General features: G+C 64.0%; 47 protein-coding genes and 1 other RNA gene (1 of these 48 only partly in view). 19 read left to right on the top strand and 29 right to left on the bottom strand.

The genetic code is table 11. The features are described from left to right. Positions 1 to 410: 410 nt before the first annotated feature. A complete protein-coding gene (locus tag KVY23_RS08665) occupies positions 411 to 701 on the bottom strand; it encodes a hypothetical protein (protein WP_230556063.1) in 291 nt (96 codons plus the stop codon). Between the two features lie 259 nt (positions 702 to 960). Here KVY23_RS08665 and KVY23_RS08660 point away from each other — a divergent pair, with 259 nt between their 5' ends. Further along, positions 961 to 1,620 carry a hypothetical protein gene (locus KVY23_RS08660; RefSeq protein WP_230556062.1) on the top strand — a complete coding sequence of 220 codons (660 nt, stop codon included), beginning with the start codon at positions 961 to 963 and terminating at the stop codon, positions 1,618 to 1,620. 575 nt (positions 1,621 to 2,195) lie between these two features. Here KVY23_RS08660 and KVY23_RS08655 read toward each other — a convergent pair. Continuing rightward, positions 2,196 to 2,825, bottom strand: coding sequence for a TetR/AcrR family transcriptional regulator (locus tag KVY23_RS08655; protein WP_230556061.1), 630 nt, complete (start codon positions 2,823 to 2,825; stop codon positions 2,196 to 2,198). Positions 2,826 to 2,890: 65 nt separating this feature from the next. Between KVY23_RS08655 and KVY23_RS08650 the strand changes: the two genes are divergently transcribed. Continuing rightward, complete coding sequence (locus KVY23_RS08650) at positions 2,891 to 3,538, top strand: TetR/AcrR family transcriptional regulator (RefSeq protein ID WP_230556060.1); 648 nt, start codon at positions 2,891 to 2,893, stop codon at positions 3,536 to 3,538. Positions 3,539 to 3,549: 11 nt separating this feature from the next. Here KVY23_RS08650 and KVY23_RS08645 read toward each other — a convergent pair whose 3' ends face one another. From KVY23_RS08645 to KVY23_RS08635, 3 genes are read right to left on the bottom strand one after another with little or no spacing between them, the layout of a single operon-like run. Continuing rightward, positions 3,550 to 3,939 (bottom strand): DUF5313 family protein, encoded by a 390-nt coding sequence (locus tag KVY23_RS08645; protein WP_075840458.1) that lies wholly within the window; start codon positions 3,937 to 3,939, stop codon positions 3,550 to 3,552. Beyond that, positions 3,936 to 4,382 (bottom strand): MarR family winged helix-turn-helix transcriptional regulator, encoded by a 447-nt coding sequence (locus KVY23_RS08640; RefSeq protein WP_230556059.1) that lies wholly within the window; start codon positions 4,380 to 4,382, stop codon positions 3,936 to 3,938. Before KVY23_RS08640 ends, KVY23_RS08645 begins: the two co-directional genes overlap by 4 nt. Positions 4,383 to 4,412: 30 nt before the next feature. Next, positions 4,413 to 5,033: a LysE/ArgO family amino acid transporter gene (locus KVY23_RS08635; protein ID WP_075840462.1), complete on the bottom strand. Its 621-nt coding sequence runs from the start codon at positions 5,031 to 5,033 to the stop codon at positions 4,413 to 4,415. Positions 5,034 to 5,102: 69 nt separating this feature from the next. Here KVY23_RS08635 and KVY23_RS08630 point away from each other — a divergent pair, with 69 nt between their 5' ends. Next, positions 5,103 to 5,978 (top strand): LysR family transcriptional regulator ArgP, encoded by an 876-nt coding sequence (locus tag KVY23_RS08630; protein WP_230556058.1) that lies wholly within the window; start codon positions 5,103 to 5,105, stop codon positions 5,976 to 5,978. 12 nt (positions 5,979 to 5,990) lie between these two features. On the opposite strand, the gene KVY23_RS08625 is transcribed toward KVY23_RS08630, so the two are convergent. From KVY23_RS08625 to KVY23_RS08615, 3 genes are all read right to left on the bottom strand, one after another. After that, positions 5,991 to 6,908 (bottom strand): NAD(P)/FAD-dependent oxidoreductase, encoded by a 918-nt coding sequence (locus KVY23_RS08625; RefSeq protein ID WP_230556057.1) that lies wholly within the window; start codon positions 6,906 to 6,908, stop codon positions 5,991 to 5,993. A 32-nt stretch (positions 6,909 to 6,940) separates the two neighbouring features. After that, a complete protein-coding gene (locus KVY23_RS08620) occupies positions 6,941 to 8,098 on the bottom strand; it encodes an iron-containing alcohol dehydrogenase (protein WP_230556056.1) in 1,158 nt (385 codons plus the stop codon). 78 nt (positions 8,099 to 8,176) lie between these two features. Continuing rightward, on the bottom strand, positions 8,177 to 9,709 hold the full coding sequence (locus KVY23_RS08615; RefSeq protein WP_230556055.1) for a CoA-acylating methylmalonate-semialdehyde dehydrogenase: 1,533 nt from the start codon (positions 9,707 to 9,709) through the stop codon (positions 8,177 to 8,179). 70 nt (positions 9,710 to 9,779) lie between these two features. Here KVY23_RS08615 and KVY23_RS08610 point away from each other — a divergent pair, with 70 nt between their 5' ends. Then, positions 9,780 to 10,673, top strand: coding sequence for a LysR family transcriptional regulator (locus tag KVY23_RS08610; protein ID WP_075840469.1), 894 nt, complete (start codon positions 9,780 to 9,782; stop codon positions 10,671 to 10,673). 65 nt (positions 10,674 to 10,738) lie between these two features. Then, a complete protein-coding gene (locus tag KVY23_RS08605) occupies positions 10,739 to 10,987 on the top strand; it encodes a hypothetical protein (RefSeq protein ID WP_230556054.1) in 249 nt (82 codons plus the stop codon). Between the two features lie 11 nt (positions 10,988 to 10,998). Here KVY23_RS08605 and KVY23_RS08600 read toward each other — a convergent pair whose 3' ends face one another. Beyond that, positions 10,999 to 11,556: a permease gene (locus KVY23_RS08600; protein WP_075840471.1), complete on the bottom strand. Its 558-nt coding sequence runs from the start codon at positions 11,554 to 11,556 to the stop codon at positions 10,999 to 11,001. Between the two features lie 146 nt (positions 11,557 to 11,702). Here KVY23_RS08600 and KVY23_RS24870 point away from each other — a divergent pair, with 146 nt between their 5' ends. Both KVY23_RS24870 and KVY23_RS08595 read left to right on the top strand, forming a co-directional pair. Continuing rightward, a complete protein-coding gene (locus tag KVY23_RS24870) occupies positions 11,703 to 11,828 on the top strand; it encodes a hypothetical protein (protein ID WP_268994863.1) in 126 nt (41 codons plus the stop codon). Between the two features lie 67 nt (positions 11,829 to 11,895). Continuing rightward, on the top strand, positions 11,896 to 12,879 hold the full coding sequence (locus KVY23_RS08595; protein WP_230556089.1) for a cobalamin biosynthesis protein: 984 nt from the start codon (positions 11,896 to 11,898) through the stop codon (positions 12,877 to 12,879). Here the strand turns inward: KVY23_RS08595 and KVY23_RS08590 are convergent. Genes KVY23_RS08590 through KVY23_RS08580 form a run of 3 tightly spaced genes read right to left on the bottom strand, consistent with a single transcriptional unit; the run spans position 12,820 to position 14,973 of the window. Continuing rightward, entirely contained in the window at positions 12,820 to 13,761 is a 942-nt protein-coding gene (locus tag KVY23_RS08590; RefSeq protein WP_230556053.1) for an SURF1 family protein, read from the bottom strand. The two genes, KVY23_RS08595 and KVY23_RS08590, sit on opposite strands and share 60 nt — an antisense overlap. A 32-nt stretch (positions 13,762 to 13,793) precedes the next feature. Continuing rightward, positions 13,794 to 14,291 (bottom strand): low molecular weight protein-tyrosine-phosphatase, encoded by a 498-nt coding sequence (locus KVY23_RS08585; RefSeq protein WP_230556052.1) that lies wholly within the window; start codon positions 14,289 to 14,291, stop codon positions 13,794 to 13,796. After that, positions 14,275 to 14,973, bottom strand: a complete 699-nt coding sequence (locus tag KVY23_RS08580) for an HAD hydrolase-like protein (protein WP_230556051.1) — start codon at positions 14,971 to 14,973, stop codon at positions 14,275 to 14,277. The genes KVY23_RS08585 and KVY23_RS08580 overlap by 17 nt, the downstream gene beginning before the upstream one ends. A 15-nt stretch (positions 14,974 to 14,988) precedes the next feature. On the opposite strand from KVY23_RS08580, the gene cobC reads away from it, so the two are divergent. From cobC to KVY23_RS08560, 4 genes are read left to right on the top strand one after another with little or no spacing between them, the layout of a single operon-like run. Continuing rightward, entirely contained in the window at positions 14,989 to 16,086 is a 1,098-nt protein-coding gene (gene cobC / locus KVY23_RS08575; protein WP_308070551.1) for an Rv2231c family pyridoxal phosphate-dependent protein CobC, read from the top strand. Next, a complete protein-coding gene (locus KVY23_RS08570; RefSeq protein ID WP_230556050.1) occupies positions 16,083 to 17,240 on the top strand; it encodes a Nif3-like dinuclear metal center hexameric protein in 1,158 nt (385 codons plus the stop codon). The genes cobC and KVY23_RS08570 overlap by 4 nt, the downstream gene beginning before the upstream one ends. A gap of 58 nt (positions 17,241 to 17,298) precedes the next feature. Further along, complete coding sequence (locus KVY23_RS08565; protein ID WP_075840478.1) at positions 17,299 to 18,036, top strand: zinc ribbon domain-containing protein; 738 nt, start codon at positions 17,299 to 17,301, stop codon at positions 18,034 to 18,036. A gap of 5 nt (positions 18,037 to 18,041) precedes the next feature. Next, the gene (locus tag KVY23_RS08560) at positions 18,042 to 19,151 is read left to right on the top strand and encodes a bifunctional RNase H/acid phosphatase (RefSeq protein ID WP_230556087.1); all 1,110 of its coding nucleotides are present in this window, start codon (positions 18,042 to 18,044) and stop codon (positions 19,149 to 19,151) included. Here the strand turns inward: KVY23_RS08560 and KVY23_RS08555 are convergent. Further along, a complete protein-coding gene (locus tag KVY23_RS08555; protein WP_230556049.1) occupies positions 19,134 to 20,420 on the bottom strand; it encodes an SLC13 family permease in 1,287 nt (428 codons plus the stop codon). The genes KVY23_RS08560 and KVY23_RS08555 overlap by 18 nt on opposite strands. Beyond that, on the bottom strand, positions 20,417 to 20,938 hold the full coding sequence (locus KVY23_RS08550; RefSeq protein WP_230556048.1) for a DUF1697 domain-containing protein: 522 nt from the start codon (positions 20,936 to 20,938) through the stop codon (positions 20,417 to 20,419). The genes KVY23_RS08555 and KVY23_RS08550 overlap by 4 nt, the downstream gene beginning before the upstream one ends. 51 nt (positions 20,939 to 20,989) lie before the next feature. Between KVY23_RS08550 and rnpB the strand changes: the two genes are divergently transcribed. The 3 genes from rnpB (at position 20,990) to KVY23_RS08535 (ending at position 23,119) form a co-directional block, all read left to right on the top strand. Further along, an RNA gene (gene rnpB, locus KVY23_RS08545) (RNase P RNA component class A) lies at positions 20,990 to 21,450 on the top strand. A 41-nt stretch (positions 21,451 to 21,491) separates the two neighbouring features. Beyond that, on the top strand, positions 21,492 to 21,674 hold the full coding sequence (locus KVY23_RS08540) for a hypothetical protein (protein WP_075840680.1): 183 nt from the start codon (positions 21,492 to 21,494) through the stop codon (positions 21,672 to 21,674). Positions 21,675 to 21,676: 2 nt separating this feature from the next. After that, on the top strand, positions 21,677 to 23,119 hold the full coding sequence (locus KVY23_RS08535) for an RNB domain-containing ribonuclease (RefSeq protein WP_230556086.1): 1,443 nt from the start codon (positions 21,677 to 21,679) through the stop codon (positions 23,117 to 23,119). Here KVY23_RS08535 and pip read toward each other — a convergent pair. The 4 genes from pip to KVY23_RS08515 all read right to left on the bottom strand — a co-directional run bounded on the left by pip (position 23,071) and on the right by KVY23_RS08515 (position 27,221). After that, positions 23,071 to 24,054 carry a prolyl aminopeptidase gene (pip, locus tag KVY23_RS08530; RefSeq protein WP_230556047.1) on the bottom strand — a complete coding sequence of 328 codons (984 nt, stop codon included), beginning with the start codon at positions 24,052 to 24,054 and terminating at the stop codon, positions 23,071 to 23,073. The two genes, KVY23_RS08535 and pip, sit on opposite strands and share 49 nt — an antisense overlap. 2 nt (positions 24,055 to 24,056) lie before the next feature. Next, a complete protein-coding gene (locus KVY23_RS08525; protein WP_230556046.1) occupies positions 24,057 to 24,512 on the bottom strand; it encodes a hypothetical protein in 456 nt (151 codons plus the stop codon). A 21-nt stretch (positions 24,513 to 24,533) separates the two neighbouring features. After that, positions 24,534 to 25,376: a 3-methyl-2-oxobutanoate hydroxymethyltransferase gene (panB, locus tag KVY23_RS08520; RefSeq protein WP_075840486.1), complete on the bottom strand. Its 843-nt coding sequence runs from the start codon at positions 25,374 to 25,376 to the stop codon at positions 24,534 to 24,536. A 120-nt stretch (positions 25,377 to 25,496) separates the two neighbouring features. Continuing rightward, entirely contained in the window at positions 25,497 to 27,221 is a 1,725-nt protein-coding gene (locus KVY23_RS08515; RefSeq protein WP_230556045.1) for an NAD+ synthase, read from the bottom strand. A 111-nt stretch (positions 27,222 to 27,332) separates the two neighbouring features. Between KVY23_RS08515 and KVY23_RS08510 the strand changes: the two genes are divergently transcribed. From KVY23_RS08510 to KVY23_RS08500, 3 genes are all read left to right on the top strand, one after another. Continuing rightward, on the top strand, positions 27,333 to 28,910 hold the full coding sequence (locus KVY23_RS08510; RefSeq protein WP_230556085.1) for an alpha/beta hydrolase: 1,578 nt from the start codon (positions 27,333 to 27,335) through the stop codon (positions 28,908 to 28,910). A gap of 100 nt (positions 28,911 to 29,010) precedes the next feature. Next, positions 29,011 to 30,351 carry a type I glutamate--ammonia ligase gene (glnA, locus tag KVY23_RS08505; protein WP_075840488.1) on the top strand — a complete coding sequence of 447 codons (1,341 nt, stop codon included), beginning with the start codon at positions 29,011 to 29,013 and terminating at the stop codon, positions 30,349 to 30,351. A 104-nt stretch (positions 30,352 to 30,455) separates the two neighbouring features. Further along, positions 30,456 to 33,500, top strand: a complete 3,045-nt coding sequence (locus tag KVY23_RS08500) for a bifunctional [glutamine synthetase] adenylyltransferase/[glutamine synthetase]-adenylyl-L-tyrosine phosphorylase (RefSeq protein WP_230556044.1) — start codon at positions 30,456 to 30,458, stop codon at positions 33,498 to 33,500. Between the two features lie 61 nt (positions 33,501 to 33,561). Here KVY23_RS08500 and KVY23_RS08495 read toward each other — a convergent pair whose 3' ends face one another. The 5 genes from KVY23_RS08495 to glnA (KVY23_RS08475) all read right to left on the bottom strand — a co-directional run bounded on the left by KVY23_RS08495 (position 33,562) and on the right by glnA (KVY23_RS08475) (position 38,825). Next, on the bottom strand, positions 33,562 to 34,539 hold the full coding sequence (locus tag KVY23_RS08495; RefSeq protein WP_230556043.1) for a glycine betaine ABC transporter substrate-binding protein: 978 nt from the start codon (positions 34,537 to 34,539) through the stop codon (positions 33,562 to 33,564). After that, positions 34,536 to 35,312, bottom strand: coding sequence for an ABC transporter permease (locus tag KVY23_RS08490; protein WP_230556084.1), 777 nt, complete (start codon positions 35,310 to 35,312; stop codon positions 34,536 to 34,538). The genes KVY23_RS08495 and KVY23_RS08490 overlap by 4 nt, the downstream gene beginning before the upstream one ends. Before the next feature lie 26 nt (positions 35,313 to 35,338). Continuing rightward, positions 35,339 to 36,559 carry an ABC transporter ATP-binding protein gene (locus KVY23_RS08485; RefSeq protein ID WP_230556042.1) on the bottom strand — a complete coding sequence of 407 codons (1,221 nt, stop codon included), beginning with the start codon at positions 36,557 to 36,559 and terminating at the stop codon, positions 35,339 to 35,341. Beyond that, on the bottom strand, positions 36,552 to 37,202 hold the full coding sequence (locus tag KVY23_RS08480) for an ABC transporter permease (RefSeq protein WP_206509689.1): 651 nt from the start codon (positions 37,200 to 37,202) through the stop codon (positions 36,552 to 36,554). The genes KVY23_RS08485 and KVY23_RS08480 overlap by 8 nt, the downstream gene beginning before the upstream one ends. 186 nt (positions 37,203 to 37,388) lie before the next feature. Continuing rightward, entirely contained in the window at positions 37,389 to 38,825 is a 1,437-nt protein-coding gene (gene glnA / locus KVY23_RS08475) for a type I glutamate--ammonia ligase (protein WP_075840492.1), read from the bottom strand. 223 nt (positions 38,826 to 39,048) lie between these two features. Here glnA (KVY23_RS08475) and KVY23_RS08470 point away from each other — a divergent pair, with 223 nt between their 5' ends. After that, positions 39,049 to 39,519 carry an RDD family protein gene (locus tag KVY23_RS08470; protein WP_075840494.1) on the top strand — a complete coding sequence of 157 codons (471 nt, stop codon included), beginning with the start codon at positions 39,049 to 39,051 and terminating at the stop codon, positions 39,517 to 39,519. Between the two features lie 20 nt (positions 39,520 to 39,539). On the opposite strand, the gene KVY23_RS08465 is transcribed toward KVY23_RS08470, so the two are convergent. The 5 genes from KVY23_RS08465 to sucB form a co-directional block, all read right to left on the bottom strand. After that, a complete protein-coding gene (locus KVY23_RS08465) occupies positions 39,540 to 40,295 on the bottom strand; it encodes a DUF4191 domain-containing protein (protein WP_075840496.1) in 756 nt (251 codons plus the stop codon). 67 nt (positions 40,296 to 40,362) lie between these two features. Continuing rightward, positions 40,363 to 41,466, bottom strand: coding sequence for a lipoyl synthase (lipA, locus tag KVY23_RS08460; protein WP_371829860.1), 1,104 nt, complete (start codon positions 41,464 to 41,466; stop codon positions 40,363 to 40,365). A gap of 10 nt (positions 41,467 to 41,476) precedes the next feature. After that, on the bottom strand, positions 41,477 to 42,238 hold the full coding sequence (gene lipB, locus KVY23_RS08455; protein ID WP_230556041.1) for a lipoyl(octanoyl) transferase LipB: 762 nt from the start codon (positions 42,236 to 42,238) through the stop codon (positions 41,477 to 41,479). Between the two features lie 40 nt (positions 42,239 to 42,278). Beyond that, a complete protein-coding gene (locus KVY23_RS08450; RefSeq protein ID WP_230556040.1) occupies positions 42,279 to 43,169 on the bottom strand; it encodes a TIGR01777 family oxidoreductase in 891 nt (296 codons plus the stop codon). Positions 43,170 to 43,317: 148 nt separating this feature from the next. Further along, complete coding sequence (gene sucB / locus KVY23_RS08445) at positions 43,318 to 45,102, bottom strand: 2-oxoglutarate dehydrogenase, E2 component, dihydrolipoamide succinyltransferase (protein ID WP_230556039.1); 1,785 nt, start codon at positions 45,100 to 45,102, stop codon at positions 43,318 to 43,320. Between the two features lie 415 nt (positions 45,103 to 45,517). Between sucB and KVY23_RS08440 the strand changes: the two genes are divergently transcribed. Beyond that, on the top strand, positions 45,518 to 45,847 hold the full coding sequence (locus KVY23_RS08440) for an oxidoreductase (protein ID WP_075840500.1): 330 nt from the start codon (positions 45,518 to 45,520) through the stop codon (positions 45,845 to 45,847). Between the two features lie 70 nt (positions 45,848 to 45,917). On the opposite strand, the gene KVY23_RS08435 is transcribed toward KVY23_RS08440, so the two are convergent. Then, a protein-coding gene (locus KVY23_RS08435) for a leucyl aminopeptidase (RefSeq protein ID WP_230556038.1) crosses the window boundary here: on the bottom strand, positions 45,918 to 46,437 show its 3' portion. 998 nt of this gene lie beyond the right edge of the window; only the last 520 of its 1,518 coding nucleotides appear in the window; the start codon falls outside the window, past its right edge; it ends in the stop codon at positions 45,918 to 45,920.

The raw sequence follows: 46,437 nt of genomic DNA, 5'->3' as shown, positions 1-46,437 counted from the left end.
CAGCTACCGGCTCAAAGACCGGCAAGGACTTGTCACACCGGTCGAAGCACCGGCATCATGAACCTGCCGGACACCGACACATCAGGTCGTACACAGACCGACACGTGAGGTCGTCCACCGATAACGTGAGAACCGAGATCTCAATGTAACCAACGAGATTCTAAAGTCGGCATCGATTTTCTTCGCGAGGGAGCTCGGCCCTCGCCACCGCGGATAGTCCAGTTCATTGATCAGATGCGTGCACAGAACTACCGGGTCGAGTCGATCTGCCGCGTGCTCACCGAGCACGGCGTGCAAGTCACCCCACGCACTTATCGCAACTGGAAGTCAGCACCACCGTCAGCCCGGACAATTTCCGACGCGTACTTCACCGACGCACTCCGCGGCACGGTTGGTGCACCGGGAGAGCTCTACGTCGCCGCAAGATGTATCGCCACCTGCGCAGGAAGGGCCACAGCGCCGCTGCCTGCACGGTCGACCGACTGATGGGCGACGAAGGCATGTCCGGCGTCGTCCGAGGCAGGCGGCACCGGTCCACGATCCAGGGTGGCAAGAACTCCACGCGGGTCCCTGACCTGCTCGACCGTGACTTCACTCTGAGGCTCCGAATTGGAAGTGGTCACCAAATTCATGTAATGGGCGGGGTTGGTCTTGTTGCATACGTCATCGTCCGCTTCTCCCGAGCGATCGTCGGTTGGCACGCCTTGACGGTCAAAGACACCGCTATGGTCACCACGGCGCTGAAGATGGCACTGTGGCGACGAGATCACGGTGGACACCGCGTCGGCTCAGGACTCATTCACCACAGAGGCGCCGGCAGTTGATACACGTCGATTGCGTTCGCGGAAACGCTTGTGCTTGAGGGTGTTGCAGCGTCCGTTGGAATCGTCGGGATGCCTACGACAAATGCGTCGGCATGTTGGCGGTTCTAGCGGCTGGCTGATGGCTCACACTTACTCTGTGGCAACTACGGGTACAAGCGCAGGGAAAATCGCCGCAGCTTGGAAGGAATCTCCGGGCTGGTTGAGGCGAGTATCGAAACAATCTAGGCTTCTCGCCCTCATTCTTGGGGTTGTCGGCTTCTATGTGGACGCGGTAAATTGGGACCCGGCTGACTGGGGTTTATTCGTGAACTCGTATTCTTCGGTAGTGGCATTTCTATTTGGTGTACCGGTCGCTTTGGTTGGTCTTAATTCAATCAACCAAGAAATACAACGGTATTCTGAAATTAATCAGGCTGAAGAATTTTTGCGCCAGTCCTGGCTTCGCTTCTCGATTGCCGTTAATCAACTATGTACAGACAGTAGTATCGAAGCTGTCACGACACGAATTGATGAGTTAAGGGTGGCTCGCATCATCGCCTACGCTGGGATACACGAATGGATTAACAGCCCCAGGGCCACCCTTGATCGCGTAGTCGTACATACCGAATTGGAGAAAAGTGCTGTCGCGATCGAAAGGGCTCTGCAGAGAATCAATGCAGAGCTGCCAGCGACCAACGTACTTAATCACCGGTGGTTAAGATTGCAGGGAGAGTGGAGCGTTATTGATACCATGGTTCGCGAGCGTCGCTATGGACTTGGTTTGACTTGGCTCACCGATTTGAAGATTCTAGATTGAGATTCTGGGTTCATCATGCCAAACCTTTCGTGGCAGTTAAATCGATATTGAAAGGCGATCCTATTGTCAATCTTGTAAGCAAGATGGACGAGTATCCAGCCATGCTCCGGCGCTTAAAGCAGGTCGAGGGATCTGAACTAGTAGGCAGGTTCAATCGAGGTGTAAAGTTCGGGACTTTTAAGAAGGTGTCCGTTGAGGCTGCGGCAACAGCTTCGCAACTGAAGGGACTCCGGAAGACTGTAGAAGCGATTGATCGTCGCGGAGGGCTCGGAAGCTGACACTTCTCTATTGTCGGATTGGTAGGCCAGCTTTAAGTTAGATACGGGATGGTAGCTAAAATTACCGCTGGCTACTCGCGATGTTCGGGACAGTCCTCGTCCGCGTGCTCAGCAATGGCGCGCATAAATTCATCCTCCGTGGGTGCCTGGCGGCCGCGCATCGGCTTCGGGTCTGGATTGGGTTGCACGGGAGGGCGGGTAGGACCGGAGAGGCCCGGTGCGGTCAGTTGACGTGCAGTCCGGGGTTCGAGAGTTCTCCACTCAGGACCACCACGTCCCCCGGCTCGATCGTCAGAGCTACCCAGTTTCTGGCACCGATTCCCCCGGCCGGGTCCCAGAGATCCGGTCCGCGAGGGCGACTCCGGCTTCGATGAACTTGGCGCGGCCCAGGGTCTTGAAGGATCGATCCTCCGACAGAAACGCGGAGGCGAAGATCTCGAACTCGGCGATGAGCGCCGAGGCAATCACGCCGGCCTCGGCGGCCGACACTTTGCCGCGCGCCTTTTTGGCAGCTCGGCCGAGGATGGGAATCAACACCAGCGCGTTCGCACGCCGAATCGCCTCGACCTGCTGGCTCGCTCCCCGCGATTGGACGAAGTAGACCGATGCGCGGGTCCGGTTGTCGGCGAGCCATCGAACGAACGGTTCGATCATTGCCCCCATGCGCGCCGCCGGCACCACTTCCTCCGCGGCCAGGCGTTCGATCTCTCCGACGTACGACTCGGCGAACTCGCGGAGTCCTTCGAGCAGGATCTCCTCGCGTGAAGGGTAGTGATAATAAATTGCGGCCGAGGTCATCTCCGCGGCAGCTGCAATATCGGCAACGGTGACCGTGTCGACAGGGCTCGAGGCGAACAACTCGAAGGCGGTCTCCACGATGACACCGCGCCGCGACGGTCGGTGCGCTGGACGCTTTGCTGCTGGCACTGATCTCTCCTCGGTTTCGATCATGCAAGACTAGTGTCCGACGGATCTACTACTGGTGAGGATGCATGGTTAGCGACCAAGGGACCGGCGATCCGGCGCAGAAGAAGTCACCGCATCGGCCCTCCCGTAGGGAGGACATCGTCCGCGCGGCTATCCGCGTCTTTGCCGCCAAGAGCTTCTCCGACGCCAGCATCCACGACGTGGCACTCGAGGCCAACGTCGTTTCATCGGCCGTTTACTACCACTTCGCGGGCAAGGACGAACTGTTCGAACTGGCCATGCGACGTGTTCTCGACATGATCAACGAGGTCGTCGCCGACGTCCGTGCCGGGGAGGACCCCGCCGAGCAACCCTCGCTCGAGGCCGTCATCGTTGCCGTGTGGGACTGGGTGGAAGCTCACCCTCACGAGTCGCGGTTGCTGCACTATCACTTGCCCGGTGCCACGGCCGAGGCGTCGGCGCTGCGCCGCGAGTTCGAGGAAACGCACGTCCAACGCGCTTTCGATTATCTTCCGCCGGGGCCGGTGCCCGCGAGCAAGAAGGCGGCTGCGAACGAGCATGCGACACGTACGCTGTCGACCCGGACACTCATCGAGCTGTTGATGACCATCCAGGCGTTGCGTATGGACGAGGGCCCATTGAGCAGACATGCATCGAAGAGTCTGCGGCGCGCCGTCGTGGCGGTGGGGGAGCGGATCGTCGTCGGAGGGTGACCTGACGAAAGTCACTTTCGGGGGTGTTGGCTCTCGTATCGCGTCCGCTCGTCCTGTGCGGCGGCGCGTTTGCGTGCGCTCTGCAGATCCGGTGGCAGACCGTTGAGTTCGAGCCTGCGTGCGCGGTTGGGCTCCATGTAGGCGAGTGTGAAGAACATCGCCAGGAGAAAGCCCAGCAGAAACATCGACCCTCGCAACCAGAGCGGTCCTGGAAAGAGAACGAAGAAGCCGATGAAGATCGGTAGGAACGGAATCATTGCCCGGAACAGGTGTTTGGGTACCGCGCCTCGTCCGACCAGATCGTTCTCGACCCACCCGCGCATCGAGGCGGGTAGTGGTCGGCCGGCGGTGTATTTGAGCCACTGAACGAGATTCGGACTGGTTCGTTCGAGGTCGGTCATCGTATGGCTCCTGCTTCGATTGCTGCCCGGTTGATTCGACCGAGCACGGTGTGTAGCTCCTCCAGCTCGGCGATGTCGACGCCCAGTGCGGCGACAACGGCCGGGGGGATCTTCTCGGCTTCACGACGCAGCGCGATGCCATCCTCGGTGAGGTGCACGTCGAGTTGGCGTTCGTCGCTCGTGCTCCTGGTGCGGACGAGAAGGCCGCCCGCTTCGAGCCGCTTGAGCAGCGGGGAGAGGGTCGGGGAGTCGAGCTGAAGCGCCGCGCCGATCTCCTTCACCGACCTCGGCGAGTTCTCCCACAACGCGAGCATCACCAGGTACTGCGGGTGAGTCAGGCCCATGGGTTCGAGAAGTGGCCGATAGACGCTCAGCACCGCGCGGTTGGCGACTGCGAGCGCAAAGCACACTTGCCGGTCCAGCGCGAGTGGATCACCGTTCATAATTTGAAGCGTACACGAATGGTTAGTGCACTAACTAATTGCCTGGACGGCGAGTGTCAGGGCAAGGCACAGCATGAACACGGCGATCGCTCCGTCGAGCACGCGCCACGAGGCAGGCCTCGAAAACAGGGGGCGTAGGAACTGGGCGCCGTATCCCAATGCGCTGAACCAGGCGAGGCTGGCGACTGCGGCTCCCACGCCGAACCACAACCGAGTCGTGTCGTAGGTAGCTGCAACGGAACCCAGCAGAACCACGGTGTCCAGGTAGACGTGCGGGTTCAGCCAGGTCAATGCGAGTGCAGTGACGATGGCTGTTCCGAGTTGCTTTGTGTGCGCTGTGTTTTCCACTTCCAGAGATGTGTTTCGCATTGCTCGCCGGGCGGACAACGCGGCGTAGGTGAGCAGGAAGGCCGCTCCGCCCCAGTAGGCGAACTGCAGAAGGCCTGGATTGGTTCCGACGACTAATCCGGCGCCCGCCACGCCGGCGGTGATGAGGATGACGTCCGATGTCGCGCAGACCGTCACGACCGCAAGCACGTGTCGCCGAGCGATTCCCTGACGGAGCACGAACGCATTCTGGGCGCCGATCGCAACGATCAACGACAGGCCGAAGGCGAAACCCGCCATGGACGGCGTCAGTGCTGGATGCATGCGATCGAACCTATGCAACCTGGTGGCTACAGTACAGCGAATGATTTTCACGACACGTTAGTATCTCTTATGACGAACTTCGACCTCGCGCAACTGGAGGCGCTCGCTGCCGTCGTCGAGGAGGGAACGTTCGACGCAGCGGCCCGCAGATTGCACGTGACCCCTTCCGCAATCAGCCAGCGCGTCAAGGGCTTCGAAGCCGCTGCAGGAGCAGTGTTGCTGCAGCGGTCGAAACCGGCCCGCATCACCGAAGCCGGCGTCGCGTATCTTCGCCTGGCTCATCAAGTTCGAGCCTTGATTGCCGAGGTATCGCTCGAGACCGGGGGAGAGGGCGCCGTCACGGTACCGATCGCCGTCAACGGAGACTCGCTCAACACGTGGGTGCTCCCGGCACTGGCATCGCTGTCCGGGGCGATGACCTTCGACGTACGCCGCGTCGATCAGGACCATTCCGCCGACCTGCTGCGTCAGGGAATCGTTATGGCCGCGGTGACCGCGTCGGCCGAACCGGTGCAAGGCTGCTCGGTGACGCGGCTCGGCCTCATGCGCTACCGACCGATGTGCTCACCGGAGTTCGGAGAAAGATGGTTCCGGGACGGGACCACATCCGATTCGTTGGCTCACGCCCCGATGCTCGTGTTCGATCGCTCCGATGATCTACAGGATCGGTACCTGGTGGAAACGACGGGTGAGCGATGTCGAGCGCGTCGGCACTACGTTCCGTCCTCGGCGGACTTCGCCGAAGCGGTACGTCTGGGGATCGGGTGGGCGGTGCTGCCGCGGCAGCAGAGCGAACGCTGGGAAGCCACCGGCGAGTTGATCGACATGTTTCCGGGGACCGGCGTCGATGTGACGCTGTACTGGCAGCAATGGAGTGTGCGGACCGCGGCATTGGAGCGACTGTCGAACGCGATCATCGCCGCGGCATCGTCCGAACTCGACTGACGCGCGAGTGCGTCAGCGTGATGCGACCAACGCCCGCCCCAGATCGGTTCCGGAGCGCCACGCACTCTCGATTCTCGGGGCACCACTCGGACACCATTGATCTCCAGCGAAACCTATCCGCCGACCCGATGATTCGGTCAGGTGATAGCTGGCGGCGTGGACGGACGACGGCTTGGCGAACGTCCAGCGGTGTGCATACGACCAGACGGGTTCGGTGGATCCGACGAGAGCGTGAACTGCGGTGACGATCGGCGCAACAGCACGGTTCGGCTCGTCGAGATGCTCTTTGGCCATCTCCGCGGTGGTATGCACGACGAGCACAGGCGCGCCGTCACCGCGCCGTGCACCGTCGTCGGCGACGAACTCGAGCACCGGGTGGTCGTTGACGAAAGCGGCGTGCCGAAACGGCAGCTTCAGCGAATCGAATCCACACACGACAGTGACGACGGGTTGGTACTCGACCGGGTCCGCGACAGCGGACAACCTGGCTGCCTGAGGATCTGGCATGGCCAACACGACATCGCCATCCGGTAAGTGGTCGACATTCACCGTCTCGGTGTCGATCTCGGACAGCAGGTTCTGCACCAGCGAGCGAAGACCGTTCGGTGTCGCCCATCGCATCGGTCCGGTACTCGTCGCCGGTGCCGTGTCAGGTGTGAGGACACCGAACGTGTCCGTCCACGGCCGAGCGATGCCGGCGGCTTCCCATCGCTGGACCACAGCCTCGAATTCCGGATCGCGAACGGTGAAGTACCCGGCCCCGATATCGACGCGCCGATCGTGCAACAGAGGCGAGGCCATGCGTCCGCCGACCGCGCGCCCGCGGTCGAGTACGCGGAAGGCAAGGCCGGCGTCACGCAGCACATTTGCGCAGGCGGCGCCGGCGACACCTGCGCCGATGATGGTGATGGCATTCGATCGCGTGGTCACCTGTTCACCGTAGGCCGCCGACACAACTCGCGTCAGAACACCTTTCGGTACAGTTCGGCGATCTCCTCGGCAGTCGGAACGACCGGGTTGTTGGACGGGGAACCGGATGCCAGCGCCTGCTGGGCCATCAGCGGGATCAACTCCTCCCAGCGGGAGGCGTCGATTCCATAGGTGCTCGGTGTCGGTACCTCGACGTCGGCGCACAAGGTGTCGATGAACTCGATCAGCTTCGCCGCCGCGGCCTCGTCGCTGTCCTGACGTTCGGCCGCCCCCAACTGGCGTGCGCAATCGGCATAGCGGCCGGGCGCACCGGATATCGAGAACCGAGTGACTGCCGGAAGCAACATGGCATTCGAAAGACCGTGTGCCACATGAAAGTGCGCCCCGATCGGCCGGCTCATTCCATGTACGAGGCACACGCTTGCGTTGGAGAACGCCATACCGGCCTGGGTCGACGCGGTCATCATTGCATCGCGGGCCTCACGGTCGGAACCGTCGCGATACGCACGCAGGAGGTATTTCCCGATGGTCTTCATCGCAGCCAGCGCGAGACCGTCCGAGATCGGATTGGCCTTCGCACTGACGTACGCCTCGATGGCATGGGTCAACGCGTCCACGCCGGTGTCTGCGGTGAGTCTGGGCGGCATCGACATCGTAAGTTCGGAGTCGACGATCGATGCGATCGGGAGGAACGACAACCCCGGACACAGCATCTTCTCGTCCGTCGCTACATCGGTGATGATAGTGAACTGCGTTGCTTCCGAGCCACTTCCGGCAGTAGTGGGAATTGCGATGATCGGGAGCGCTGGGCCCGCGTACACGCGCGGAGCCTTGAAGTCGCGCATGACGCCGCCCTGCTCGGACAGCACGGCCAGCGCCTTGGCTGTATCCATCGGGCTACCGCCTCCGAAACCGATGATCGCGTCGGCGGCGTGGGCTTTGACGGCGTCGATACCCGCGCTCAGTGATTCGGTCGTCGGGTCCGGGACGGTCTTCGAGAACAACGCAGCCTTCTTGCCGGCTGCCTCCATGATTTTCATCAATCGCTCGGCGCTTCCGTTGCCCACCATGAAAGCGTCGGTGACCAGAAGTGGACGCTCGACTTTCAGGTCGTTCAATACCGACCCGAGCTCTTCGACAGCGCCTGGTCCGAGTTTCAGGAATCGCGGAAACGAGATGTTGGCAACCATGCACTACTCCTTTGTAGGGCGCTTCGCGCTTGTGCGTGGAAATACGTGGCCTGCCACGTATTTCCACGCACATAGGGGTCAGGTGTTCTGGGGGAAGCCGAGGTTGACGCCGCCGTGGCTGGGGTCCAGCCAGCGGCTGGTGACGGCTTTGCCGCGGGTGAAGAAGTGGATGCCTTCGGTGCCGTGGGCGTGACTGTCGCCGAAGAGGCTGTTCTTCCAACCACCGAAGCTGTAGTAGGCCATGGGGACGGGGATGGGGACGTTGATGCCGATCATGCCGACCTCGACCTCGTTCTGAAAGCGTCGCGCTGCGCCACCGTCGTTGGTGAAGATGGCGGTGCCGTTGCCGTAGGGGTTCGAGTTGATGAGCTCGAGCGCCTCGTCGTACGTGTCGACGCGGACGACGGAGAGGACGGGTCCGAAGATCTCGTCGGTGTAGATGGACATGTCCGTCTTCACATGGTCGATGAGGGTGGGGCCGAGCCAGAATCCGTCGGCTGCGCCGTCGGCCTGAACCGTGCGTCCGTCGACGACGATGGTGGCGCCGTCGGCTTCACCGGCATCGACGTAGGAGGCGACCTTGTCGCGGTGTGCCTTGGTGACCAGCGGGCCCATGTCCGAGCCCTTGGTTCCGTCACCGGTTGCCAGCGGGATGGTGCGCTCGACGATCTTGGCTACCAGTTCGTCGGCGATGTCGCCGACGGCGACGAGTGCGGAGATGGCCATGCAACGCTCACCCGCGGAGCCGAAACCGGCATTCACCATGGCGTCGGCGGCGAGGTCGAGGTCGGCATCGGGGAGGACGATGGCGTGGTTCTTGGCACCGCCGAGGGCCTGGACTCGTTTTCCGTGGCTTGTGCCGGTGGAGTACACGTACTGCGCGATGGGGGTGGAGCCGACGAAGCTGATGGACTTGATCGACTTGTGCTCGAGCAATTCGTCGACGGCGAGCTTGTCGCCCTGCAGGACGTTGAAGACACCGTCGGGCAGCCCGGCCTCCTTCCACAGCTCGGCCATCCAGATGGAGGCGGTCGGGTCTTTCTCGCTGGGCTTGAGGACCACGGTGTTCCCGGCGGCGATGGCGATGGGGAAGAACCACATCGGCACCATGGCGGGGAAATTGAACGGGGAGATGATGCCGACGGGGCCGAGGGGTTGGCGGATGGAGTAGATATCGACGTTGGTGGAGGCGTTCTCGGTGTAGGCGCCCTTGAGGAGGTGGGGAATGCCGCAGGCGAATTCGACGACTTCTTGGCCGCGGCTGATTTCACCGAGGGCGTCGGAGAGCACCTTGCCGTGCTCGGCGGTGATGATCTCAGCGAGCTCGCCCTTCTTGGCATTGAGCAGTTCGCGGAAGGTGAACAGCACCGCGGTGCGCTTGGCCAGTGAGGTGTCGCGCCACGCCGGGAATGCGGCTGCGGCGGAGTCGATGACCGCGCGGGCGTCCTCGACGGTGGCCAACGCCACCTGTCCGGTGACTTCGCCGGTGGCGGGGTTGGTGACGGGGGCTGTGCGGTCGGAGGTGCCGGCGAACGGCTTCCCGTCCAGCCAGTGAGCGATAGTTGTCACGGTTGTCCTTTGCTCGTGGTGTGACCCCAGTCTCGTTCGCATTGTTGTATGTGTCAAAGGTCAAAATCGCACTTTCACGTGCATAAATGCACGCAGTGCTACGGTTGACCACGTGTTCAGTGCCGACCACCTCAGGTTCTTTCTGGAAGTGTCGCGACACGGTCGGCTCAACGAGGCGTCCCGTGCGCTCGGCGTCGACCACACCACGGTGGGCCGTCGCATCACCAGCCTCGAGAAATCAGTGGGCGGCAGGTTGTTCGATCGAACCCCCACCGGATGGCGACTCACCGAATCCGGACGACGCCTGGTCGGCTACGCCGAGAAGGTCGAGTCCACCCTCATCGCAGCTTTCGAGGACCAGACCTCAACGATGGGCTCGTTGACGGGGTCGGTTCGAATAGCCGCGCCCGACGGTTTCGGTGCCTTTGTGCTCACGCCCAACCTGACACGGTTGCGGCGAATGCATCCCGATCTCGATGTCGAACTCGTCACCGCAACGGAACACAACTCGCTCAGCACAAGGGAATTCGACGTTGCGGTGACCCTGGAGCAACCGTCGCCGAGGCTCGTGTCGTTTCGCAAACTGGCCACGTACTCCCTACACCTCTATGCGACGCGGGCGTATCTCGATGCCGCCCCGACGATCACCAAGCTGGACGACCTACGCGCGCACACGCTGATCTGGTACGTGGCCGCGCTCCTCGACGTCGAGCCGCTGCGCATACTCGATTCGATCCTCGCCGACGGTCGGGCGCAAATCCAGACCAACAACATCACCGGGCACTGGCTCGCGGCGCGCAGCGGTCTCGGAATCGCCCCGTTGCCGAGCTACATCGGTGAACCGGACGACTCCCTCGTGCGGGTTGTGCCAGAGCAGTTCTCGATCGAAAGGACCTACTGGGTCGCGGTTCCGCGTGAACTCACCGGACTCGCGCGGGTGAAGGCGGTGAACGACGTGCTGACCGACATCGTCGCCGATGCGCCGCATCTGACGCCCGGTCGTTGACCTGGTCACCGATCCGCCAAGGGAGAGCGAGAGCAAACCGGTACCACCTCGCCTACGGTGGTGGCATGACTGTGGACGATTTCGGTGGCCGACGCACCTTCTCGGCCGAGGAGCTGCTCGTGTTGGTCGGGGACTATGCGCTCGTGAACGACACGGGTGAACAGCGTGGGCGTATCGAATCGGTGGCCCAGGAGGGCATGTCGGTGGTGGTGACGGTGGCGGAAGAAACAGGTCCCGCCGTGATGACGTTCGCGCCCGAGACGCAGGTCACGGTCGAGCCGTACGACGGCGGGAAAGCACCTGTAGTTCCCTGATTCCCACGCGCCTACTGGCCACTTCCCGCTGCGTCGATTGTCGTTGCGTCGAGCCGTTTCTGGGCTCGTCGGCGCCGCGCGCGGACGATGACGAAGGTCAAGAACGCGAACAACGCAATCGCGAGAACAAACCCCAGGGCGGTTGCCCCGCGGAATCCTGGCGCCTCGGTGTCGAGCGTTCTCTCGCCGGCGTGCGCCGCGTTGTTGCTTCCGAGGACGATCGACAGGGTCAGCAGGTTCGGGGCGGCCACAAGCAAAGCCAGTATCGACAACACGATCGCGCCGATCTTGCCCCCTCGGCGCTTGCGCACCAGCCACGCTGCTGCGAACAACGCGAGCGGGATCACGGTGCAGACGATGCCGAATGTCAGGCCCCAAAAGATTCCTCTGGTGAACGTCTGGTCGGCCAGATTTGCCACACGAATACTCCACCAGCGCGGTAGGAACGCAGACAGGATCAAGTACGCGATCACCAGAGCGACCACGCCGATGGCGATGACGATCGCCTTGTTCACCCACCGCGGCCTACCTGTGGTGGAAGGAGCGGGGGATGTTCCGTCGACTGTCATGAGAACGATTCTAGACGCGTGACTCGTCGTGACAGCCGCCACATGTGATGGCGCACTCATCTGCATTTCCATCCACGGACGCGTCGGCAACAATCAAGATCATCAGGGCTGGTTTGAAGGCCCACGACACCTTTTCGGGGGAAATCATGGCAATGTTTCTGATGGCAACGGTCGGATTCTTCGGTATCGCTGTGGCGATGCTCAACTCGGGTCGCGACCTCGAGTTCAACAACCGTCAAATGGCGGGCGTGTATCGGTCTCGCTGGGCGTGATCGCGCGCACCCGCCGAGTGGCCACGCAGTCGCAGGTGTCTACCGTCGGGTCATGCACATCGGCAGGATGACGGGCTCGGGAACGAGATTCCACGCTCGGGCTGCGGGACTTGTCCTCGGGCTTGCGTTGGATCGGATAGTGGGCGATCCCCGCAGGTGGCATCCGGTCGCCGGTTTCGGTCTCATCGCTGCGCGGGCCGAGCGCAGTCTTTATCGGGATTCCAGGTGGGCCGGTGTACTGCACACGAGCGCGCTGGTCGGCGGCACGGTCACCGCGGGTGTGGTGGCCACCGGCATCGCGCGGCGTAGTGGGCTGATCGCCGAGACAGCATTGACCGCCTCGGCAGTGTGGGCGTGCCTCGGCGGAACGTCGCTCTCGCGAACCGGTGCACGCATGTCCGGCCACCTGACCGCCTGTGACATGGCAGCGGCAAGGGCGCTTCTGCCTTCGCTGTGTGGGCGCGACCCGGACGTACTCGACGCGCAGGGGATCGCGCGTGCGGCGCTCGAATCGGTGGCCGAGAACACCTCCGACGCGACCGTCGGCGTTGTGCTGTGGGGAGCTGTTGCAGGTGTTCCCGGCGTGGTCGGGTACCGCGCCGTCAACACACTCGACGCGATGATCGGATACCGATCCGAGCGGTACCGGCAGTTCGGGTGGTGCGCGGCGCGACTCGACGACGTCGTCAACCTGGCCCCCGCGCGCCTGACCGGCGCACTCACCGTGGCACTCGCGCCAGCGGTAGGTGGCAGGCCGTCGGACTCGATTCGAGCGTGGCGGGACGACGCGGCACGTCATCCCAGTCCCAACGCCGGTGTCGCCGAAGCCACCGCGGCGGGAGCGCTGGGGGTTCGTCTCGGCGGGAGAACCGAATACGCCCACGGAATCGAGATCAGACCGACGCTCGGGTCCGGCCGTACACCGACACCCTCGGACCTCGACCGCGCAGCGGCGCTGTCCGTTCTGGTGCAGGTCGCCGCGACGGTGGTCTCAGCGCTTCTTGCCGTAGCGATCGGCCAGGCGGACATCGTTCGCCGTGCTCGGGACTGATGTGTTCTTCGATTTCGACTTGCGCTGCTTGCGCGTCGGCAGGGTGAACTCCGGTTCTGCCGCAACAGGATCCGACTCGGTCGGCAGGGGCAAGGTGACGTCCTCAGGTGCGGTGTCCTCGGACTCACCGGAGGCTTTGCGTCGCTCACGCAACTCTGCCCGCACGAAGTAGGCGAGCCCGAGCGGCGCCATGATGCCGAATGCGAGCCACTGCAGCCCGTACCCCAGATAGGGGCCGGAATCGGTCTGGGGAAGTGCGATGACACCGAGGCCGCCTGGCTGATCGCTCTCGAGCTGAAGGTAGCCGTCGATTGCGCTCACCCCCACCACAGAACCGATCTGCTCGGGATCGATGTTGTAGACCTGAACATGGCCGGCTTCTTCGATCGATGCGCGAGAGCCATCTTCGGCTTGCCGGAGGTGGGCGCCGAGAGTGACTTCTCCGGCTGGTGCCGCCTCGAACGGCGGTGGTGCAGTTCCCTGCTCAGGCAACACGTACCCGCGGTTGACCAGCACGATCGGGCCGTCGGTGAGCTGAAACGGGGTGACTACCTCGTAGGCCGGCAACTGCTGCACGACCCGCAGACGAACGAGTACTTCCTGGTCCTGGAGGTACGTGCCAGTGGCAGTGACGCGACGCCATTCGTCCTGGGCGGCGAAACTCGGCTCTCCTGTTGCGGGATCGGTCGAGGTGAGGAGCTCACCGATCGCGACCGGCTCGGACTCCGTCGACTGATTGATCAGTTCGTTGCGCTCGGCAGTCGAAGTGTTCTTGCCGAGCTGCCAGGGGGCGAGAACGGAGAAACACAGAAACGCGAACAATGCGACGACAGCAGCCAGCGCCAGCCACTGGGGGCGTAAGAGGAATTTGAGCCTTCGCACGACATCTACGGTAGCGGTTGACTCGAAGTGACCTACGACGCCTCGTCGGAGAGCTTGCTCTCGAGCCACCGCACGAGGCCGGGGACTGCCGCTTCGATCTGTTCTCGCACCTCGGTGAAGGCGTCGTCCGTCGAGTAGTACGGGTCTGCCACCGACTCCGAATCGGCTGCGTCGTCGAATGCGCGCAGCAGCACGACTCGATCTTTCGGGGCGCCGAGTCGATGCAGCTCGGTGGCGTGTGAGGAATCGAGAGCGACGAGCAGGTCCGCGGCGAGGTGGTCCGCGCCCACCTGAGTGGCCTCGTGCTCGCTGCTGTACCCGTGGGCGTCCAGTTCGGCGACGGTGCGGGAGTCTGCCGGTTCTCCTTCGTGCCAACCGTCGATGCCTGCGCTCGATATCCGCACGCTCGAGACGAGTCCGGCTTCGCGAAGGTAGGTCTCGAAGACTTTCTCGGCCATGGGGGAACGGCAGATGTTGCCGGTGCAGATGAACGTGATGTGCAGGGTTGCTCGGTCAGCGGGTGAGTTCATCGAGCACCTTCTTCAACTCCTCCATCGTCGCAACAGTGAAGGCGGCCTCGTCGTTCTCACCTGTGATGCCGTACCCCCAGTCCACGTAGACCGCCGGTATCGCGAATCGCGCGGCGCCGTGGACGTCGTGGTCACGATCGCCGACCATCACCACACCGGCTGTTCCGCCGGCACTGACCTCGCGGGGAACAAGTTCGAGATTGCGCAGTGAGTGCGCAATGACGTCTGGTTTGGCGCGTCGAACACCGTCGTTGCTCGCGCCGCCGATGAACTCGAAATACCGCGACAGCCCGAAGTGGTCGAGGATGCGATGGGCGAATCGCTCCGACTTCGAGGTAGCGACAGCCAGGCGAATACCCCGCGCTTGCAGGCCTTCGAGGACCTCCTCGATGCCCTCGAACACAGTGTTCTCGGCCCAGCCGGTGGCGTCGTAGCGCTCGAAGTACGCGCTCAGGGCCTGCTGCGCGCGGTCCTCCGGCAAGCCCATCATCCTGAGCGTGTCGATGAGCGGTGGCCCGATCACACCTTCGAGCTGGGCCGGTGTGGGTTCGGGGGCGCCGATGGTCTCCAGCGCGTGGCGAAATCCGGCGAAGATTCCCGGTGCAGAATCGGTGAGTGTTCCATCGAGATCGAAGAGCACAACCGTGGCACCCGGGCGGTCCGGTGCAGCTGGGTTTGTCATGACAAAACCATATCGGTGACGGCGGCGACTACGCTCATCGGCAACGAAAGGATCCTGAGCGCAGTGGACTCGATGGCGCTTCTCCGTCACCACGGTGACGTCGAAGTTGGCGACGGACTGATGGATTTCGCGGTCAACGTTCAAGGGCTCGCGCCACCGGACTGGCTCACCGCCAGGATCGCCGCGGCTCTGACGTCGTTGGGTTCCTATCCCAGCGCAGCTGCCGATCTGAATGCACGCGAGGCCATCGCTCGCAGACACCGGCGCTCTCCCGACGAGGTATTGCTGCTCTCCGGCGGAGCAGAGGGATTTGCGATGTTGCCAAGACTGCGTCCCCGTCTCGCGGCCGTCGTGCATCCCTCGTTCACCGAACCCGAGGTGTCGCTGCGGGAAGCGTCCGTGCCCATCGTGCAGGTGATGTTGGCGCCGCCGTACACACTCGACACAGCCTCGGTTCCAGAAGAGGCAGACCTGGTCGTCATCGGAAATCCGACCAACCCGACATCGGTTCTGCACGAGCGGAGTGCAATTCTCGCGCTGCGACGCCCCGGCCGTGTGCTCGTCGTCGACGAGGCATTCGCCGATGCTGTTCCCGGTGAACGCGAGTCGGTGGCCGGCGACACGTTCGACGACATTGTGGTGCTGCGCAGTCTCACCAAGACATGGGCGCTCGCGGGGCTGCGGTGCGGCTACGCCCTGGGCCACCCGGACGTGTTGGCCGCCCTGACTCGCGGCCGCGCCCACTGGCCGGTCGGAACACTGCAGATCGAAGCTATCGCGGCCTGCAGCGAACCCCGTGCGCTCGAGATCGCCGCTGCCAAAGCGGAAGCAATCGGCGCGGACAGACGGTCGATGGCTGCCCGTTTGGAGAGCCTGGGCATCGAGATCTGCGGGAAACCGCAGGCACCGTTCCTACTGTTGAAGATTCCGGCCGCCGAGCAGGTCAGGTCGAGGCTCCGAGCCGACGGCGTCGCGGTGCGTCGATGCGACACGTTTCCAGGGTTGGCCCCGGGGCACCTTCGCGTCGCGGTCCGGGCACCGGATCAGGTAGATCTGCTCATCGAAGGACTACAGCGAGCGCTGAATCGAGCTTTACCGAGGAGACGAATGTGACCGAACATCCCGTGACGCTCGCCGAGATCATCGATGTTCTCGACGATGCGTACCCGCCGCGCCTGGCCGAGAGCTGGGATTCGGTGGGCCTCGTCGCGGGCGATCCGCAAGCCCGAATCGGCGCCGTGATGTTCGCGGTCGATGCCACCGCCGACGTCGTCGACGAGGCCATCGAATGGGGCGCCGACCTACTCGTCGTGCACCATCCGCTGCTTCTCCGTGGCGTCGATACGGTCGCTGCCGACACCCCCAAGGGCGCGTTGATTCACCGACTCATCAGAGCGGGCTGCGCACTGTTCACCGCGCATACCAATGCCGACAGCGCCGATCCCGGGGTGTCCGACGCGTTGGCGAAGGCGCTTGGGGTGACGGCAACTCGCCCCATCGCGCCCATCGATGCACCGCGGATCGACAAGTGGTCCGTGTTGGTCCCGACAGCCGCCGGCGACGCCGTGCGCCGAGCGTTGTTCGATGCAGGTGCCGGCTCGATCGGGCGTTACCGCGACTGCAGCTGGACCGTCCGCGGCCTGGGCCGGTTCCTGCCCGAGATCGGCGCTCAACCTGCCATCGGCCGGATCGGGGAACTCGAAGAGGTCGAGGAGGACCGGATCGAAGTGGTCGCCCCGGTCTCGGCGCGTGCGGAGATCCTGGCGGCTCTGCGTCGAGCCCATCCCTACGAGGAGCCGGCGTTCGACGTGTTCGAAGAAGCACCGTTGCCGACCTCGACCGGCCTCGGGCGAGTTGGCACGCTCGACGCACCATCGACGCTGCGGGACTTCACCGAGCGCGTGCGGGCGGCTCTGCCGGAGACCGTGTGGGGCGTCCGGGCGGCGGGCGACCCCGACTCGATCGTGTCCACGGTGGCGCTGTGTGGAGGGTCGGGTGACTCATTCCTCGGAGTCGTCGGTTCGTTGGGTGTCGATGTGTTCGTGACGGCCGATCTCCGGCACCACCCCGTCGACGAGCATCTGCGTGCCGGCGGGCCTGCCGTCATCGATGTCGCACACTGGGCCTCGGAGTGGCCGTGGTGTGAACAGGCACGCGGTGTTCTGGACTCACGGTTCTCGCGGTATCCGGGATGGACGAGTCGTGTCAGCGTTCGTCGTACCGATCCGTGGACGGTGGGATCGGTCCACGCGAGCGGTGAACGCTAGCCGCCGCACCCGGTAGGCTTGACCGAATCAACTTCCATAGTCGCAGGAGTCATCACGCGTGAATGTCGACCCCCGAGTACAGGCCTCCCTTCTCGAACTGGCCGCAGTGGACACCGAGCTGACGCAGATCGCACATCGCCGTAAAACTCTGCCCGAGCAGGCCGAGTTGGAGAAACTCGAGGCGGAGCGCGTAGCGCGCAAAGACGCTGCCGTCAGCGTGCAGATCGCCATGGACGATCTCGACCGGGACATCAAGAAACTCGAGGGCGAGGTGGACGCCGTCCGCCAGCGAGAGGACCGCGACCGAAAGCTCCTCGAAGGCGGCACCGTCGCTGCCAAGCAGATGTCGGAGCTGCAGCACGAGCTCGGCAGTCTGGAACGTCGGCAGGGAATTCTCGAAGAGGAACTGCTCGAGGTCATGGAAAGACGTGAGGCATCCGAGACCGACTACAACCATGCTGGAGCGCAGCTCACCCAGATCGAGGACGAGTTGATCGACGCCGGCCGCCGCCGCGACGACGCGGTCGCGGACGTAGAGAGCGCCGAGCAGCGAGCGACTGCACGACGGTCGGAACTGGCAACGACATTCTCGGCTGAACTTCTTGCGATCTACGAGAAGCAGCGCTCGCTCACCGGCCGGGGTGCCGCGCTGCTTCAGGCCAGGCGCTGTGGTGCCTGCCGTATCGAACTCGACCGGGGCGAGATCTCCAGAATCGCCGCGAAGCCTGCCGACGAGCTCATTCGGTGCTCCGAGTGCAACGCGATTCTGGTGCGAACCAAAGAATCGGGTCTGTGAGCGCAGTGGCAAGGGTCGTCGTCGAAGCAGACGGCGGCTCGCGCGGAAACCCCGGTCCCGCCGGTTACGGGGCTGTCGTCTTCACCTCGGACCGTTCGACGGTGCTGGCGGAACGACGGTCCGCCCTGGGCGTTGCCACCAACAACGTGGCCGAATACCGCGGGCTCATCGCAGGGCTCACGGCTGCGGCCGACGTGGGAGCCCGCGAGGTCGAGGTCCGCATGGATTCGAAATTGGTGGTGGAGCAGATGTCTGGGCGCTGGAAGGTCAAGCACCCGGACATGATTCCCCTGAACAAGGAAGCTGCAGAAGTAGCTCGCGGCTTCGATCGCGTCACCTACACGTGGATACCGCGCGCTGAGAACTCGCACGCGGACCGCCTCGCCAACGAAGCGATGGATGCTGCCGCGACCGGTGCGAAGCTCGAAGAGACTCCACCGAAGGTGCAGCGGAAACCGGCGGGCTCATCTGCTGCGCCGGGATGGACCGGGGCGGTGGGCGCCCCCACGAGGCTGCTGCTCCTGAGGCACGGCCAGACACCGTTGTCGGTGGAGCGACGCTATTCCGGCCGAGGCAATCCGGTACTCACCGACCTCGGTGAGCGGCAGGCCACGGCTGCTGCGGCTCACCTTGCCGACACCGCCGACATCGCTGCTGTGGTGGCATCGCCTCTCGATCGGGCGCAACACACTGCCCGGGCTCTGGCAGATCGAGTGAGCCTCCCCGTGACCACCATGGACGAACTCGTCGAAACCGATTTCGGCAACTGGGAAGGGTTGACCTTCGCCGAGGCATCCGAGAGGTACCCGGACGTGCACCGTAAGTGGCTCGGCGACACCTCCGTCGCCCCGCCTGGTGGCGAAGCATTCGACACGGTGCTGGGACGAGTCACTACGGCCCGCGACAAACTGATCACGGCGTATGCCGGATCCACGGTGGTCGTCGTCACCCACGTCACGCCGATCAAGATGTTGCTTCAGCTGGCTCTCGACGTCGGTCCGTCCCTTCTGTACAGACTGCATCTCGATCTGGCCTCGCTCAGCGTCGCCGAGTTCTACCCGGACGGCGGTGCGTCGGTGCGTCTGGTCAACGACACGTCATATCTGAGCTCCTAACGCCAACCACAGTGCTGCCACGGATCCCAGGATCGTCAGCGGAGTCGTGATCGAACCGAGCAGGGTGAACGTGCCGAGCGATGCAGGTTCACCGTTGTTCGAGGTCACTCTGCGCCACAGCATGATCGCCAGCGATCCGACATAGGTCAGGTTGGGTCCCAGGTTCACCCCGATGATCATCGCCAGGACGAGGCCAGGCGGCGCCGATGGCCCCAATGCGGCAAGCAACAACAATGTCGCAGGCAGATTGTTGACGATGTTCGACGCGGACGCGCCGATCAGTGCGGTGACCAGCAGACCGGTCAGCGATGTGTCGGTCGGCAGGACCCCGGTTAGCCAGTCGCCAATCGGCCCGGATGTGACGCCGAGGACGACCACACCCAGCAACAGCACGAAGCCGCAGAACATCGGGTCGGCGGCGCTGAGGACCCTGGTCGGCGCGGTGTACCCGTGCCGCAGTGCGTATGCCGCGAGAACGCCGGCGCCTGCCGCAGCCACCCAGAACGGTTCGATGCCGACGAATCCGGCAGCGCCGAAGCCGAGCAACGTCGTCGCCAGAACTGCGAGGGCGAGCTTTGGAGCAGGCTGCCCGGCCCCCGAAACCGCCGGCCTCCTATCCGGCGCCGCTTCGGTCGGACTCCCATCCGGACCAACTGCACCCTGTCGAGCGAGGTCGCGTCGGAAGAAGATCCGGAACACGACAAATTCGATAGCAATCGCCACCGCCCACGGCAGTGCCATCAACATCGCGAAATGAGCGAAAGTGAGCCCGGTCGCGGCGAATGCCAACAGGTTCGTCAGGTTGGACACCGGTAGCAGCGTGGACGCGGAGTTCGCGAGGTGAGCAGTTGCGTAGCTGTACGGCCGTGCCGGTGTGCGCAGCACCCGCGCCGCACCGATGACCGCCGGTGTCAACAACACGACCGTGGCATCGAGACTCAGCACAGCAGTGGTAAGCGAAGCCGCCGCAAAGACGGCCGCTAGGAGCCGCCGCGGGCTGCTCTGCGAGACATCGATCGCCGTGGCTGCCATCCACGAGAACACACCGAGTGTGTCGGCCAGGTAGGCGATCATCAGCACGAACGCCAGGAAGATCACCGTCGGCAACAACTCGAGCACCTGTGCTTGCGCAGCGTCGACAGTGACCAGCCCCAGCGCGAGCGCTGCGACTGCGGCGGGCCCGGCGACGACGATCTCCGGCAGGCCTCGAGGACGCGCGATCGCGAACAGCAACACTGCGCCGACAAGGGACGCAGCGAGGACGGTCACGAGAGCATCTTGCCGAGTGTTCGCAGATTTCTGGTGGTGATGGTGGGCTTGTACCTGGTCTTGGTCGTCGACTTCCCGAACGGGCTGTCGGTGGTTCGCCCTTTCACGACCTCCCAGTACACGACGCCCTCGCCCTTCTCGACACGTTCGACGGCGGGGTCGAGGGCGTCCGCCGCGTCGAGGAGTTCGGCGAGGTGACGAGCGTCGCTACCGAAAATCACGTATGGATGCCACCCGTCGCGCTCAGGATCGAACGGATATCGCTGGACCACGGATCGAAGCGCCGGGGGCGTGAGCACGATGACCCACGCCTCGTACCCGAAGCGGTCGGCGAGAGTCTTCTCGATCCGCGCCTTCGTTTCCGGTCCGGTGAGCCCGGATTCGAGCAGCACGTTGCCCGTTGCCAACACCGTGCGGACATCTCGAAACCCGGCTGAAATCAGCGCCTCTCGCAGGGCCGCCATCTTGATGTTGATTCCACCGACGTTGATTCCGCGCAGCAGGACGGCGTAATTCATGAGGTGAACTGTAGTTCGCGGGTACGACGCAGTAGAGTTTCAACCTGCGAACGAGTTGGTTGGACGGCCGCGGCACGGAGAACTGGGGGACACGCTCCACCAAGCTTCGAGCCGAGGAAAGTCCGGACTCCACAGAGCAGGGCGGTTGCTAACGGCAACCCGAGGTGACTCGCGGGACAGTGCCACAGAAAACAGACCGCCCACGCTCGCGTGTTCTTTCAGAACGCGCGAGTGTGGGTCAGGGTGAAACGGTGCGGTAAGAGCGCACCAGCACCCCGGGTGACCGGGGTGGCTAGGTAAACCCCGCCCGGAGCAAGGTCGAAGGTCGCACCGTAGGGCTCGTTGCGAGTCTCACGGTGCGGCTGCGCAGGGGTTCGAGGGCTGCTCGCCCGAGCCTGCGGGTGGACTGCTCGAGGTACCCGGCGACGGTGTGCCCAGATGGATGGTCGTCGCTTCGTCCACACCTCGGTGAGGACGAAGCACAGGATCCGGCTTATATGCCGACTCGTTCGCACCCATTCTCCTAGCGCGCCGATTCGGGCAGACTGGCACCATGAGCAACGACGAAGCGTGGTACTACGACGTACGAACCAAGACGGTCTCGCAGGGCAAGGAGTCGGGTGCGCTGGATCGGATGGGGCCGTACCCAGACCGGGAGAGCGCCGAGCGCGCAATCCAGATCGCGGCTGAACGCAACAAGGCCGCCGACAAGGCCGACGAGGATTGGAACAACTGACGGTGGTTCTGGCGCACCTGTCGGCAAAAGCGTTCGACTTCCATTCCATCAAGTCCGAATTCGATCTGCACGATGCGTTCTCGGCGGACGTTCTCGCAGAAGCTCGGTCGGCAACCGATCGCCACGCGTCCGATCGCCGAGACCGCACCGACATTCCCTTCGTGACCATCGACCCTCCAGGGTCGATGGATCTCGATCAGGCCGTGCACATCGAAAAGCTGGCGGCTGGATACCTACTGCACTACGCAATTGCAGACGTCGGCGCATTCGTTGCGCCGGAGGGCGCACTGGACATGGAGGCCCGTCAGCGAGGTCAGACGTTCTACCTTCCGGACGGTTCGATCCCGTTGCATCCTCGCGTGATGTCGGAGGGCTCGGCGAGTCTGCTTCCCGGCGAGAGCCGACCGGCGGCACTCTGGCGGATCGAGTTGGACGAAGCAGGTGAGCCAGTCTCCTGGAAGGTGACCAGGGCAACCGTCCGGTCGGTGGCGCGCTTCGACTACGCGCGGGTACAGGCTGATTTCGAGCAGGGGACGGCACACACGTCCATCGCGGCTCTCGGCGAGTTCGGTGCACTGCGAGCGCAGTCGGCGATCCGGCGCGGGGCGATCGACCTGACGTTGCCCGAGCAGGACGTGGTGAAAAACGGGAAGTCCTGGCACATCGCGCTACAGGCACGAACTGATGTCGACGCCTGGAACGCCGATGTTTCACTGCTGACGGGTATGTGTGCGGCGCGCACCATGCTCGACGCCGGTGTCGGACTTCTCCGGACGCTGCCGGCGGCGTCGGATGAGGTGGTCGAGACGCTGAAGTACACCGCGGCGATCCTGGGAATCGGTTGGCCGGAGGGAGCGTCCGCCGGCGCTGTGCTTGCGTCGTTGCCGCGCGATGCACCCACCACGCTGGCGCTGATGACGCGGGCGACCACTCTGCTGCGCGGCGCGGACTACGCAGCGTTCGACGGCGATGTCCCCGAGCGCATCGAGCATTCAGGTATTGCCGCCCCCTACGCGCACGTGACGGCGCCGCTCCGCCGGCTCTCGGACCGCTTCGCGACAGAGATATGCCTCGCAGTCGGAGCAGGTGTGGACATCCCCGACTGGGTTCGGCGTGCGCTACCCGACCTCCCCGCAGCCATGCGGCGGTCGGATTCGACGGCGTCGAAAGTCGACAGGGCATGTATCGATCTGACCGAGGCGGTGATTCTGCACGAGCGCGTCGGTGAGCGCTTCTCGGCGGTGGTGCTGCGCGGCGCCGAGGGCAAACGGCCGGCGGAAGTATTCGTCGAATCACCCATCGTCATGGGCAAGTGCAACGGAGCGCCCCCGGAAGGGGAGCGGGTAACGGTGACGTTGACCGCGGCAGATATGGAGACCCGGCGGATCGAGTTCGGCTACGAGTCGGACGCCGACGCACAGCGGTCGGTTGCCTCGACCAAGTGATGGACGATGCCGGGCTCGGAAGCGGAGTGCCCGGCGTCGTCGACCACGATCAACTCCGAGGACGGCCACGCCTTGTGCAGCTCCCACGCACTCGTTGCCGGACACACCACGTCATACCGACCCTGGACGATGACGCCGGGGATATCGGCCAGTAGGTGGGCGTCCGCGAGCAACTGGTTCTCGCGCAGAAATCCACCGTTGCGGAAATAGTGATTCTCGATTCCCGCGAAAGCCAACGCGAAACGTGGATCGGCGTTCTCCGCTATCTGATCCGGCTGCGGTAGCAGGTAGCTCGTCGCCGCCTCCCATGACGACCACGCGATCGCGGCCTCGGTCGCAACGTCACGGTCGTGGGAGTGCAACAGGCGGTGATATGCCTCGACCAGATCGCCGTCTCGTTCCGTCTCGGGCACCGGTGCGAGGAACTTGTCCCACAGTTCTGGGAACATGTGGCCTGCTCCGCCGTTGTAGTACCAGTCGATCTCGCTGCGACGAAGCAGGAAGATGCCCCGCAGAATCAGATGCGTGACGCGATGTCGGTGACTCTGGGCGTACACGAGGGACAGCGTCGACCCCCAGGATCCGCCGAACACCAGCCAGCGTTCGACCGTGAGGAATTCCCGCAGTCTTTCGATATCGGCCACCAGATCAGCAGTGGTGTTGACCGTCAGATCCGCTCCATCGGCAATGTGCGGAGTCGATCGTCCACAACCGCGCTGGTCGAACAGCACGATCCGATATCTGTCGGGATCGAAATAGCGACGCTGCGCCGGCCCGGTTCCGCCCCCGGGGCCGCCGTGCACGAACACAACTGGCTTACCGGCAGGATTCCCACTGGTTTCCCAGTAGATGCGTTGACCGTCGCCGACGTCGAGATGGCCCGCGTCGTATGGTTCGATCGGCGGATAGAGCTTGCGCGAGTAGCCTTCGGGCATCCTCAGAACCCGACCAGTCCCGACGCGAGATCGGGAATGTCGAGCGAACGCATCGCCTCTTCGCGAACCTCGGGGCACTGCGCCACCGTGATCTCGTCGACGATCGACCTGTCCTGCACGATCCGCAGGTTGATGACCCCGCTCTGCGCAGCCCAGGTCTGAACGACGATGTTGAGGCCGCCGCGACCCAGCGTCGGGCCCTGAATTCGCCATTCCTGAAGCTGCTCTTCGAGATCGGTGCACAGCTGCAAGCGTTGCTGATCGGTGATCGTGTCGGCAGCAGCAGGAGCGGTGGTCACCGGTGACGCAGAGGCGGTGGTCGGCGTCGACGACTGCCCTGTGTTCGTGGTGTCGGTTCCGCATGCGCCGACGGTGACCGCGAGCGCGGCCACGCCCACGATGGAGACAACTGCGCGGGCGTACCTCTGAGGGTCTGGTTTGATGGCACCGAAGTTCATGCCGACGAGTGTGCCATCAGGTCAGTAGCTGTGCTCCGGGCCGGGGAACACACCGGTTCGGACCTCGGCGAGATACGCCGCAGCGGCGCTGCGCAACTCGTCGCCGACGTTGCCGAACTTCTTGACGAACTTCGCGGTCTTGCCGTTGGTGTAGCCCGCCATGTCCTGCCACACGAGCACCTGGGCGTCGGTTTCGTTTCCGGCACCGATGCCGACGGTCGGGATGGTGAGCTTGCGGGTGACCTGTCCGGCGATGTCTGCGGGCACCATCTCCATGACCACGGAGAACGCGCCGGCCTCCTGGACGGCGATGGCATCGGCGACGAGCTGCTCCGAACCGTCGCCGCGGCCCTGCACTCGGAATCCGCCCAATCCGTTGACGCTCTGCGGGGTGAAGCCGATGTGCGCCATCACCGGGATGCCGGCAGCTGTGATGGCTGCGATCTGATCTGCCACACGTTCGCCTCCCTCCAGCTTCACGGCGTTCGCGAGCCCCTCCTTCATGAAGCGCGTCGCGGTTGCCAGAGCCTGCTGCGGCGAGGATTCGTAGGTGCCGAACGGGAGATCTGCGATGACGAGGGCGTTGGGGGCGCCTCGTACGACGCCGCGGACCAGTGGCAGCAGCTCGTCGATGGTGATGGGCACGGTGGTGTCGTATCCGTAGACCACATTGGCTGCGGAGTCGCCCACCAGCAGAACAGGGACGCCGGCCTCCTCGAAGATGCGGGCGCTCGAGTAGTCGTATGCAGTGAGCATTGCCCAGCGCTCACCCTCGGCTTTCATCTGCAGCAAATGATGCGTGCGTGTCTTGCGAGTGAGGGCGGAGACGGGTGCGTCGGTCGAACCGTAGACAGAATCGGACATCTTTGTCCCTTTCGGTTCCTCGAGGCCCGCCGTGCGGGTCCCCGGGATGTGGGGTTGATGACGTCATCCAGTCTGCCAGCCCCGATCCTCTCGTCGATGGTGAGTCGGACGTGCAATTGGTCACACTTGCGCGGTGCCGACGCGCCAATGGTTCGTGACTGGCATTCGTCGGTCCCGACCGAACGCCCGAGAAGTGATCTTGGTGCCGATGGGATATTGCCTGCGCTTGTATTCGGCCGCGTCGACCTTGCGAACGATGTCCTCGACCGTGCCTCGATCGAAGCCCGCGGCGACGATGTCTTCGACGCTGCGATCGAAGTCGACGTAGCGAGACAGGATGGCGTCCAACACGTCGTAATCGGGCAGTGAATCGGTGTCGAGCTGATCGGGCCGTAATTCGGCCGACGGTGGTTTGTCGATGCTGCCCGCGGGAATCGGTGGCACTTCACCGCGGTGCACTGCTTCGTTGTTCCGCCATCGAGCAAGTGCCCAGACCATCGATTTCGGGACGTCCTTGATCGGGGCGAAGCCGCCCACCGCGTCGCCGTAGATGGTCGAGTAGCCGACCGCCAATTCGGACTTGTTGCCGGTCGCGAGGACGAGGTGGCCTGCCGAGTTGGACAGGGCCATCAATGTCATTCCGCGGCAGCGGGCCTGAATGTTCTCCTCGGCGAGGCCCTCGAGTGTCAGCTGGTCTACGAAGGCATCGACCGTGGCAGCGATGGGCTCCGTCCTGAAGTGAATACCGGTGCTGCGAGCAAGTTCATCGGCGTCGGTGCGTGAATGGTCCGAGGAGTACTTCGACGGCATCGACACTCCGTGCACCGCGTCGCTGCCGAGTGCGTCGACGGCGACGGCAGCAACCACCGCGGAGTCGATTCCACCGGACAGGCCGAGGGCCACCGAGGTGAAACCGTTCTTGTGCACATAGTCCCGAAGGCCTGTGACGAGGGCGCTCCACACCAGGTCCTCGTCCGGACGCGGCGGCGCCACAGACACCGGGGTTCGGTCCCATCCACGGACGATCAGATCGGGCAGTGTGTGTCGATCGACGCTCCAGCCGGGAACGTGATCCTGGTTCGATCCTGGAGCCTGCCGTGGGGCGACATCGACGCAGAGCAGGTGTTCGGCGAATTCCGGGGCACGTCCGAGCAGCGTGCCGTCTGCTGCGAGGACGAGGCTTCCGCCGTCGAAGGCGAGTTCGTCCTGTCCGCCGACAAGGTTGGTGTACGCGATGGGCACACCGGCCTCGGCTGCGCGCCGTTCGACGATGGACCGACGAACGGCGCTCTTGCCGCGTTCGTACGGGCTCGCGTTCAAACACAACAACAGGTCGACTCCGGCAGCCGCATACGCAGGCACCGGGCCACCGGGCTGCCAGATGTCCTCGCATACCACCACGCCCAGGCGGAACCCGTTCACCTCGGTGATGCTCAGGCGCGAACCGGGTGCGAAGTACCGCAGTTCGTCGAAGACTCGATACGTGGGCAAAGCGTGCTTGTCGTATCGGGAGAGAACAGCGCCGCCGAACAGTACGGCGGCGCTGTTCCGCGAGCCGGCCTGGTCGCGATCGAGATATCCGACGACGACGACCGTGTCACCGCAGCCGGAACGGTCGAGCGTGATCGCGAGTTCCTCGAGAGCTTGCTTCGAAGCTCGGGCGAACGACGGGCGCAAAGCGAGATCCTCGACGGGGTAGCCCGTCACCGCCATCTCGGGGAACAAGACGACCTGGGCGCCTTCCTGTGCGGCGCGCGAGGCCCACGAGGCGATGAGTGCGCAATTGCCGGGCAGGTCGCCGACGGTGGAATTGATCTGGGCGAGGGCGACTCTCAATGCCTGCACGAATCGAAGCCTAGCGTGGGTGGGCCAGAGCGGAGTTGTGGACGCTCGTGCCTCCACCTCTGGCACCATCACCTGCATGAGATGTACGCGCAGAGTGCGGTGGCAGCAGAGATGATCGCGTTCGCACGGGCGAGGGTGACGACGCGATTGGTGGCGGTGCTCGGCGCCGCGGCGTTGGCAGCGACGGGATGTGCCGTCGACCGAACGATCGAGGGCGTGGCCGAGTCGGAGGCGGGTGCCGAGTTCCCGCCGGGAGCGGGTGTCGTACCCGACGGCCTGGAACAGTTCTACACACAGCAACTCGACTGGGGGTCGTGCGAGAGCTTCAGCACCGACGGCACCGTCCTGCCGTCCTCGGTCTCCTGCGCGTACGTGAGCGTTCCGCTCGATTACGAGGACCCGGCCGGCGAGACGGCGAGCATCGCCATCTCGCGGTCGGAAGCGGCAGGGAAGAAGATCGGTTCGATCTTGTTCAACCCCGGCGGCCCCGGGTCGTCGGGGCTCTATCTCGCCACCCAGGCCGAAAGCTCGGACATTTCCGACCGGTTCGATCGGATCGGCTTCGACCCTCGCGGTATCGGCGCGTCGACACCCGCCATTCGGTGTCTTACCGCGGAGGAGATCGACCGGGAACGTCGCGAACCCGAAGTCGACCTCTCGCCCGAGGGCATCGCCGAGCAGGAAACGGACCACCGCGAGTACGTCGAGCAGTGTGTGGAACGGACCGGCGCCGAGGTTCTCGAGCATGTGGGCACCCGCGAGGTCGTGCGCGATATGGACGTCATCAGGTCCGTCCTCGGCGATGAGAAATTGACTTACGTGGGGTACTCGTACGGCACCCGGATCGGCACCGCCTACGCGGAGGCGTTCGGTGGCAATGTCCGCGCGATGGTGCTCGACGGCGCACTCGACCCCGAGCAGAGCCCCGTCGACGAGGCCATCGACCAGGGGGCGGCGTTTCAAGCGGCCTTCGATGCTTTCGCAGAAGATTGCGCTCTCACCGGCCGATGCCCGCTCGGAAACGATCCGGCCGATGCGAGCAGCAGCTTCCGGGAGCTCGTCGACCCTCTGATCGAGACGCCCGCCGCCACCACTGATCCGCGCGGCCTCAGTTACGACGACGCAGTGACCGGGGTGCAGCAGGCGTTGTACTCGCAGAGTCTGTGGCGGCTTCTGCGCGCGGGCCTCAACGAATTGAGTGAGGGGCGCGGTGACACCTTGCTCCGCCTCGCGGACACGTACCAGGGCCGACTCGAAGATGGCACTTACTCCAATCTCGACGACGCGTTCAACGCCATTCGCTGCGTCGACGATCCGCCGACGACCGATCGAGCCGAGGCCGGGGAAGCGGACCGTCGCTACCGCGAGGCGGCACCATTCCTGGACGACGGACTCGGCACGGGAGCGGCGCCCCTCGATGTCTGCGCGTTCTGGCCGGTGCCCAACACCGGAAACCCGGGGACAGTCACGGTCTCTGGTCTTCCGACGCTCGTGGTGGTCTCGACGACATTCGACCCTGCCACGCCCTACCAAGCCGGCGTCGAGCTGGCACGGCAGCTCGACGCAGACCTGGTGACATTCGACGGCACACAGCACACCGTGGCGTTCTCCGGAGTGGCGTGCATAGACGGACCAGTGGTCGAGTACCTCGTGAATCTGACCCCGCCAGGTAACGATTTGGTGTGCTGATCGTGCTCACACCGGCGTTGGACCTGGTGAGACATGTCGGAAGTGAGACCGAATTCACCATGTAACACAGATTTAACGCCGTTTGCTTACTCTCGCGGACATGGATCGCCAAAAGGAATTCGTGCTCCGGACTCTGGAGGAGCGCGACATCCGCTTCGTCCGCCTGTGGTTCACCGATGTCCTCGGTTACCTGAAATCGGTGGCCATCGCGCCGGCCGAACTCGAGGGTGCCTTCGACGAGGGCATCGGCTTCGATGGCAGCGCGATCGAGGGGTTCTCGCGTGTTTCGGAAGCGGACACCGTCGCGAAACCCGACCCGTCGACGTTCCAGATCCTGCCGTGGGCCACGAGCAAGGGCCACCAGCACTCCGCGCGCATGTTCTGCGATATCGCGATGCCCGACGGCTCGCCGTCCTGGGCCGACTCGCGCCACGTTCTGCGTCGCCAGCTGAGCAAGGCAGCCGACCTCGGTTTCAGCTGTTACGTCCATCCGGAGATCGAGTTCTTCTTGCTCAAGGACAGCCCCGAGGACGGCACACCGCCGACGCCGGCAGACAACGGTGGCTACTTCGACCAGGCCGTCCACGACTCGGCACCCAACTTCCGCCGTCACGCGATCGACGCACTCGAGTCGATGGGCATCTCCGTGGAATTCAGTCACCACGAGACTGCGCCCGGACAACAGGAGATCGATCTTCGGTACGCCGACGCCTTGTCGATGGCGGACAACATCATGACTTTCCGCTACGTGGTCAAGGAAGTTGCGATCGAGGAGGGCGTGCGCGCAACGTTCATGCCCAAGCCTTTCAGCGACCAGGCCGGGTCGGCGATGCATACCCATATGAGCCTGTTCGAGGGCGACACCAACGCCTTCCACAACCCGGACGACCCGATGCAACTGTCGGAGACCGGCAAATCGTTCATCGCAGGCATCCTCGAGCACGCCAACGAGATCAGTGCCGTGACCAACCAGTGGGTCAACTCCTACAAGCGGCTCGTTCGCGGCGGGGAGGCACCCACAGCTGCGTCCTGGGGCCCGGCCAACCGCTCTGCCCTGATCCGTGTGCCGATGTACACCCCGAACAAGGCCTCCTCGCGGCGCGTGGAAATCCGCAGTCCTGACTCCGCCTGCAACCCGTACCTCGCGTTCGCGGTACTGCTGGCAGCCGGCTTGCGCGGAATCGAGAAGGGCTACACGCTTCCTCCCGAGGCCGAGGAAGACGTGTGGGCTCTGACCACTGCGGAGCGGCGCGCAATGGGTTACAAGGAACTTCCCGGCAGCCTCGATCAGGCCCTGAACGCGATGGAGAATTCCGAACTCGTCGCCGAAGCGCTGGGTGAGCATGTCTTCGACTTCTTCCTGCGCAACAAGCGTCGCGAGTGGGAGGAATACCGCAGCCACGTCACCCCGTACGAGCTCAAGGCCTACCTGGGGTTGTGACGATTGCACACCTCGATGGGTTAGGTTCTACCTCGATCGGTTCGAGGAATTCACACCCGCGATAAGGTGAAATCTGTGTCACGTCAGAGTCCGGGGGTGCGCTGATGGTGCGCCCACCCACGTCACGGTCCATTGTCCCAGGGGCAGGTCGGTTGGGCCTGGTGGAATCGTCGGCCCCCGGCGATCTTCAGCAGCTGGGATGGGTCGGCGAGGACAGCCTCGAACTGCTGTGGTCGCTCTCTCGTGCTGCCAACGCTGACCTTGCCCTCCGGACGCTCGTTCGATTGGCCGAAGCTCTGGGCGATCGGTATGCGCAACTGGACTCCGCCCTGCGGTCGGACCGAGGTCTCCGCGGGAGACTGTTCGGTCTGACGGGTGCATCGAGCGCCTTGGCCGACCACCTCGTGTCCGATCCCGAGTCGTGGAAACTGCTCAGCACTCCGCCCGGCAGATCGGCCGGAGCCAACGCGCAGATCGAACTGCCCAGCAAGGCGCAGCTCACCAAGGAACTGCTCGACGCGGTCGACGCGGTTCCCGAGACCGGCGAGAACGCGGCACCGAGCCTGTATCGGGCCGGGGTGATCGGGCCCGAGGCCGTCGCAGCGCTGCGAAAGACCTACCGCGATCAAGTGATGGTGTTGGCGGCAGCCGACCTCGCCGCCACCGTCGAAAACGAGCCGGTGCTTCCGTACCAGCTGGTGGGAAACCAGCTCTCCGACATGGCCGACGCCGCGTTGACTGCCGCCCTCGCCGTTGCCGTCGCCACCGCGTGCCCCGACAGGCCGTGTCCCACCCGTCTCGCGGTGATCGCGATGGGCAAATGCGGTGCACGGGAACTCAATTACGTCTCCGACGTGGACGTGGTGTTCGTAGCCGAGCCCGCCGACTCGGTCGCCAGCCGGATTGCCGGTGAGCTGATGCGAGTGGGCTCCTCGGCCTTCTTCGAGGTCGATGCCGCCCTGCGACCGGAAGGTAAGAGGGGCGAACTCGTCCGCACCCTCGATTCACACATCGCCTACTACAAGCGGTGGGCGAAGACCTGGGAGTTCCAGGCCCTGCTCAAGGCACGTCCGATGACCGGAGACCTCGAACTCGGTCACGACTACGTCGCCGCGCTGAACCCGATGGTGTGGCTCGCCTCCCAACGCGAGGATTTCGTTCCCGAGGTGCGAGCGATGCGTCGCCGCGTCGAGGAGATGGTTCCACCCGAACTACGGGAGCGGGAGATCAAGCTCGGACGCGGAAGTCTGCGCGACGTCGAGTTCGCCGTCCAGCTGCTGCAGCTCGTGCACGGCCGCACCGACGAAACTCTCCGTGTGTTGGGCACCGTCGATGCGCTCGCCGCGCTCACCGAGGGCGGATACATCGGCCGCGACGACGCAGCCAATCTCACCGCCTCGTACGAGTTCTTGCGACTGCTCGAGCATCGTTTGCAGCTGCAGCGGATGAAGCGAACGCACACCCTTCCGCCGGCGGACGACGAAGAAGCGCTGCGCTGGCTGGCGCGGGCCGCGCACATGCGTCCCGACGGCAACCGCGACGCACTGGGTGTGCTGAACGCCGAAATCAAACGCAACGCCCAGCGCATTCGCCGTCTGCACGCGAAGTTGTTCTATCGACCGTTGCTCGATTCGGTGGTGCGCTTCGATTCCGACACCGTGCGGCTGACGCCGGATGCCGCCAAACGCCAGCTCGCCGCACTCGGCTTCGCAACGCCCGAGAATGCCCTCGGGCACCTTCGGGCCCTGGTCGGCGGAGGTGCCCGGCGGGGGCAGATCCAGGCGGTACTGCTGCCGACCCTGCTCGAATGGCTCGCCGATACCCCCGACCCCGATGCCGGTCTGCTCAACTACCGCAGGTTGTCCGAGGCCGCAGTCGATCAGACCTGGTTCCTGCGCACACTCCGCGACGAAGGCGCCGTCGCGCAGCGGCTGATGATCGTGCTCGGATCCTCGGCCTACGTGCCGGATCTGCTGATCAAAGCGCCTGAAGTGATTCGCTTGTTCGCTGACGGTCCGACGGGTCCGCGACTGCTCGACGTCGAGCCGGAGGAGACGTACCGCGCAATCCTGTCCTCGTCCGGCCGTTACGAGGACCCGGCCAGGGCCATCAACGCGGCACGTTCGTTGCGCCGACACGAGTTGGCTCGGGTGGCATCGGCGGACATTCTGGGCATGCTCGAAGTGCCGCAGGTGTGCCGCGCGTTGTCCTCGGTGTGGGCTGCCGTCATCAATGCCGCGCTGGATGCTGCGATCAGGGCCAGTACCGCCGAGCGCGGGGAACCGGCTCCCGCAACCTTGGCGGTCATCGGAATGGGGCGTCTCGGCGGCGGCGAACTCGGCTACGGCAGCGACGCGGACGTGCTGTTCGTGTGCGAGCCGACCGGCGACGCCGACGACACTGTCGCCCTCAAATGGGCGAACGGAATCGCAGACAGGATCCGCAAGATGCTCGGTGCGCCGAGTACCGATCCGCCGCTGGAAGTCGACACCGGACTGCGCCCGGAGGGGCGCAACGGGCCCGTGGTCCGCACGCTCGCCTCCTACGAGGCGTATTACGCGCAGTGGGCGCAAGCATGGGAGGTGCAGGCGCTCCTTCGTGCACACCAGGTGGCCGGAGACCAGGATCTCGGGATTCGCTTCCTGCTGATGGCCGACAGGGTGCGCTATCCGGAAGGCGGCGTCTCGCAGGACGCTGTTCGCGAGATACGTCGCATCAAGGCACGGATCGATTCGGAGCGATTGCCGAAGGGCGCGGACCCGGCCACCCACACGAAGCTGGGCCGCGGCGGACTCGCCGACATCGAATGGACGGTCCAGCTGATTCAGCTGCAACATGCGCACGAAGTGCCCTCGTTGCACAACACGTCGACACTGCAGACTCTCGATGCCATCGGTGCCGCCGAGTTGATGAGCGAAACCGATGTGGAGTTGCTGCGCGAAGCATGGATCCTGGCCACCAAGGCTCGCAACGCCCTCGTTCTCGTGCGAGGCAAGCCGACCGACCAGCTCCCTCGTCCGGGCCACGTGCTCTCGGCGGTGGCGAAGGTCGCGGGCTGGAGCAACGGCGACGCGGGGGAGTTCCTCGACAACTACCTGCGGGTGACGCGTCGTGCAAAGCAGGTGGTGGAGCGGACCTTCGGCGGGTAGGCGCTGCGCGCATGTGCGCGGAAATACATAGAGGGACACGTATTTCCGCGCACATGGGGACCTACCCCATGGTGACGAATCCCTCGGAAACCAACCAGTCCCGGGCCACTTCCGCCGGCTCGTTGCCCTCGACGTCGACCTGCCGGTTCAGTTCGGTCATGACCTCGTCGGTGAGCATTGCCGAGATCGGTGCCATCACCTCGGTCACCTGAGGGTGTGCATCGGCGAAATCCTTTCGCATTATCAATGCCGGGTTGTACTTGGGAAAGAACGAGCGATCATCCTCGAGCAGCACCAGGTCGAGTGCGATGATGCGGCCATCGGTAGTAAACACCTCGCCGAACTTGCACGGATTGCCGTCGGCTGTCGCCTGGTAGATGATGCCCGTCTGCAGAATTTCACGTGGCACCGCATTGGGATCGAACTCGTACTTCGCGGCCAACCCCGGAAACCCGTCCTGTCGGACGTTGAACTCGGTTTCGACGCAGGTGGATGCTGCAGCCGGGTCGGTGCGCACCAACTCGGCGTAGTCCGAGAGCGTCCTCACTCCGGTTTGCTGCGCTGTCTCCTGACTCATCGCCAGCGCATACGTGTTGTTCATCGGCGCCGGTACCGCCCACACCATGTCGTTGGCTGCCAGGTCGGCGTCGCGGACTGCCTCGTACTGCTGCTGCGAATCGGGAAGCGGGATCTCGTTGCCCAGGTAGTTGATCCAACCGGTACCGGTGTACTCGTAGGTGAGATCGATCTGGCCGTCGAGTTGCGCGTCCCTGGTGCTGTTGGAGCCCTGAATGTTGGTCAGGTCGCGCACATCGGCGCCGGCGGCAACCATCGCGAACTCGATGATGTAGCCGAGGATGATCTGCTCGCTGAAGTCCTTGGAACCTACCGTCATCTTCACGTTCTCGAGTTCGGGTACCGGCTGGATGCTCCCTGGGCCCACCTCGAGCGGTACCGCACCACCTGACTCCAAACCGCATCCGGCGAGTATCACCCCGGACAGTGCGAGCGCGAGCACGCCGCCACGGACGGATTTCATCGCAGCCCCTTCGGTCCGAGATACTGTTCGGCCAGCGCGCCGAGCCAGTCGACGAACAATGCCAGCGATACCGCGAGCACGGCCCCCACGACGAGGGTCACGTTGTCGCGGAGCTTGTATCCGGTGTCGATCAGAATTCCCAGTCCTCCTGCGCTGACGAGGAAGCACAGTGTCGCGGTGCCCACGGCGAGCACGAGCGATGTGCGGAGTCCGGCCAGGATGTACGGCACTGCCAACGGAAACTCGACCCGGCGTAGCAGCGTCGCGGCCGACATCCCCTGGCCCCGCCCTGCGTCGATCACCGTGCGGTCGACCTCCTGGTACCCGAGAATCGTGTTGCGCAGCACCGGAAGCAGTGAGTAGAACGCAATCGGCAGCACGCCGGTCCAGAACCCGGTCTGCTTGGTTGCCAGGTAGAACAGAACAAGCAGACCGATGGCAGGGGCAGCCGCACCGATGTTCGCGATACCGACGAAAATGGGAGCGAGCTTGGTGTAGCCGGGCCGAGTGAGCAGTGTGCCCAGCGGCACCGCGATGATGATGACAATGACGACGACGGCGACCGTGAGGAGGATGTGCTGCCACGTCAACGACGCGATGTTCGAGATGCTGATGCTGCCCTGCTGAGTGGCGGTCAAGTCGCGGTTGAAGGCCCAGAGGAGTACTGAGGCTACGAGGATCAGCACAATGGTCGGCTGCACCATCAACCGGATCCGGGCGCCCCGCGCGAGGCTTGCGCGCTCTGCGGTGCCTTCGTCGGGAGGCACCTCCATCTCCGGTGCCCGAGCTTGGGATGCGGTCACGACGACGTCTCCCGTGCTGCATTCTCGGGCTCGATCGGGTCAGGCTCGTCGGCGTCGTCGTGATCGTGGGCGTGTGCCTCGCGCATGGTCTGCAAATGATCCACGAGAGTGTCGATGGAAATGAGGCCGACGTACTCCCCGTGTAGCCCGGTCACGACGGTCGACGCCGTGCTCTCGGCCAGCAGGGCTTCGAGTCCGTCCTGCAGTGTCGACTGAATCGAGACGAGCTCACCGATCGGCATCCCGACCTCGCGCAGCGAGGACGCAGTCGCAAGGTGCGTGGGAGAGACCCATCTGAGGGGGCGCTTGCGATCGTCGAGAATGAGGCCCCACTGCCATTTGCGAGAGGTGATCTTCGCGCGGAAAGCATCGACGGGATCGCCCACCTCGGCCGTCGGGCATTGCAGCAGCCGAACATCGCGAATGCGCGTGAGCGTGAGTTGTTTGAGCGAGGCATCGGCGCCGACGAAGCCGGCGACCATCTCGTTTGCCGGGTTCGCCAGAATGGCCTCCGGAGTGTCGTACTGCATGATCGCCGACTGCTCACCGAGCACCGCGATGCGATCGCCCAGCTTCACTGCCTCGTTGAAGTCGTGGGTGACGAACACGATGGTCTTGCCGAGTTCGGTCTGCAACCGCATCAGTTCGTCCTGAAGCAGTCCGCGAGTGATCGGATCGACCGCACCGAACGGTTCGTCCATCAGCAGGACAGGGGGGTCGGCTGCCAACGCCCGAGCCACCCCGACCCGCTGCTGCTGTCCGCCGGACAGCTGCCGGGGGTAGCGGTGGCGATAGGTATCCGGGTCGAGGCCGACGAGGTCGAGCATCTCGTCGGTGCGGGCAGCGATGCGCTTCTTGTCCCACCCGATCAGACCGGGAACGGTACCGACGTTCTTTGCGATGGTCAGATGGGGAAACAACCCGGCCTGCTGGATCGAGTAACCGATGCCGCGGCGCAGTTCGTCGGCGTCGATGGACAGTGCGTCCTTGCCGTCGATGGTGATGGTGCCCGACGTCGGTTCGATCAGACGGTTGATCATCCGCATCGTGGTCGTCTTCCCACAACCCGATGGACCCACGAAGACCACGGTTTCGCCCGCAGGGACCGTCAGGGAGACGTTGTCGACTGCTGCGGCCTTCTGACCGGGGTACCGCTTGCTGACGGAATCGAGCACGATCTCGACGCCAGAGACATGCTGCCTGGTTGTTTCAGTCACGAATACCCCTCGAGGTTGTAAGACGCCCGACGAGGACGAGGAGGCCGTCGACGATCAGAGCGAGTATGACGATGAGCACGGTTCCTGCGAGTGCCTGCGGAACCGCATTGGGGCTGCCGACGCGGCTCAGACCCGAGAAAATCAGATTGCCCAGCCCGGGGCCCTTGGCGTAGGCGGCGATGGCCAGGATGCCGAAGATCATCTGCGTGCTCACCCGCATGCCGGCCAGAATCGACGGCCAGGCCAGGGGCATCTCGATTCTCGCCAGAATTCTCATGCGGTTCAGACCGACGCCTCGCGCGGCGTCGGTCACTGCAGGATCGACCGACGCCAACCCGATGATCGTGTTCCTGATGATCGGCAAGAGCGCGTAAAGGACAAGGGCGGTGATGGTCGGTGCGACACCGAGACCGAGGATCGGAATCAACAGACCCAGCAGGGCGAACGACGGAATCGTGAGGATGGTGCTGGCGAGTGCGGTGGCGATCGCTGATCCGGCGGGGGAGCGGTAGACGGCAATCCCCACCAGGATCGCGATGATCGTCGCGAGGATGACAGATTGCAGCACAGCGGAGACGTGCAGGTACGAGTCGGTGAGCAGTTGTTGTCGTCGACCGGAGATGAAGTTCCAGAGCGCATCCATCGAATGAAATCCCACCCTCGAGTCGAGTTCACCACCGCCTGTTTCGCGGATACGTGCAGTACGTCTGTTCGAGAGTGGCGCAATGCAGGTGGACGTAAACCTCGATTCGAGTACTCGTTACCTTCTGTACACACAAAACCGCCCCGCCGAAGATCGGCGGGGCGGTGAGGTGAGCTAGGTGCTAGATCACACGTCGTAGTAGAGCTGGAACTCGTACGGGTGCGGACGGAGGTTGACGGGAGCGATTTCCTGCTCACGCTTGAGCGAGATCCACGTCTCGATCAGGTCGGTGGTGAAGACGCCACCCTCGGTGAGGTACTCGTGGTCGGCTTCGAGGCGGTCGATGACCGTGTCGAGCGACGTAGGAGCCTGTGGGATGTTCTTGGCCTCCTCCGGCGGAAGCTCGTAGAGGTCCTTGTCCACCGGTGCCTGCGGCTCGATCTTGTTCTTGATGCCGTCCAGGCCGGCCATCATCTGCGCAGCGAAGTTCAGGTACGGGTTGCCCGAGCTGTCCGGCGCGCGGAATTCGAGGCGCTTGGCCTTCGGGTTGTTGCCGGTGATCGGGATACGCACAGCCGCGGAGCGGTTGCGCTGGCTGTAGACCAAGTTGATGGGGGCCTCGTAGCCCGGCACCAGACGGTGGTACGAGTTGATGGTCGGGTTGGTGAACGCCAGCAGAGACGGCGCGTGGTGCAGGATGCCGCCGATGTAGTGACGAGCCAAGTCCGACAGTCCGGCGTAGCCGGCTTCGTCGTGGAAGAGGGGCTTGCCGTCCTTCCACAGGGACTGGTGGACGTGCATGCCCGAGCCGTTGTCACCGAAAAGCGGCTTCGGCATGAAGGTGGCGGACTTGCCGTTCTTCCATGCAGTGTTCTTCACGATGTACTTGAACAGCTGCAGGTCGTCAGCAGCTGCGAGCAGCGTGTTGAACTTGTAGTTGATTTCCTGCTGTCCGCCGGTGCCGACCTCATGGTGGCCACGCTCGAGCTCGAAGCCTGCGTTCTGAAGGTTGGTGGAGATCTCGTCGCGCAAGTCCACGTAGTGGTCGTACGGTGCGACGGGGAAGTAGCCGCCCTTGGGACGGACCTTGTAGCCGAGGTTGGGGCTACCGTCTGCGTTGGTCTCGACGCCGGTGTTCCAGGAACCCGAGATGGAGTCGAGTTCGTAGAATGCGCCGTTGATGCCGGAGTCGTAGCGAACCGAGTCGAAGATGTAGAACTCGGCCTCGGCGCCGAAGAAGGCGGTGTCCGCGATGCCGGTGGAGACCAAGTACTCCTCGGCCTTACGTGCCACGTTGCGGGGGTCACGGCTGTACGACTCGCGAGTGAACGGGTCGTGAACGAAGAAGTTGACGTTGAGTGTCTTCGCTGCGCGGAACGGATCGACCTGGGCCGTGGTCACGTCCGGAAGAAGCATCATGTCCGACTCGTGAATCGACTGGAAACCGCGGACGGAAGAACCGTCGAACGCGAGACCGTCTTCGAAGACATCCTGCGTGAACGCAGACGCCGGGATCGAGAAGTGCTGCTGAATGCCGGGGAGATCCGTGAATCGGATATCCACATACTCGATGTTCTCGTCGGCGATGAACTTGATGACCTCTTCGGCCGTGGTGAAAGCCACGCTGTTACTCCTTTGTTGAGTCCGTCGACCAGCACGTTATGGACTTGGTGTTGCCCGCCAGTCAAGGTTGTGTTTCGCCCGTGTTACGCGTCGCGCCTCTGGCAGACCTTGCCGGAGCGACGAGTTGTTCTGCGTCGTGCAGCACACAGATCGTCGTGCTCCACCGCACACACTACGGTGACGGCCGGTCGCCGCCGTTCCTCCGACGCCTATCCTGGTACCCATGGCACGAATGACAGGCTCCTGGTTGTCCGGACCCAACGCCGCCCACGAAGACGACGGCACCGAGCAGAACTACCCGGGAGAACAGCTCGGACTGCCGTCCACCGGCCCGGGGGCTCTCGTCGGGCTCGGCCGCCGCACCGGTGCGCTGTTGATCGACTGGCTGATGGCCATGGGGATCTCCGCGCTCATCGTCAACACCTTCACGATTCCGCAGTCGATGTCCACCATCACGTTGCTGGTGTGGTTCGTAGCCGGCGTCGCCGCGGTGAGCGTTTTCTCGTTCACACCCGGTCAATTCATCGTGGGTATTCAGGTTGCTCGGGTGGACGTGTCGGCACGCGTCGGGTTCCTTCGCGCATTGGTCCGCACGTTCTTTCTTCTCTTCGTCTTCCCGGCCGTGATTTCCGATCACGACGGACGCGGCATGCACGATCGCGCGACGGGAACTGCCATGGTGCGTATGCGCTAGCGCATACGCACCCAGCGAGATCAGCGCCTCTTGATAGTGCGCTGAACGCCTTTCATCTTCGCGCCTCCGGGGATCGGGCCCTTCGGCATGGCCGGGCCGCCCTTGGTGCCCAGCGCCGACAGGCGCGACTCGATGGTGTCCATGCGCTTGGTGTCGATGTTCTTGGGTAGCTTGGTCAGATACTTCTGCAGGCCGGACAAGGGAATCTGGTTCTCACCGTTCCCGATCATGACGTCGTAGATCGGCGTGTCGCCGACCAGTCGGGCGGTCTTCTTCTTCTCCTGCGCCAGAAGTGCTTTCACGCGTTGCGGCGCGCCCTCGGCGACGAGAATGACGCCAGGTTTGCCGATGACACGGTGTACTGCGTCGAGCTGCGTGGTTCCGGCGATCGCGTTGGTCACCCGCCATGAACCGCGGAGGTTGTCCAACGCCCACGCCGCAGCGCCGGCTTGGCCGTCCGCCTTGCGGTAGACGGACTTCTGTACACGCCGACCGAAGATGATGAAGGCCACGAGCACACCGAGCACCAGACCGAACGGCAGCACGAACCATTCGATGCCCAGGATCATGCCGATCAGGAAGGACAGCAGCGCGATGCCGACGATCGAGCCGATCATCAGCGGCAGCAGCAACTTGTCGTCTTTGCGCTGCATCTGGAACGCCTGCCACAGCTGACTGCGCCGTTCCTTCGATGCCTTCTTGCGTGCTACCTTCGCGGCCGCTTTTGCTTCTTTGCTGGGCTTGCCTGCCTTGCCAGCTTTACTGCCGTTCGCCATACCTCACAGGATACGTCCCGTGGCCACGCTCCTCGGCACCGCGCCTGTTCCCTGCGGCGAACCTCGGTCAGCGTGCGGCCAGACGCGCCATCAGTGAACTGGCCTCCTGCGATGCTTCGCCACCGTCGACCAGATGGCTCATGCTCTCGGGGAGTTCACGGCCGTGATGCTGCATGGCCTGTGCGTAGAGGCGACCCGCCCGGTAGGACGAGCGGACCAGCGGGCCGGCCAAGACGCCCGCGAAACCGACCTCGGTGGCGTAGTCGGAGTGCTCGACGAACTCCTCGGGCTTGACCCACCGCTCGACTGGGTGGTGTCGCGGCGACGGACGCAGGTACTGCGTGATGGTCAGGATGTCGCATCCTGCCTCGTGCAGGTCGCGGATCGCTTCCTGAACTTCCTCGGGAGTCTCGCCCATGCCGAGGATCAGGTTGGATTTGGTGACGAGGCCGTCCTCGCGCGCAGCGGTGATGACGTCCATCGATCGCTGGTATCGGAACGCCGGTCGTATCCGCTTGAATATCCGCGGAACCGTCTCGACGTTGTGTGCGAGCACCTCCGGCCGAGAAGAGAACACCTCGGCCAGTTGGTCCGGCTTCGCATTGAAATCCGGGATCAACAACTCGACGCCGGTGTTCGGGTTCAGCTTCTTGATGTATCGCACGGTTTCCGCGTAGAGCCAGGCGCCGCCGTCTTCCAGGTCATCGCGGGCGACCCCGGTGATGGTCGAGTAGCGCAGGCCCATCGCCTGAACGCTCTCGGCGACCCGCCGCGGCTCGTCGCGATCGAGTGCGTCGGGCTTGCCCGTGTCGATCTGGCAGAAATCACATCGGCGGGTGCATTGCTCGCCACCGATGAGGAAGGTCGCCTCGCGGTCTTCCCAGCATTCGTAGATGTTGGGGCAACCGGCTTCCTCGCAGACCGTGTGCAGGCCTTCTCGTTTGACCAAGCTCTTGAGCTCGGTGTATTCCGGACCCATCTTGGCTTTGGTCTTGATCCAGTTGGGTTTGCGTTCGATCGGGGTTTCCGCATTGCGAATTTCGAGCCGAAGCAACTTCCGTCCGGGCGGTGCGAGCGCGGGGTCGGAGGAATGGCTGGCGGCGTGCGCAGCGTCGGGGGATGACCCGGTTGCAGGCGCGGCGTCGGGGGATGTTCGAGGTGCCACAGTCACCTCGTCGATGCTACGCGCCGAACTTCATCGTCGTGAACTGCGGGTTGCTCGCCGCTCCGGCGGTTTCGACTCGTGCAACAGGGTGTTCGGTGACCTCCATGTCACCGTCGAGGGCCGCGAGCACGGCCGCCGAGACGGCAGGGCTCACATCCTCGATCGTGACCTCGTGGCCGAGTTCACTCGACAGTGAGGTCACGCCGGCGTCGGCGATTCCGCAGGGCACGATTGCGTCGAATCCCGACGTCGACGAGTTGCAGTTCAGGGAGAAGCCGTGCAGCGTCACGCCACGCTGTACCCGCACGCCGATGGCCGCGATCTTGCGTTCCGGCAACCATTTCCCGTCGCGTGGTTCCGACGCCAGCCACACTCCCGACCTACCGTCGATGCGGCCGCAGTCGATTCCGAGGTCGGTGCACACCGAGATCAAGGCTTCTTCGATACGTCTGACGTACTGCACCACGTCCATCGGTTGCGCCAACCGAACGATCGGGTAGCCGACGAGTTGGCCGGGGCCGTGCCAGGTGATCTTTCCGCCGCGGTCGACCTCGATGACGGGTGTTCCGTCCGAGGGGCGGTCCTCCGGGGACGTGCGTCGCCCCGCTGTGTACACCGACGGGTGTTCGAGCAACAGGAGCGTGTCCCGACCCTGCCCGTCTGCGCGCATGGCGGCAAGTTCGCGCTGACGCGCCCACGCCTCGAGGTACTCGATCCGTCCGATCTGCTCGACGACGATCGGTTCCGAACTCTCCCGCGCGGAGATCCCAGCTGTCATACGCGAGAACGTTACGCCGTTGCTCGCGACCGCCGAAAAGTCAGCGACCGACGGCCGCCTTCAGTGCCTCTCCGACGGTGTTGTGGGTGAAGACGAACCCGGTGTCCTCGAGGACTTTCGGAATTGCGCGCGGACCGGTCAGGATTGCCTCCTCGGCGAATTCACCGATGATCGCGCGCAGCGCGAACCCGGGTACCACCCATGGTGCGGGCCGCTTGACGGCCCGCGCGAACGCGCTGTTGAACTGAGCATTGGTCACCGGCGCCGGGCCGACCATGTTGACCGGACCGGAAACATCGGTGTTCTCGATTCCGTGCACGATGGCATCGATCTCGTCCTCGAGCGATATCCACGGAAAGTACTGGCGACCGCTACCGAGTCGGCCACCGAGCGCGAACAGATAGAGCGGCCGCAGCTTGTCGAGCATGCCGCCTCGTGACGAGAGGACGACGCCGCTGCGCAACATGATCGTGCGCACACCTGCCGTCGAGGCTGCCGCAGTGGCGTTCTCCCAGTCGCGACACACCTCGGCCAGAAACCCTTGACCCATGGCACCGGACTCGTCGACGACGCGATCACCGGTGTCGCCGTAATAGTTGACGCCGCTTGCGTTCACGAGTGTCGGAACGTCGAGCCGTGCGCATGCGTCGGCCAGGACTTCGGTCGGCGTGATGCGGCTGTCGCGCACCAGCTGCTTGTAGGCACCCGACCAGCGCTTGTCGCCGATTCCGACACCACACAGATTGACTACGGCATCGGTGCCGCGCAGCGCACGTTCGTCCACTTCGCCCTGGGGTGGATCCCATCGGATTTCGTCCGGCCCTGCGGCAGCGCGACGAACCAACCTGCCGACCTCGTGGCCTTTGCTGCGTAGCGACGCCACGAGCGCGGTACCTATCAAACCGGACGAACCTGCTATGACGACTCGCATGAATCCGACAGCCTCCTCGACAGAGTCGGGGCACCATTCGCGTTGCGATGGGTGCCCCGACCGATGTGCATTCACCCCGATTCACGCAGGGCCCGGTCGCGTTGTGTCTGCAACTTCACGATACAGAAACGCGGGACCGGCGGCTGTCTCAGATACCCAGATCTGCCTCGAACGAAGCGTCTTCGAGCCGCTGCTTGATGGTGGTGAGGAAGCGACCCGCATCCGCGCCGTCGACCAGGCGGTGGTCGTAGGTCAACGGTAGGTAGACCATCGAACGAACACCGATGGACTCGTTGCCCGCACCGTCCTTGACGACGACGGGCCGCTTGACGATGGCGCCGGTGCCCAACATTGCCGCCTGCGGTGGAACCAGAATCGGGGTGTCGAACAACGCGCCCTGGCTACCGATATTGGTGATGGTGAAGGTGCCTCCGGACAACTCGTCGGGCTTGAGGCCGTTCGAGCGTGCACGTGATGCGATGTCCGCGATGGCGCGAGCCAAACCAGCCAGCGACAGGTCTCCCGCGTTGTGGATGACGGGGGAGAGGAGGCCCTGTTCGGTGTCCACGGCGATGCCGAGATGGACACCGGAGTGGTACGTGATTTCCTTCTTGTCCTCATCGATGCTCGCGTTGACGTTCGGGTGCGCCTTCAGCGCCTCCACGACGGCCTTCGCGAAGAACGGCAGGTACGTCAGATTGACGCCCTCGTTCTTCTGGAAAGTCGACTTCGCTTTGCTTCGCAGCGCGGCGATCGTCGTTACATCGACCTCGAAGGTCTGCGTGAGCTGCGCGGTGGACTGCAGCGACTCGCGAGTCTTCTTGGCGGTGATCTGACGGATACGGTTGATCTTCTGCGTGGTGCCACGCAGGTGTGCGAGCTCGGGTCGAACCCCGGCCGTGGCTGCCACGGGTGCCTTTGCTGCCGCCGGAGCCGATTCCGGCGCCGCTGCCTGTGCAGGTGCCTTCTTGGCCTCCGCTGCCGCGAGGACGTCCTGCTTGCGGATGCGCCCGCCGACGCCGGTGCCCTTGACGCTCGCGAGGTCCACGTCGTTGTCCGCGGCGAGCTTGCGCACCAACGGGGTCACGTACGGCGTGGAGTCACCCGAGGACTCCTGCTTGGGAGCCTCTTGCTTCGGGGCTTGCTGCTTGGGGGCTTGCTGCTTCGGGGCTTGCTGCTTGGGGGCCTCTTGCTTCGGGGCTTGCTGCTTCGGCGCCTCGTCTTTCGGCTCAGGCGCCTTTTCGGGCTCGGGTGCCTTCTGCGGCTCGGGCGCCTTCTCGGCGGGCGCGCCGGATCCGATGACGGCCAGCTGACCGCCGATGGCGACGGTGTCGTCCTCTTCGGCGTTGATTTCGAGAAGGGTGCCGGCGACGGGAGACGGTATCTCGGTATCGACCTTGTCGGTCGATACTTCGAGCAGGGGCTCGTCCACCGCGACATCGTCACCGACGGCCTTGAGCCAACGCGTGACGGTTCCCTCGGTGACCGACTCGCCCAGCTCGGGCATGTTCACCGTTGTACCGGATCTGCTGGAGCTCGAACTGCTCGACGATTGCGCGGGAGCAGCGTCCTCGGCCGGAGCTTCCTGCTCGGCTTGCGGCTCGGGCTCGGCCGCGGGAGTCGGCTCGTCTGCCGGCTCGGACTTCGATGCTTCCTCGGCCGGTGCGGAATCGGACGAGTCACCGGAGTTGTCGTCGGCATCGCCGATCTGAGCCAGCTCGCCACCGATCTCGACGGTGTCGTCTTCCTGGGCCACTATCTTCGTCAGAACACCAGCGACGGGAGATGGAATTTCGGTATCGACCTTGTCGGTCGATACTTCGAGCAGGGGTTCGTCGACCTCGACGGTGTCGCCCTCCTGCTTGAGCCACCTGGTGACAGTTCCCTCGGTGACGCTCTCACCAAGAGCTGGCATCTGGACGGAGAAGGCCATGTCTGTTGACTCCTCGACAAGTTGTGTGCGGGTATTTTTCAGTTCTTACGACTTGTGGTCGTGAGACCAGGCGTCGGCAACGACCATTGTGCTGGCGTTGCAAGGTTCGCGGACGATACTTGCGTTAATTGCGATCGTCAGCGCTGCGGGCGTCCGAGGTGCGGAAGCCCGCGTCGAGCCGAGGAATGACGAACTCCGCGAATTGCGGCGCAACACAGCAATCACGTGGAACCCTTTCGAAACGATCGGCAATTCTTTCTCGACAACGAGAGAGTTGGACCCTCGACGATCATCCTTCCATCTCCGGGCTTCGCGCGTTCCCCGAGGGCAGCTGCCGTACTGGCAAACTGGTCGGTAACACCGCTCGTGCGAACGACGACATCAGTCTTCACGTACCGACGACAGGAGTTCGATTGTGGGTTTGTTCGATCGCTTCGCGCGACGCACCGCCAAGAGCCGAGGAGCCAAAACCGGTTCCACAGCGCAGTACCTGGCCGACTGGACGGCAGCTCGAATCGGCGTAGAGGCATACGTGGAGCCGAAGACGACGGTCACTCCCGTCACCGTGGTGTTGGTGGCGAACGACGGCGAGTGGACTCGGCGCGCCGTCGATGAGCGTGACCTCAAGAAGCTCGGACCCGACTTGAAGATTCCCGTTTACGACGTGCGCAAGACCCGCTATCCCCAGCGCATGAGGGACTACGACGCACGACAGAAGATCCTCAAGCGCCGGGCCGCCGAGTAGCGGCTTCGCCCCCATGTGCGTGGAAGTACATAGCGGGCTATGTACTTCCACGCACATGCGCCGGAGGCGCTTATCCGTGCTCGGCGATGTCCTCCAGAACGGCGAACATCGTGCGCACCGGCACACCGGTACCGCCCTTGCCGATGTATCCGAATGGGCCCGAGGTGTTGTACGCCGGTCCCGCCACATCGATGTGCGCCCACTGGACACCCTCGGCGACGAACTCCTTCAGGAACAGTGCCGCGGCCAGCATGCCGCCGGCCCGGCCGTTGGTGACGTTGGCCAGATCGGCCACCTTCGAGTCCAACTCGCGTCGAATCTCGCTCGGCAAGGGCATTGCCCAGCCATCTTCGCCCACGGCCCGTGAGATGGCCGCCACACGGTCGCGGAACTCGTCGGTGCCCATGACACCGGGCGTCCGGTTGCCGAGCGCGACAACCTGTGCGCCCGTCAGCGTCGCTGTGTCGATGAGGTAGTCGGGATCGTCCTCGCAGGCACGGACGATGGCATCGGCCAGTACCAGGCGGCCCTCTGCGTCGGTGTTGATGACCTCGACGGTGATTCCGCCGTACTGAGTCAGCACGTCCCCG

Source organism: Rhodococcus sp. I2R (assembly GCF_020889545.1).
GTDB lineage: Bacteria > Actinomycetota > Actinomycetes > Mycobacteriales > Mycobacteriaceae > Rhodococcoides.
This window is presented reverse-complemented; position numbering and strand designations above follow the sequence as displayed.

Bases quoted from the DNA above. Each gene is read 5' to 3' on its own strand.
- KVY23_RS08630 (WP_230556058.1), top strand. From the start codon at position 5,103: ATGACGAACTTCGACCTCGCGCAACTGGAGGCGCTCGCTGCCGTCGTC.
- glnA (WP_075840488.1), top strand. From the start codon at position 29,011: ATGGATCGCCAAAAGGAATTCGTGCTCCGGACTCTGGAGGAGCGCGAC.
- KVY23_RS08480 (WP_206509689.1), bottom strand. From the start codon at position 37,202: ATGGATGCGCTCTGGAACTTCATCTCCGGTCGACGACAACAACTGCTC.
- KVY23_RS08550 (WP_230556048.1), bottom strand. From the start codon at position 20,938: ATGAATTACGCCGTCCTGCTGCGCGGAATCAACGTCGGTGGAATCAAC.
- KVY23_RS08635 (WP_075840462.1), bottom strand. From the start codon at position 5,033: ATGCATCCAGCACTGACGCCGTCCATGGCGGGTTTCGCCTTCGGCCTG.
- KVY23_RS08650 (WP_230556060.1), top strand. From the start codon at position 2,891: ATGGTTAGCGACCAAGGGACCGGCGATCCGGCGCAGAAGAAGTCACCG.
- KVY23_RS08595 (WP_230556089.1), top strand. From the start codon at position 11,896: ATGACGGGCTCGGGAACGAGATTCCACGCTCGGGCTGCGGGACTTGTC.
- KVY23_RS08580 (WP_230556051.1), bottom strand. From the start codon at position 14,973: ATGACAAACCCAGCTGCACCGGACCGCCCGGGTGCCACGGTTGTGCTC.
- KVY23_RS08450 (WP_230556040.1), bottom strand. From the start codon at position 43,169: ATGCGAGTCGTCATAGCAGGTTCGTCCGGTTTGATAGGTACCGCGCTC.
- KVY23_RS08640 (WP_230556059.1), bottom strand. From the start codon at position 4,382: ATGAACGGTGATCCACTCGCGCTGGACCGGCAAGTGTGCTTTGCGCTC.
- KVY23_RS08540 (WP_075840680.1), top strand. From the start codon at position 21,492: ATGAGCAACGACGAAGCGTGGTACTACGACGTACGAACCAAGACGGTC.
- lipB (WP_230556041.1), bottom strand. From the start codon at position 42,238: ATGACAGCTGGGATCTCCGCGCGGGAGAGTTCGGAACCGATCGTCGTC.
- KVY23_RS08585 (WP_230556052.1), bottom strand. From the start codon at position 14,291: ATGAACTCACCCGCTGACCGAGCAACCCTGCACATCACGTTCATCTGC.
- KVY23_RS08490 (WP_230556084.1), bottom strand. From the start codon at position 35,312: ATGGAGGTGCCTCCCGACGAAGGCACCGCAGAGCGCGCAAGCCTCGCG.
- KVY23_RS08470 (WP_075840494.1), top strand. From the start codon at position 39,049: ATGGCACGAATGACAGGCTCCTGGTTGTCCGGACCCAACGCCGCCCAC.
- pip (WP_230556047.1), bottom strand. From the start codon at position 24,054: ATGCCCGAAGGCTACTCGCGCAAGCTCTATCCGCCGATCGAACCATAC.
- KVY23_RS08605 (WP_230556054.1), top strand. From the start codon at position 10,739: ATGACTGTGGACGATTTCGGTGGCCGACGCACCTTCTCGGCCGAGGAG.
- sucB (WP_230556039.1), bottom strand. From the start codon at position 45,102: ATGGCCTTCTCCGTCCAGATGCCAGCTCTTGGTGAGAGCGTCACCGAG.
- KVY23_RS08525 (WP_230556046.1), bottom strand. From the start codon at position 24,512: ATGAACTTCGGTGCCATCAAACCAGACCCTCAGAGGTACGCCCGCGCA.
- KVY23_RS08495 (WP_230556043.1), bottom strand. From the start codon at position 34,539: ATGAAATCCGTCCGTGGCGGCGTGCTCGCGCTCGCACTGTCCGGGGTG.
- KVY23_RS24870 (WP_268994863.1), top strand. From the start codon at position 11,703: ATGGCAATGTTTCTGATGGCAACGGTCGGATTCTTCGGTATCGCTGTG.
- KVY23_RS08620 (WP_230556056.1), bottom strand. From the start codon at position 8,098: ATGGTTGCCAACATCTCGTTTCCGCGATTCCTGAAACTCGGACCAGGC.
- KVY23_RS08600 (WP_075840471.1), bottom strand. From the start codon at position 11,556: ATGACAGTCGACGGAACATCCCCCGCTCCTTCCACCACAGGTAGGCCG.
- KVY23_RS08615 (WP_230556055.1), bottom strand. From the start codon at position 9,709: ATGCGAACGAGACTGGGGTCACACCACGAGCAAAGGACAACCGTGACA.
- KVY23_RS08645 (WP_075840458.1), bottom strand. From the start codon at position 3,939: ATGACCGACCTCGAACGAACCAGTCCGAATCTCGTTCAGTGGCTCAAA.
- KVY23_RS08465 (WP_075840496.1), bottom strand. From the start codon at position 40,295: ATGGCGAACGGCAGTAAAGCTGGCAAGGCAGGCAAGCCCAGCAAAGAA.
- KVY23_RS08500 (WP_230556044.1), top strand. From the start codon at position 30,456: ATGGTGCGCCCACCCACGTCACGGTCCATTGTCCCAGGGGCAGGTCGG.
- KVY23_RS08510 (WP_230556085.1), top strand. From the start codon at position 27,333: ATGATCGCGTTCGCACGGGCGAGGGTGACGACGCGATTGGTGGCGGTG.
- panB (WP_075840486.1), bottom strand. From the start codon at position 25,376: ATGTCCGATTCTGTCTACGGTTCGACCGACGCACCCGTCTCCGCCCTC.